The sequence below is a fragment of the Kitasatospora sp. NPDC032121 genome, from assembly GCF_055580145.1.
In genome coordinates, this window is record NZ_JBVILX010000020.1 from 1 (window position 1) to 53,084 (window position 53,084).

At 73.3% G+C, this 53,084-nt stretch carries 57 protein-coding genes (1 of these 57 running past the window's edge); 24 read left to right on the forward strand and 33 right to left on the reverse strand.

Features of this window, described 5'->3' with window-relative positions; translation table 11 throughout:
• Positions 1-122: 122 nt before the first annotated feature.
• The 7 genes from ACZ5OX_RS33165 to ACZ5OX_RS33195 form a co-directional block, all read right to left on the reverse strand.
• Positions 123-1,382: an SLC13 family permease gene (locus tag ACZ5OX_RS33165; protein WP_465635419.1), complete on the reverse strand. Its 1,260-nt coding sequence runs from the start codon at positions 1,380-1,382 to the stop codon at positions 123-125.
• Positions 1,383-1,553: 171 nt separating this feature from the next.
• Positions 1,554-2,369 carry a DUF4253 domain-containing protein gene (locus ACZ5OX_RS33170; RefSeq protein WP_465635195.1) on the reverse strand — a complete coding sequence of 272 codons (816 nt, stop codon included), beginning with the start codon at positions 2,367-2,369 and terminating at the stop codon, positions 1,554-1,556.
• A 704-nt stretch (positions 2,370-3,073) separates the two neighbouring features.
• Positions 3,074-4,081 carry an aldo/keto reductase gene (locus ACZ5OX_RS33175; protein ID WP_465635197.1) on the reverse strand — a complete coding sequence of 336 codons (1,008 nt, stop codon included), beginning with the start codon at positions 4,079-4,081 and terminating at the stop codon, positions 3,074-3,076.
• A gap of 78 nt (positions 4,082-4,159) precedes the next feature.
• Complete coding sequence (locus ACZ5OX_RS33180) at positions 4,160-4,609, reverse strand: hypothetical protein (RefSeq protein ID WP_465635199.1); 450 nt, start codon at positions 4,607-4,609, stop codon at positions 4,160-4,162.
• Positions 4,610-4,789: 180 nt separating this feature from the next.
• Positions 4,790-5,299 (reverse strand): nucleoside deaminase, encoded by a 510-nt coding sequence (locus ACZ5OX_RS33185; protein WP_465635201.1) that lies wholly within the window; start codon positions 5,297-5,299, stop codon positions 4,790-4,792.
• 101 nt (positions 5,300-5,400) lie between these two features.
• On the reverse strand, positions 5,401-5,871 hold the full coding sequence (cynS, locus tag ACZ5OX_RS33190) for a cyanase (protein WP_465635203.1): 471 nt from the start codon (positions 5,869-5,871) through the stop codon (positions 5,401-5,403).
• An 81-nt stretch (positions 5,872-5,952) separates the two neighbouring features.
• A complete protein-coding gene (locus ACZ5OX_RS33195; RefSeq protein WP_465635205.1) occupies positions 5,953-6,537 on the reverse strand; it encodes a carbonic anhydrase in 585 nt (194 codons plus the stop codon).
• A gap of 135 nt (positions 6,538-6,672) precedes the next feature.
• Between ACZ5OX_RS33195 and cynR the strand changes: the two genes are divergently transcribed.
• Positions 6,673-7,581, forward strand: coding sequence for a transcriptional regulator CynR (gene cynR, locus ACZ5OX_RS33200; RefSeq protein WP_465635206.1), 909 nt, complete (start codon positions 6,673-6,675; stop codon positions 7,579-7,581).
• A gap of 30 nt (positions 7,582-7,611) precedes the next feature.
• Here cynR and ACZ5OX_RS33205 read toward each other — a convergent pair whose 3' ends face one another.
• The 6 genes from ACZ5OX_RS33205 to ACZ5OX_RS33230 form a co-directional block, all read right to left on the reverse strand.
• Positions 7,612-8,022: a sigma factor-like helix-turn-helix DNA-binding protein gene (locus ACZ5OX_RS33205; protein ID WP_465635208.1), complete on the reverse strand. Its 411-nt coding sequence runs from the start codon at positions 8,020-8,022 to the stop codon at positions 7,612-7,614.
• Positions 8,023-8,137: 115 nt separating this feature from the next.
• Entirely contained in the window at positions 8,138-8,923 is a 786-nt protein-coding gene (locus ACZ5OX_RS33210; protein WP_465635210.1) for a helix-turn-helix domain-containing protein, read from the reverse strand.
• An 18-nt stretch (positions 8,924-8,941) separates the two neighbouring features.
• Complete coding sequence (locus ACZ5OX_RS33215) at positions 8,942-9,175, reverse strand: hypothetical protein (RefSeq protein WP_402404309.1); 234 nt, start codon at positions 9,173-9,175, stop codon at positions 8,942-8,944.
• 506 nt (positions 9,176-9,681) lie between these two features.
• Complete coding sequence (locus tag ACZ5OX_RS33220; RefSeq protein ID WP_465635212.1) at positions 9,682-11,256, reverse strand: RICIN domain-containing protein; 1,575 nt, start codon at positions 11,254-11,256, stop codon at positions 9,682-9,684.
• Between the two features lie 787 nt (positions 11,257-12,043).
• On the reverse strand, positions 12,044-12,595 hold the full coding sequence (locus ACZ5OX_RS33225; RefSeq protein ID WP_465635214.1) for a hypothetical protein: 552 nt from the start codon (positions 12,593-12,595) through the stop codon (positions 12,044-12,046).
• Positions 12,596-12,609: 14 nt separating this feature from the next.
• A complete protein-coding gene (locus ACZ5OX_RS33230) occupies positions 12,610-13,026 on the reverse strand; it encodes an ATP-binding protein (RefSeq protein ID WP_465635216.1) in 417 nt (138 codons plus the stop codon).
• Between the two features lie 238 nt (positions 13,027-13,264).
• On the opposite strand from ACZ5OX_RS33230, the gene ACZ5OX_RS33235 reads away from it, so the two are divergent.
• Together ACZ5OX_RS33235 and ACZ5OX_RS33240 are read left to right on the forward strand one after the other, a co-directional pair.
• On the forward strand, positions 13,265-14,095 hold the full coding sequence (locus ACZ5OX_RS33235; protein ID WP_465635217.1) for a helix-turn-helix domain-containing protein: 831 nt from the start codon (positions 13,265-13,267) through the stop codon (positions 14,093-14,095).
• Positions 14,092-14,295, forward strand: a complete 204-nt coding sequence (locus ACZ5OX_RS33240; protein ID WP_402404323.1) for a DUF397 domain-containing protein — start codon at positions 14,092-14,094, stop codon at positions 14,293-14,295. The genes ACZ5OX_RS33235 and ACZ5OX_RS33240 overlap by 4 nt, the downstream gene beginning before the upstream one ends.
• A gap of 235 nt (positions 14,296-14,530) precedes the next feature.
• On the opposite strand, the gene ACZ5OX_RS33245 is transcribed toward ACZ5OX_RS33240, so the two are convergent.
• Positions 14,531-15,178 (reverse strand): HAD family hydrolase, encoded by a 648-nt coding sequence (locus ACZ5OX_RS33245; RefSeq protein WP_465635219.1) that lies wholly within the window; start codon positions 15,176-15,178, stop codon positions 14,531-14,533.
• Positions 15,179-15,776: 598 nt separating this feature from the next.
• On the opposite strand from ACZ5OX_RS33245, the gene ACZ5OX_RS33250 reads away from it, so the two are divergent.
• Both ACZ5OX_RS33250 and ACZ5OX_RS33255 read left to right on the forward strand, forming a co-directional pair.
• On the forward strand, positions 15,777-16,997 hold the full coding sequence (locus ACZ5OX_RS33250; RefSeq protein WP_465635221.1) for an RCC1-like domain-containing protein: 1,221 nt from the start codon (positions 15,777-15,779) through the stop codon (positions 16,995-16,997).
• Between the two features lie 181 nt (positions 16,998-17,178).
• On the forward strand, positions 17,179-17,463 hold the full coding sequence (locus ACZ5OX_RS33255) for a hypothetical protein (protein ID WP_465635223.1): 285 nt from the start codon (positions 17,179-17,181) through the stop codon (positions 17,461-17,463).
• Positions 17,464-17,858: 395 nt separating this feature from the next.
• Here ACZ5OX_RS33255 and ACZ5OX_RS33260 read toward each other — a convergent pair whose 3' ends face one another.
• Together ACZ5OX_RS33260 and ACZ5OX_RS33265 are read right to left on the reverse strand one after the other, a co-directional pair.
• On the reverse strand, positions 17,859-18,257 hold the full coding sequence (locus ACZ5OX_RS33260; protein WP_465635225.1) for a hypothetical protein: 399 nt from the start codon (positions 18,255-18,257) through the stop codon (positions 17,859-17,861).
• Between the two features lie 103 nt (positions 18,258-18,360).
• Positions 18,361-18,507, reverse strand: a complete 147-nt coding sequence (locus ACZ5OX_RS33265) for a hypothetical protein (protein ID WP_465635227.1) — start codon at positions 18,505-18,507, stop codon at positions 18,361-18,363.
• A 120-nt stretch (positions 18,508-18,627) separates the two neighbouring features.
• Between ACZ5OX_RS33265 and ACZ5OX_RS33270 the strand changes: the two genes are divergently transcribed.
• Complete coding sequence (locus ACZ5OX_RS33270; protein ID WP_465635229.1) at positions 18,628-19,158, forward strand: GNAT family N-acetyltransferase; 531 nt, start codon at positions 18,628-18,630, stop codon at positions 19,156-19,158.
• A 72-nt stretch (positions 19,159-19,230) separates the two neighbouring features.
• Here the strand turns inward: ACZ5OX_RS33270 and ACZ5OX_RS33275 are convergent, their stop codons facing one another.
• Positions 19,231-19,455 carry a holin gene (locus tag ACZ5OX_RS33275; RefSeq protein ID WP_449791926.1) on the reverse strand — a complete coding sequence of 75 codons (225 nt, stop codon included), beginning with the start codon at positions 19,453-19,455 and terminating at the stop codon, positions 19,231-19,233.
• A gap of 254 nt (positions 19,456-19,709) precedes the next feature.
• On the opposite strand from ACZ5OX_RS33275, the gene ACZ5OX_RS33280 reads away from it, so the two are divergent.
• The 3 genes from ACZ5OX_RS33280 (at position 19,710) to ACZ5OX_RS33290 (ending at position 23,226) form a co-directional block, all read left to right on the forward strand.
• On the forward strand, positions 19,710-20,171 hold the full coding sequence (locus tag ACZ5OX_RS33280; protein WP_465635231.1) for a hypothetical protein: 462 nt from the start codon (positions 19,710-19,712) through the stop codon (positions 20,169-20,171).
• Between the two features lie 282 nt (positions 20,172-20,453).
• Complete coding sequence (locus tag ACZ5OX_RS33285; protein ID WP_465635233.1) at positions 20,454-22,259, forward strand: outer membrane protein assembly factor BamB family protein; 1,806 nt, start codon at positions 20,454-20,456, stop codon at positions 22,257-22,259.
• A 202-nt stretch (positions 22,260-22,461) separates the two neighbouring features.
• On the forward strand, positions 22,462-23,226 hold the full coding sequence (locus ACZ5OX_RS33290; protein WP_465635235.1) for a hypothetical protein: 765 nt from the start codon (positions 22,462-22,464) through the stop codon (positions 23,224-23,226).
• Between the two features lie 67 nt (positions 23,227-23,293).
• Here the strand turns inward: ACZ5OX_RS33290 and ACZ5OX_RS33295 are convergent, their stop codons facing one another.
• Together ACZ5OX_RS33295 and ACZ5OX_RS33300 are read right to left on the reverse strand one after the other, a co-directional pair.
• Positions 23,294-23,371 carry a hypothetical protein gene (locus tag ACZ5OX_RS33295; protein WP_464336931.1) on the reverse strand — a complete coding sequence of 26 codons (78 nt, stop codon included), beginning with the start codon at positions 23,369-23,371 and terminating at the stop codon, positions 23,294-23,296.
• A 165-nt stretch (positions 23,372-23,536) separates the two neighbouring features.
• Positions 23,537-24,001 (reverse strand): MarR family transcriptional regulator, encoded by a 465-nt coding sequence (locus ACZ5OX_RS33300; RefSeq protein WP_465635237.1) that lies wholly within the window; start codon positions 23,999-24,001, stop codon positions 23,537-23,539.
• A gap of 134 nt (positions 24,002-24,135) precedes the next feature.
• Between ACZ5OX_RS33300 and ACZ5OX_RS33305 the strand changes: the two genes are divergently transcribed.
• Positions 24,136-25,635, forward strand: coding sequence for an alpha/beta hydrolase (locus ACZ5OX_RS33305; RefSeq protein WP_465635239.1), 1,500 nt, complete (start codon positions 24,136-24,138; stop codon positions 25,633-25,635).
• Here the strand turns inward: ACZ5OX_RS33305 and ACZ5OX_RS33310 are convergent.
• Positions 25,590-26,882 carry a helix-turn-helix domain-containing protein gene (locus ACZ5OX_RS33310; protein ID WP_465635241.1) on the reverse strand — a complete coding sequence of 431 codons (1,293 nt, stop codon included), beginning with the start codon at positions 26,880-26,882 and terminating at the stop codon, positions 25,590-25,592. The genes ACZ5OX_RS33305 and ACZ5OX_RS33310 overlap by 46 nt on opposite strands.
• Here ACZ5OX_RS33310 and ACZ5OX_RS33315 point away from each other — a divergent pair.
• The gene (locus ACZ5OX_RS33315) at positions 26,881-27,036 is read left to right on the forward strand and encodes a hypothetical protein (protein ID WP_465635243.1); all 156 of its coding nucleotides are present in this window, start codon (positions 26,881-26,883) and stop codon (positions 27,034-27,036) included. The genes ACZ5OX_RS33310 and ACZ5OX_RS33315 overlap by 2 nt on opposite strands.
• Before the next feature lie 419 nt (positions 27,037-27,455).
• On the opposite strand, the gene ACZ5OX_RS33320 is transcribed toward ACZ5OX_RS33315, so the two are convergent.
• Positions 27,456-27,848, reverse strand: coding sequence for a RidA family protein (locus ACZ5OX_RS33320; RefSeq protein ID WP_449791931.1), 393 nt, complete (start codon positions 27,846-27,848; stop codon positions 27,456-27,458).
• 192 nt (positions 27,849-28,040) lie between these two features.
• Between ACZ5OX_RS33320 and ACZ5OX_RS33325 the strand changes: the two genes are divergently transcribed.
• Positions 28,041-29,438, forward strand: coding sequence for a pyridoxal phosphate-dependent aminotransferase (locus ACZ5OX_RS33325; protein WP_465635245.1), 1,398 nt, complete (start codon positions 28,041-28,043; stop codon positions 29,436-29,438).
• Between the two features lie 142 nt (positions 29,439-29,580).
• On the forward strand, positions 29,581-29,964 hold the full coding sequence (locus tag ACZ5OX_RS33330) for a VOC family protein (RefSeq protein WP_465635247.1): 384 nt from the start codon (positions 29,581-29,583) through the stop codon (positions 29,962-29,964).
• Between the two features lie 57 nt (positions 29,965-30,021).
• On the opposite strand, the gene ACZ5OX_RS33335 is transcribed toward ACZ5OX_RS33330, so the two are convergent.
• Both ACZ5OX_RS33335 and ACZ5OX_RS33340 read right to left on the reverse strand, forming a co-directional pair.
• Positions 30,022-30,438 carry a VOC family protein gene (locus ACZ5OX_RS33335; RefSeq protein ID WP_449791934.1) on the reverse strand — a complete coding sequence of 139 codons (417 nt, stop codon included), beginning with the start codon at positions 30,436-30,438 and terminating at the stop codon, positions 30,022-30,024.
• Between the two features lie 10 nt (positions 30,439-30,448).
• Positions 30,449-30,865, reverse strand: a complete 417-nt coding sequence (locus ACZ5OX_RS33340) for a helix-turn-helix transcriptional regulator (RefSeq protein WP_465635421.1) — start codon at positions 30,863-30,865, stop codon at positions 30,449-30,451.
• A gap of 279 nt (positions 30,866-31,144) precedes the next feature.
• Here ACZ5OX_RS33340 and ACZ5OX_RS33345 point away from each other — a divergent pair, with 279 nt between their 5' ends.
• From ACZ5OX_RS33345 to ACZ5OX_RS33355, 3 genes are all read left to right on the forward strand, one after another.
• Positions 31,145-32,314, forward strand: a complete 1,170-nt coding sequence (locus tag ACZ5OX_RS33345) for a PP2C family protein-serine/threonine phosphatase (protein WP_465635249.1) — start codon at positions 31,145-31,147, stop codon at positions 32,312-32,314.
• 280 nt (positions 32,315-32,594) lie between these two features.
• Positions 32,595-33,173, forward strand: coding sequence for a carbonic anhydrase (locus tag ACZ5OX_RS33350; protein ID WP_465635423.1), 579 nt, complete (start codon positions 32,595-32,597; stop codon positions 33,171-33,173).
• A gap of 155 nt (positions 33,174-33,328) precedes the next feature.
• A complete protein-coding gene (locus tag ACZ5OX_RS33355) occupies positions 33,329-33,961 on the forward strand; it encodes a flavin reductase family protein (RefSeq protein ID WP_465635251.1) in 633 nt (210 codons plus the stop codon).
• Between the two features lie 12 nt (positions 33,962-33,973).
• Here the strand turns inward: ACZ5OX_RS33355 and ACZ5OX_RS33360 are convergent, their stop codons facing one another.
• Positions 33,974-34,096, reverse strand: a complete 123-nt coding sequence (locus tag ACZ5OX_RS33360; protein ID WP_465635253.1) for a hypothetical protein — start codon at positions 34,094-34,096, stop codon at positions 33,974-33,976.
• The gene (locus ACZ5OX_RS33365; protein WP_465635254.1) at positions 34,093-34,686 is read right to left on the reverse strand and encodes a hypothetical protein; all 594 of its coding nucleotides are present in this window, start codon (positions 34,684-34,686) and stop codon (positions 34,093-34,095) included. Before ACZ5OX_RS33365 ends, ACZ5OX_RS33360 begins: the two co-directional genes overlap by 4 nt.
• A 492-nt stretch (positions 34,687-35,178) precedes the next feature.
• Here ACZ5OX_RS33365 and ACZ5OX_RS33370 point away from each other — a divergent pair, with 492 nt between their 5' ends.
• Positions 35,179-35,904 carry a class I SAM-dependent methyltransferase gene (locus tag ACZ5OX_RS33370; RefSeq protein WP_465635256.1) on the forward strand — a complete coding sequence of 242 codons (726 nt, stop codon included), beginning with the start codon at positions 35,179-35,181 and terminating at the stop codon, positions 35,902-35,904.
• Between the two features lie 97 nt (positions 35,905-36,001).
• Here the strand turns inward: ACZ5OX_RS33370 and ACZ5OX_RS33375 are convergent, their stop codons facing one another.
• Together ACZ5OX_RS33375 and ACZ5OX_RS33380 are read right to left on the reverse strand one after the other, a co-directional pair.
• Entirely contained in the window at positions 36,002-36,211 is a 210-nt protein-coding gene (locus ACZ5OX_RS33375; protein WP_465635257.1) for a DUF4287 domain-containing protein, read from the reverse strand.
• A 90-nt stretch (positions 36,212-36,301) separates the two neighbouring features.
• Positions 36,302-40,315, reverse strand: a complete 4,014-nt coding sequence (locus ACZ5OX_RS33380) for a Pls/PosA family non-ribosomal peptide synthetase (RefSeq protein ID WP_465635259.1) — start codon at positions 40,313-40,315, stop codon at positions 36,302-36,304.
• A 536-nt stretch (positions 40,316-40,851) separates the two neighbouring features.
• On the opposite strand from ACZ5OX_RS33380, the gene ACZ5OX_RS33385 reads away from it, so the two are divergent.
• The 3 genes from ACZ5OX_RS33385 to ACZ5OX_RS33395 all read left to right on the forward strand — a co-directional run bounded on the left by ACZ5OX_RS33385 (position 40,852) and on the right by ACZ5OX_RS33395 (position 44,049).
• Entirely contained in the window at positions 40,852-41,460 is a 609-nt protein-coding gene (locus ACZ5OX_RS33385; protein ID WP_465635261.1) for a histone deacetylase, read from the forward strand.
• A gap of 204 nt (positions 41,461-41,664) precedes the next feature.
• Positions 41,665-42,468 carry a hypothetical protein gene (locus ACZ5OX_RS33390; RefSeq protein WP_465635263.1) on the forward strand — a complete coding sequence of 268 codons (804 nt, stop codon included), beginning with the start codon at positions 41,665-41,667 and terminating at the stop codon, positions 42,466-42,468.
• Between the two features lie 216 nt (positions 42,469-42,684).
• Entirely contained in the window at positions 42,685-44,049 is a 1,365-nt protein-coding gene (locus ACZ5OX_RS33395; protein WP_465635265.1) for a DUF418 domain-containing protein, read from the forward strand.
• A gap of 56 nt (positions 44,050-44,105) precedes the next feature.
• Here ACZ5OX_RS33395 and ACZ5OX_RS33400 read toward each other — a convergent pair whose 3' ends face one another.
• The 3 genes from ACZ5OX_RS33400 to ACZ5OX_RS33410 are packed head-to-tail and all read right to left on the reverse strand — an operon-like array spanning position 44,106 to position 46,839.
• Positions 44,106-44,606: a GerMN domain-containing protein gene (locus tag ACZ5OX_RS33400; protein WP_465635267.1), complete on the reverse strand. Its 501-nt coding sequence runs from the start codon at positions 44,604-44,606 to the stop codon at positions 44,106-44,108.
• Positions 44,603-46,159, reverse strand: a complete 1,557-nt coding sequence (locus ACZ5OX_RS33405; RefSeq protein ID WP_465635269.1) for a sensor histidine kinase — start codon at positions 46,157-46,159, stop codon at positions 44,603-44,605. Before ACZ5OX_RS33405 ends, ACZ5OX_RS33400 begins: the two co-directional genes overlap by 4 nt.
• Positions 46,156-46,839, reverse strand: a complete 684-nt coding sequence (locus ACZ5OX_RS33410) for a response regulator (protein ID WP_449791948.1) — start codon at positions 46,837-46,839, stop codon at positions 46,156-46,158. The genes ACZ5OX_RS33405 and ACZ5OX_RS33410 overlap by 4 nt, the downstream gene beginning before the upstream one ends.
• A 157-nt stretch (positions 46,840-46,996) precedes the next feature.
• Between ACZ5OX_RS33410 and ACZ5OX_RS33415 the strand changes: the two genes are divergently transcribed.
• Positions 46,997-47,842 (forward strand): polysaccharide deacetylase family protein, encoded by an 846-nt coding sequence (locus ACZ5OX_RS33415; protein ID WP_465635272.1) that lies wholly within the window; start codon positions 46,997-46,999, stop codon positions 47,840-47,842.
• A gap of 62 nt (positions 47,843-47,904) precedes the next feature.
• On the opposite strand, the gene ACZ5OX_RS33420 is transcribed toward ACZ5OX_RS33415, so the two are convergent.
• Complete coding sequence (locus ACZ5OX_RS33420; RefSeq protein ID WP_465635274.1) at positions 47,905-48,423, reverse strand: SixA phosphatase family protein; 519 nt, start codon at positions 48,421-48,423, stop codon at positions 47,905-47,907.
• A 538-nt stretch (positions 48,424-48,961) separates the two neighbouring features.
• Between ACZ5OX_RS33420 and ACZ5OX_RS33425 the strand changes: the two genes are divergently transcribed.
• The gene (locus ACZ5OX_RS33425; RefSeq protein ID WP_465635276.1) at positions 48,962-50,353 is read left to right on the forward strand and encodes a hypothetical protein; all 1,392 of its coding nucleotides are present in this window, start codon (positions 48,962-48,964) and stop codon (positions 50,351-50,353) included.
• A 190-nt stretch (positions 50,354-50,543) separates the two neighbouring features.
• Here ACZ5OX_RS33425 and ACZ5OX_RS33430 read toward each other — a convergent pair whose 3' ends face one another.
• On the reverse strand, positions 50,544-51,020 hold the full coding sequence (locus ACZ5OX_RS33430; protein WP_465635278.1) for a carboxymuconolactone decarboxylase family protein: 477 nt from the start codon (positions 51,018-51,020) through the stop codon (positions 50,544-50,546).
• Between the two features lie 187 nt (positions 51,021-51,207).
• On the opposite strand from ACZ5OX_RS33430, the gene sigJ reads away from it, so the two are divergent.
• The gene (gene sigJ / locus ACZ5OX_RS33435) at positions 51,208-52,149 is read left to right on the forward strand and encodes an RNA polymerase sigma factor SigJ (protein ID WP_465635280.1); all 942 of its coding nucleotides are present in this window, start codon (positions 51,208-51,210) and stop codon (positions 52,147-52,149) included.
• 89 nt (positions 52,150-52,238) lie between these two features.
• On the opposite strand, the gene ACZ5OX_RS33440 is transcribed toward sigJ, so the two are convergent.
• Positions 52,239-52,628: a hypothetical protein gene (locus tag ACZ5OX_RS33440; protein WP_465635282.1), complete on the reverse strand. Its 390-nt coding sequence runs from the start codon at positions 52,626-52,628 to the stop codon at positions 52,239-52,241.
• 202 nt (positions 52,629-52,830) lie between these two features.
• Between ACZ5OX_RS33440 and ACZ5OX_RS33445 the strand changes: the two genes are divergently transcribed.
• Positions 52,831-53,084, forward strand: partial view of a hypothetical protein gene (locus ACZ5OX_RS33445; RefSeq protein WP_465635284.1) — the 5' end (the start) only. 442 nt of this gene lie beyond the right edge of the window; 254 of the gene's 696 nt are visible here — the first part of the coding sequence; its start codon is at positions 52,831-52,833; its stop codon lies beyond the right edge, outside the window.

Genomic DNA, 53,084 nt, shown 5'->3' on the forward strand with positions numbered 1-53,084 from the left:
CCCCCCCCCCCCCCCCCCCCCCCCCCCCCCCCCCCCCCCCCCCCCCCCCCCCCCCCCCCCCCCCCCCCCCCCCCCCCCCCCCCCCCCCCCCCGGCTCCGGTCACGTCCCGATCAGGTGCCTATCAGGTCCCGATCAGGTGCAGGGAGGCCCACAGGGCCAGGACCGCGGCGGTGAGGGTGGCCGGGACGGCGAGCAGGCCCAGGCGGGTGAACTCGCGCAGGTCCACCGGCACTCCGCGGTCACGGACGATGCCGCGCCACAGCAGGGTGGCCAGCGAGCCGGCGTAGCTGAGGTTGGGGCCGATGTTCACCCCGAGCAGGACCGCGAGGACGGCACCCGGCCCGGCCGGGACCGCCAGCGGCACCAGGGCGAGGGTGGCGGGCAGGTTGTTGATGGCGTTGGCGAGGACGGCGGCCAGCGCGGCGATGCCGAGCAGGGCCGGCAGCCCGGTGCCGTCGGGCACGAGGTGGGCCAGGCCGGCGGCCAGGCCGTTGTCCACGACCGCGCGCACCACGATGCCCAGCGCGAGGACGAACGCCAGGAACGGCAGGGCCGCCGAGCGCACCACCGTCGCGGGGGTGGCGTGGCCGCGGGCCAGGGCGCGCACGGCCAGGACGGTGGCGCCGGCGGCCGCCGCCCAGGCCGGGTTGACGTCCAGCGCGGAGGCGAGGCCGAACCCGGCGAGCGTGCAGCCCACCGTGACCAGGGCGAACAGCGGCATGGCGGGGGCCGGTGCGGCGTCGGCGGCCCCGGTGGGGGCGGCGTCCAGGTCGGTGGCGAAGCAACGGCGCAGCACCAGGTACTCGACGCCGACGGCCGCCAGCCACGGCAGCGTCATCAGGGCGGCGAAGCGGCCGAAGCTCAGGCCGCTGGCGGTGAAGGCCAGCAGGTTGGTCAGGTTGGAGACCGGCAGCAGCAGCGACGCCGTGTTCGACAGGTGGGCACAGGCGTACAGGTGCGGTCCGGGCCGGGCGCCCAGGCGGGCGGCGGTAGCCAGGACGACCGGGGTGAGCAGCACGACGGTGGCGTCCAGGCTGAGCACCGCGGTGACCGCCGAGGCGACGGCGAACACCTGGACCAGCAGTCGGCGCGGGCGGCCGGCGGCGCTGCGCGCCATCCAGGCCCCGCAGGCGCGGAACAGTCCCTCGTCGTCGCAGAGCTTGGCCAGCACCAGGACGGCGGCCAGGAAGCCGATCACCGGGCCGAGGCGGGCGGCCTCGGCCGTCGCGTGCTCCAACGGGACGGCGCCGGTCGCCACCAGCAGGGCGGCGGCCGGCACCGCGGCGGCGGCCTCCGGCCAGCCCCAGGGGCGGGCGACGGCGCAGATGAGGACAAGTAGCAGCAGGCCCGCGGACAGGACTTCGGCGCAGGCGGTGTTCAGGGGGTGCTCCTCGGGGGTCGGGTGGGGTGAGTGAGGTGGGGTGGGTGGTCGGTGCTCGGGCCTGGTTCGCGGCCCGGCGCAGCATGCCACACCGGTCGGCGGCGGACGCCGGGCAGGTCCGTGCGCCCGGGTCCGCACCCCCGCCTCCCCTCCCCCGGGGAGCAGGTCAGGTCAGTCCCACCAGAAGGACCACTGGTGGGCGCCCACCAGCTCCTCGGCGTACTCGGTGAGGCTACCGGAGCCCTGGAAGACCAGGTCCGGGCAGAAGGCGGTGTGCTCGGCGGCCAGCGGAAGCGCCTCGGCGAGCGTGGCCGGCGGCACGGGGACGCTCAACACCAGAGTATCGAAGCCGACTTCGACGACCTGGGCGCCGAAGCGGCGCTCCCAGTCGGCGAGCACGGCGGCGATCTTGGCGATGTCGTTCTCGTGGTTCATGGGGCCGCTCCAGCCGCACACCGCGAGTGCGTGGGCGCCGCTGTCGGCCCGCACCAGGCCGAGGCGGACGTCCTTGACGGACCGCAGCACCTCGGCCAGCTCCCGGGCCTCGGCGCCGGCGGCGCCGTCCGGGACGGTGGCGGCGAGGGCGAGGCCGGGCCAGGTGCGGCCGTAGGGGGCGAAGGTCTCGTCGATGATCTCGACGTCCTCGCCCGTCTCCCCGTCCTCGTCCTCGTCGACCTGCTTCCACCAGGTGCTCAGCAGGGCGGCCGGGTCGCAGAGGTCGAGTATGGCGGCGTCGGCCGGGTAGAGCTCGCCGGACAGCCAGGGCCGGTAGTCCGGGCCGGTGCCGTCCAGCGGGCTGAGCAGCAGCGGCCACAGCCCGGTCTGCGGGTGGGCGCGGTGCAGCTGCCGCCACAGCCCGGCGGGCGCGGGGGCGTCGCTGATCCACAGCAGCGGCCGGCGCCCCTCGTCCTCGGCGACCGTACGACCGGGCGGCAGGTCGACGGGCAGGGCGGCGAGGGCGGCGGCGAGGTCCGGGTGCTCGGTCATGCGGCTCACCGTAGGCGCCACCACCGACAAGGACCGCCGGGCTCCCCCGGGCGCCCGGAGGACGCGGCACGGCACCGACACCGGACCTGCCCGCCGAACCCCCACCCCCCAACACGAGAAGTCGACCCCGCCGACTTCCCACGCCGCACGGGAACCGCCCGCGCACCTGCACGCCTCGGCCCGGCTCCGCCCCGGCGCCGCCCCGCCTTGACCCCCCAACCTGCGGACGCGCGCCCCGGAGCGCCTCAGGAACACGGCACGGCGCAGCCGACACGCCACAGCGCCGATGCCAGGCCAACCTGCGAACCCTCAGGGCCAGGCCGGCTCCCCCAGGCACGAGAAGTCGACCCAGCCGACTTCCTGCGCGGCACACCCCGCACCGCACGGCAACCGCCCGCGCGTGTAGGCACGCCTCGACCGGCACTGTCCCACCCCGAGGGCGGCGAGGCCCTCGGGGTGGGGCCGAGGCTGGTGGCGGCGAGGACGGAGGCGGGCCGAGCAGGAACGGCGGCACCGGAGAGGACGATGTCGGCCCGGAGCCAGGACGGCGGCGCCACGGCGAGGCCCCGGACGTCGGGCGCAGGCCGGTGGCCGGGGCCGGCAAGCACGACACCCCCACCGACACCACGGGGCCAGAACAGCCCCACCCGCGTACGCCGGCACACCACGGCCGGCTCCGCCACCGCAGCGATGACCTCGGCGGCTCAGGACCAGGGCAGCCCCGACCGCGTGCGCCAATACGCCTCGGCGGGCTCCGCCATGGTGGCGAGGGCGGCGAGGTCCTCGGGGGTGGGGCGCAGGGTGGTGGCGGCGAGGTTGGAGGTGAGTTGGGCGGGGGTGGCGGCGCCGGAGAGGACGGTGTCGGCCCAGGGTTGGGCGGCGGCAGCGGCGAGGGCGAGGGCGTCGGGGGTGGTGCCGGTGCGGGCGGCGAGGGTGCGCAGGGGGGCGGTGTCGGGGCCGGTGGCGTTGCGGCCGGCGAGGCGGCCGTTGGCCATGCCCTCCTTGACGACGACGAGCCAGCCGGCCGCGTGGACTTCGGCGAGGGCGGGGGCGGCGGAGGTCTCCAGGAGGTTCCAGGTGGCCTGGACGGCGGTGAACAGGGGTCGGCCGTCGGTGGTGACGGCGAGGGCCCGGCGGATGGTGTCGGCCTGGGCGGGGCCGCTGGTGGACAGGCCCACGCGTACGCCTTCGGCCGCGAGGGCGGCGAGGCGCCGGTGCAGGTCGGGGTCGGTGAGGGCGAGGCTGTCGGGAGTGACGGAGTGGACCAGGTAGACGTCCAGGTGGTCGCCGAGCAGGGCGCGGGTCTCGCGGAGCTGGCGGTCGTAGACGGCCGTGGAGTGTTCCTTGACCTCGTGTGCGGCGACTCCGCTGGTGCGCCAGTCGGCGGTGTAGGTGTAGCCCCACTTGCTGCCGACCGTCACCTCGGCCGCGGCCTCGGGGTGTTCGGCGAGCCACTGGCCGAGGAACTCCTCGGCGCGGCCGTAGGAGCGGGCGGTGTCGAGGTAGCGCACGCCGGCGGCGTACGCGGCGTCGAGCAGGGTGTGGGTGCGCTCGCGCAGGGCGTCGACGGTGCGGTCGGCGGGCAGGTCCGTGTCGCGCCCGAGGTTGATGTAGCCGGGCCGGCCGACGGCCGCCGTGCCCAGGCCGAGGCGCGCGGGGTGCGGGCGCGCGGCGGGGGCGGGGGTCGGGGTGGCGGCGGGGTCGGTCGGCATGGTGGGGTCTCCTCGGGCGCGGTGGTTCTCACCTGGGACTTTAGTCGTGCCGCCGCGGCCGCAGGCGGTGCCGGCGGGCTACCAGGCGGCCCACCCGCCTGCCTCCGAGGACGACGGTGAAGACGGCAGCGACGACGACGGCGGCGACCAGGGCGGCAGCGACGACGACGGCAGCGCCGCACGGGCGGCGCGCGCCGGCGCGGCTCCCTGGTCCAGGCGCAGCACGAAGTTGACGTAGTCGAGCGGCTTGCCCGGCCAGTGGCGGTCGTTGCTGGTGAGCAACTGGCTGCGCAGGCCGCCGTGTTCGGTGACGGGCCCGGGGGTGGTGCGCAGGTTGGGCTGCCAGCCGCGGCCGCGCAGGTGGTGTTCGAGGGAGAGCGTCCAGCTGTCCTCGTCCATCTGGATGGTGGCGCCGACCCGTCCGGGCAGCACCCGTAGTCCGTGTGCGCCGCGGACGACCGCCCGCTGGTCGAAGTCGGCGCTCCTGCCGACGACGGTGATCCGCCATGCGCCGTGGAACCTGAGCACGCCTGCCTCCTGACGCCGCGGCGCCCGCACCGGCGGAGGGCGCCCCGTCAACGTCTACGGCTCCGGCCCGCTGCCGGGCTCAGTGAGCCCGAACCCGCGGGATACCCGGTTGGGCCCGGGCCGGTTTCTCGGTCACTCGGGTCGCCGGTCACTCGGGTCGCCGGTCGCTCGGCTCGTCGGTCACTCGGGTCGTTCGGCGGTCGGGGCGCCCGCGACGCGGCGCTCGCCGCCGTTGCGTTCCTGCCAGAAGCGGTACACCTCGACGGCGGCGTCGCGCTGCTCGTGGCGCATGGGCATCCGGCGTTCCTGGTGGGGCTTGGCGAACTCGGCGTAGAAGCTGTCCAGTTCGAAGTACTTGCGGTCGTCGACGTAGTGGGGTTCGTAGGCGTCGCGGGTGGTGAGGAAGACGACCTCGTCCGGCGAGCAGTAGTACAGCGAGCCCAGGCACATCGGGCAGGGGTGGGCGAGCACGTAGATGGTGGTGCCGGTCAGGTGTTCGGTGCCCAGCTTGGTGCAGGCGTCGCGGATGGCGAGGATCTCCGCGTGGGCGGTGGGGTCGTTGGTCTGGGCGACCTTGTTGGGGCTCTCCGCGAGGATCCTGCCGTCCTTGACGATGACGGTCGCGAACGGGCGGCCGCCGTCGGCGACGTTCTGGCGGGCGATGTCGATGGTGTGCTGGGCGAAGTCCACGGTGGTCCTCCGGAGTTGAGAGAGATGGGGGCGGGCCGGATGGCTGTGCTCCCGGCCCGCCCGTTGCCGACCGGCGTGTCGCGTGTCGTCCTGTCGGTGCGTCAGAACGGCTTGGTCGGCAGGTACTTGCCGTCGAGGGTGATGACGGCGCGTTCGCCGCCGTCCGGGTCGGCGACCTTCTTCACGTCGAGCCGGAAGTTGATCGCGGAGATGATGCCGTCGCCGAACTCCTCGTGGACCAGGGCCTTGAGGGTGGTGCCGTAGACCTGGAGCATCTCGTAGAAGCGGTACATCGTCGGGTCGGTCGGGATGCGGTTGGGCATCGAGCCGCGGACCGGGATGGTCTGCAGCAGCAGTGCGGCGTCGTCGTCCAGGCCGAGCAGTTCGGCCGCGGCCTTCGCGGACTGTTCCGGCAGCGGGTGCTGGCCGAGGACGGCGGCGGTGGTGTAGGCCACCGACAGGCCGGAGGCCTCGGCGATCTGCTTCCAGGACAGGTTCTTGCGGGTCTTGGCTTCGACGGCCTTGTCGGCGAGGGTCTCGCGGGCGGTCTGGCCGGCCTGGGCGTGCACCATGATCGGTACGTCCTTTCGGGGGGGGTGTGTCACCCGCAGACGGGGCGACGCGGGAAGGGGGAAGGGGAGGGGGTGTGGTGGTCAGGCGGCGAGCGCGGGGGCGGCGGTGAGGTCCTCGACCCGGCCGGTGGGGATGTCGTAGACCCAGCCGTGCAGGGCGACCCTGCCTTCGGCGAGGGCGCGGGCGACCGAGGGGTGGGTGGCCAGGTTCGCCAGCTGGGCGTGCACGTTCTGGCGTACCAGCGCGGGGACGTCGCCGTCGGCGGCGGTGCGGGCCACGGAGGCGTCCGCGTGGCGCAGCCAGGTGGCGACCGCGGGGGCGGCGCTGAGGTCGTGGCCCTGGGCGAGGGCGGTCATCGCGCCGCAGGCGGAGTGGCCGCAGATGACGATGTCCTTGACGCCCAGCGCGGTGACGGCGTACTCGATGCTGGCGGCGACGCCGTCGGCCTCGGGGCTGTGGGCGGGTACGAGGTTGCCGGCGGTGCGGATGACGAACAGGTCGCCGGGTTCGGTGCCGGTGATCAGCTCGGGGACGACGCGGGCGTCGGAGCAGCTGATGAACAGCGTGTCCGGGGTGTGGTGGGTGGCGAGGTGCGCGAAGAGCTGCGCCTTGGCCGGGAAGACGTCCCGCTGGAATCGGGCGACGCCGTCGGTGAGGTCCTGCACGGTCACTCCCTTCGGGTGGTGATCGGCCCTGTGGGCTGGTGAGATCCACCATGCATGACCTGCTTCTATAGTGTCCAAGAGCCTTTGGCCATGGGATTCATTGGCCTTATCTATAGGTGTGGTTACAGTGGTGCCATGGCCGCTCTCGAACTGCGTCACCTGCGCTACCTGCTCGCTGTCGCCGAACACGGCAGCTTCACCCGCGCCGCCGAGGAGCTGCACATCTCCCAGCCCACGCTCTCCCAGCAGGTCAAGCAACTGGAGCGGACCCTGGGCGTGCAGCTGCTGGACCGCACCGGCCGCGCCGTGCGGCTGACCGACGCCGGCGCCGTCTACACCGACCACGCCCGGCGCGCGCTGCGCGACCTGGCCGCCGCCGAGCGCGCCGTCCACGACGTCCAGGACCTCACCCGCGGCCACCTGCGCCTGGGCGTCACCCCCACCTTCACCGCCTACCTGGTCGGGCCGCTCACCGCCGAGCTCCACGCCCGCCACCCCGGCATCGGCCTCACCCTCGCGGAGATGACCCAGGAGCGCATCGAAGCGGCCCTGCTCGCCGACGACCTCGACGTCGGCATCGCCTTCGCCGGCGCCCACCTGCCCGGCATCGCCGCCGCCGGGCTGTTCACCGAGGCCCTCAGCCTCGTCACCGGCACGGCGCGCGCCGAGGCGATGCCCACGCCGCTACCGGTCCATGCCCTCCAGGGCGAGCAACTCGCCCTGCTCAGCGGTGGGTTCGCCACTCGTGGCCACATCGACGCCTACTTCGAGCGTCACCGGGCCGTCCCGCGCATCGCGGTCGAGGCCAACTCGATCCAGGCCCTCACCGAGATCGTCCGGCGCACCGGCCTGGCCACCGTCCTGCCCGACGCCATCGCCCACGACCACCCCCACCTCGCCCCCGTCCCCCTCGACCCGCCGCTGCCCACCCGCACCGTCGCCCTCCTGCACCGCGAGGGCGCCTACCGCAGCGCCGCCGCCCGCGCGTTCACCGGGCTGACCCACGACCTCGTCCGCGCCCGCGGCTACGCTCCCGCGCCGTAGCGGCCGTCTTCGACCTCGTGTGCGGGGGGGTCAGCGGCGGGCCGCGGCCAGGGAGCGGAGCTGGACGTGGACGGCGGCGGGTTCGGTGCCGGTGAGGGCGGCGACCTCGGCGGCGGACAGGTCGAGGACCAGGTGCAGCAGCAGGACGTCCTGCTGGGCGGCGGTCAGGTGGGCGACCGGGCCCAGCGGCCGGGGGCCGGCCTGGGCGCAGACGCGGCGGCGCACCGCCTGCCAGGCGCAGGCGGTGGGGCTGGCGGTGGCCAGGGCGTCGAGCCAGTGGCCGCTGAGTTCCTCGAAGGCGGCGCGGACGGCCAGGGGCGCGTCGGCGGGCGCCAGGAGCAGTGCGGCGTAGTCGAGGTAGTGGCGCAGGTGGAGGTCGTGCAGCGCCCACAGGCCCAGGGCGGGCCCGGGGGCGGCCGAACGGCGTGGTGGTGTCGGCATGGTGGTGTCCCGGGGTGGCGCGGGTGGGTGCTGGTCCGGGGGGGGGGGGGGGGGGGGGGGGGGGGGGGTGTGGGGGGGGGGGGGGGGTTCTCCCCCCCCCCCCCCCCGGACCGGGTCACACGAGCACCGACGGGTTGTCGTCGGTGCCTTCGCGGCCCGCCGTGGCGGGGTGGCCGGGGCCCTCGTCCCGTTCGGCGGCGAGGCTGTTGCGCAGGGTCACCCACAGGCGGAACAGGATGTCCGTCGAGGTGCCGGCGCTGGAGGACTGCATGGCCCGGGCGAACTCGCTGTGGTGCGTACGCGAGTTGACCGGCAGCGGGGTGCGGGCGTTGTTCGTCCGGTCCCAGGCCGCCGCCCACAGGGCGCGGCGGGCCTCCTTGACCCCGCAGACCTCCATGTAGGCGAGGAACACGGGTTTGCGCAGCGGGGCCTCGCCCTTGAGGACCAGGGCCAGCGTGCTGGAGGGCAGGCGTCCGCCCCGGTTGCGGGCCCGGCGGTCCAGTTCCCGCAGGGAGGGCCAGTCGGCCTTGCGGCGCATCTCGTGCATCGCGCGGCGCAGGTCGGCGAAGGAGTCGGCCTGTTCGGGGTCGATCCGCCGGGGCGCGCGCAGTCTGCGGCTGCCCGAGGGGCGGGGCACGTGGGCCCAGTAGTTGGCCTGGACCCACTTGCGCCGGGCGGTCTTGAGGTCGCCGCCGCATTCGCGGGTGACGGCCTCGACGACCTTCCAGCTCGGCACGGAGCGCCCGCCGGCGGCCCGTTGCAGGGTGGTGGGGTGGTAGTTGGTCCGAGCAGCGAGCTGACGGTACGTCAACTGGGCCTGCTCGCGCTGCTTCCGCAGCAAGGCGGCCAGCCGGCCCAGCGCCGGCTCGGTCGCCTCGATCGGGTTCTCTCGGCGTCCCATCGCTGGCAGGCGTTCTTCCTAGGCCCGCTCCCGTCGGAGCCTGGCGGCCAACAGGCAGCCGCCGGTGGCCAGTTCGAGTGCCGCTCCGGCCGACATGCCGGTCGCCACCAGGGCGGCGGCCAGCGTGACCGCCAGGACGACCACGACGACGACCACGGCCGTCCCGTACGGGCGCAGCGGTACCGGGTCCGCCGTCGCGCACGGGGTGGTGCGGGTGCGGGTGCGGATGCGCTTGTTCCGGTTCCTCTTCATCGAGGAGTCCTCCATATCACTGTCCACTCCAACTGGCGGGCACTTGTGCGGTTGGCGTCGCACTGGGTGCCCGGTGGCATCACACTCTGTCAGGCGTATGGGTGAATCCCAATCGGTTCGGTGAACATCGCGCAGATTGATGCGCCACGGTCCCGGCCACTCGCCGCAATCTCGTGAATGCTCTACCAGAGAAGCACAGTTCAGCGAACTGAAACCGAATTTTGATGCGCCTTTGTGCAGCGCGCCCTTGTGAGGCCTCCTGGCTGGATGTGACGATTCGGAGTGCGGCGTCATCCGGACTCGCGGGTTCGGAACCCGGGGCGCTGTTCACTCCAACAATCGGGAACATCGGCAGCGGGCCGTGTTGGCGCATGGGTCCGTCCGAACAGCAGAGACCGCCCGGCCCTGGTGGCCCGAGCGGTCTCTCTGTGTTTTCCCGGCGCGTTTCCCCGGCACGTTTCCCCGGCGCGTTTCCCCGGCCCGCTTCGCGGGCGGTGGACGTCAGGTCAGTCGCGGGTGGTCCAGCGCTGGGTGGCGCTGGTCGCGGAGGGCGCCGTGAGCGTCGCGCCCATGCCGGACTGGTTGCTGGGGGTGTCGAGGACGTAGCCGGTGTTCGGGTCGGTGATCTTCATGCTGCCGTCGTCGTTCCGGGTGACCTGCCACTTCTGGGACGCGGACTGTGCGTCGGACGGCTTCACCGTGACGCGGTAGCTCGGGTAACCGCTGGACGTCAGGGAGAGGGAGGGGTTGCAGCCGTCGTGGATGCGCACCGTGCCGTCCGCGTTGATGTCCAGCCGCCACTGCTGTCCGAGGTCGGCCGAGTTCTTGTCGTAGATGGAGGCGTAGCTGTTGGGGAGCACCATGCAACCGCTGCCCTGGTGCGACAGCACGAGGTTGCCGCCGTTGGAGAGGTAGTGGGGCCGGCCGTCGCCGACGGGCAGGGGCCCGTAGTAGATGGTGTGCTTGGCCAGCAGCTCGAGCGCCGCGCCGGTGGTGGCGAGCGGCGGGACGGCGGCGGGACGGACGGTCTTGAAGTAGTCGGCGAACGTGCCCGGCGTGCGGTCGTTCAGCGCCTTGAGGGTGCCCTGCCAGCCGCCGTCGACCTGCCGCCACAGGTCGAGCAGTGAACCGGAGATGTTGCCGGAGACCGTGTCCCCGATGTCCCAGCCGCTGCCGTAGGTGAATTCGGTGCTGCTTCCGCTCGACCACACGTAGCGGTTGTCGCCGAGCAGGTAGGCGGAGACGGCGTCGGCGAAGCCCTCGACCCACGCGCAGGGGCGGGCCGCGCTCGACCAGATGTAGTGCGAGGCACAGACGCTGTCGGGGGGCCAGGCGCCGTTGAAGAGGCGGTGCATCAGGAAGTGGCCGCCCTCGTGCAGGACGGTGTGCTCCGAGTCGGGGTCGGCGTCGGAGAGGTAGACGGTGTTGGCGAGGTCGTACTCCGGGCCCCGGCCCGCGCCGGGGCCCCAGACGACGGAGAGCTCGGTGCAGGAGCCGCTGTTCGGCTCGTGGGCGCTCCAGCAGGAGCTGACCGGGTTGTTGCGGCCCCACCACAGGAGGTTGAGGGTGTCGAGGACGTGCCAGGCCCGGGAGGTCTGGGCCGGGGGCTTGATGACGCCGAGGGAGGCGCTCGCGGAGAGGTTCTGCTGGACCGGCGAGTCCACGGTGTACAGGGAGCCCTGGGACAGGACCTTCCACATCCTGGTGCTCTCGGAGTAGAACCGCACCCACATGCTGTTCATCGTCGTGGTGGTCGTGGGGGTGTAGCAGAGGTTGAAGCCGCCGTCGGACACGGCGGTGAGGCCGTAGACGCCGAGCACGTGCGGGGTGTCGGCGGCCTTCTCCCGGCCCCACAGCTCGACGTTGGCGTTGCGGACGGGCTTGGTCCGGGTGGGCTTGCCCGAGCCCTCCTCCGCGTTCTGGTAGTCGTACTGGAAACTGCCGCTCAGGCAGATCGGGCTCGCGGCGACCGCCGCCGAGGCGGGGGCCGCCGCGAGCGGGACGACGGCGAGCACGGCGAGCAGAGCCGTGCCGACGGCGGCGAGCCGGCGGGCCAGTCGTGTGCGCGGAGATATGCCCATCAAGGTCCTCTCGGTGGTGTCGCCGGGCACCGCGGAGGCGCTCGGCAACGGTCAGTGACGGTTCGCGTGCCCATGGTCGGTGCACGGTTCGGCTTGCGGTAGGGCGTGCGGAAGCGGGCACAGCGTGCGTCACCCAGCCCGCGCCGGTGCGTGGGGCAGAGCGCGACCGGTGAAGAACTCCTGCGGTCGGATGGCGGCTTGCGCTGCCACCCGAACCGGTCAGGAATCTACACAGCTCAGTCACGAAGGGAATGTGATACTCCGCTTTTCTCCGCTTGAGATCGCAAACGGTCAAACTTTGATCGGTACTGATTAATCGTCAGGTGTGGTGCTGGTCAACGCCTCTTGCCTGACTCGCCACCTGAGCGGACACCCCGGCAGCGACGGCCCCCCGGCCAGTCGCCGTGACCTCGCCACCCATCACCTGCGCAGGAAGTCGGCGCAGTCGACTTCCTGCGCACGACACAGGCTTTCAGGCGCGGGCCGCTCAGCACGAGCGGCCCGCGCAACCCATCCCACCCGGCCGCCGCGCACAGGAAGTCGACGGGATCGACGTCCGGCGCGCGACGGGGTTCAGCTGCGAGTGGCCTGGACGAAGCAGCCCGCGCACCCACCCCAACCAGCCACCGCGCGCAGGAAGTCGACGGGGTCGACTTCTCGTGCACGACACAGGCCTTCAGGCACGGGCGGCTTGGACGGAGCGGCCCGCGCAACCCATCTCACCGACCGCCGCCCCACCAACCGCGCCGCGCGGGAAGTCGGCGGGGTCGACTTCCCGCGCGGGGGTTCAGGTGCGGGTGGTTTGGGTGCGGCAGTGGGTGAGGGCGTAGCGGATGCGGGGGTCGGGGTTGGGGGTGGTGGTGAGGAGTTCGCCGGCGGTGGTGAGGGTGGTCCAGTAGAGGGCGGGGTCGCCGGTGCGGGGCAGGGGGTGGGTCGCGGCGAGGGAGAGGTACGCGGCGGTGAGGTTGCCGGTGGTGAACCAGCGGGTGAGGCCGTGCTGGTGGCCGGGGCGGATGCCGCCCAGGGCGTCGATGGCGGTGAGGAAGAGGTCGACGACAGCGCGGCCGGTGGCGTCGAGGGCGACGGGGACGTCGAAGACGCCGAGGGCTTCGAGGAGTTCACCGGTGTCGGCTTCGGAGTTGGGCCGGGGGTCGGCGAGGAGGGCGTCGTGGCAGTCGGCGAGGCGGCGGGTGGTCTCGGCGTGGGGGATGTCGAGGGCGAGGCAGACGGCGCGGGCGACGGGCAGGGGCTGGTGGCCGAGGCGGGCGAGGAGGGCGTAGGTGGCGGCGGGGGTGGCGCCGCGGGAGAGGGTGTGACGGGCGAGAGTTGAGAGGTTCATGGGGGTTCGGGCTTTCAGACGGTGACGAGGGCGGGGGCGGGGGCGGGGGCAGGGGCGATGTGGACCCAGACGAACTTGCCGATCCCGTCCGGCCGGGAGGTGCAGCCCCAGCGTTCGGCGAGCCTGTTGACGAGGAACAGTCCGCGCCCGTGCTCGTCATCCGGGGTCGGTACGTGGAGGGCAGGGCACCCGGAGCCGGCGTCGTGGACCTCAATCCGCAGGCGGGAGCTGACGAGCGAGAAGCGAACCTCGATGTGGCGGTCGTCGGGCGCGTCGGAGTGCTGGACGGCGTTGGCGAACAGCTCTCCGAGGATCAACTCGGCCGTGTCGCTGTAGCGCTCGCCCGAGGGCAGCCCGGAGAGGTAGGCCCGGAGCATGTACCGGGCCAGGGGCGTGGATTCGACGCAGGAGTCGAGGTGGGCGACGAACATGCGGGGACGCCGGGCAGTGAGCATGGGGACCTCGGAGAGACGGAAGGGAGGCACACGAGGACGACTTGGGCGCAGGCGGTGGCCGCCGCTCGGGATTCCGCACGTCAGACATGGGATCCCCGCTGGTCGCACTGTGTCTCTGATAAATCACCAGGCGTAGCCATGGTGGCGTGAGAGGCCCTACGATTGCCAGCGTCTTACCTTTGACAGCAATGTCATGTGAAGGAGCCGAAGGATCATGACTGAAGCCGTTGTTGACGCCCAGGCATCGCCACAGGTCCGCTTCGGTCAAGAACTTCGCAGGTCACGCCGGGCAAAACGATGGTCGCAGACCGAAGCAGCCAAGCAGCTGGGATACTCGGGCGCGCACATCTCATATGTCGAGAACGGGAAGCGTTCACCAACACGCTCTTTGGCTGTTAAGGCCGATGAAGTGTTCGGATCGGGCCAACGATTCTTCGAGTTGTGGCGGCGATTCAGCCGGGCAGCGCTCCTTGAGGGGTTCGCCGAGTTCGCTGATGCCGAAGCCCGGTGCCGACGGCTGCGTACGGTCGGCCTGATCATCGTTCCCGGTCTTCTCCAGACCCCTGCGTACGCAAAAGCACTGGCGCAGGCGGCTGTCCGGCGTGGTGCGATCACTCCGGTCGAGGCGGATGAGCGCACCGACTATCTGGCCCTGCGGCAGGAGATCCTCGGCCAGAAGAACCCTCCGACCGTTCACGCGGTGATCGAGGAGGGGGTGTTGCTGCGCCCCGTCGGCGGCCCTCAGGTCATGGCCGAGCAGCTGCGGCACCTTGAGGACTTGGCCGAGCGTCCGAACATCACCGTGCAGATCGCCCCGTTCAGCATGGGCGAGAACCTCTCCTTCACACTGCCGGTCGTTCTGTTGAACCTCCCGGACCACACGGTCGTGGGGTACGCGGAGTCGATGGCGAGGGGCCACCTTGAGCGGTCACGCGCGACGGTTGCGGGGTGGGAAAGTGACTACGATCAGCTTCTGGTGGAAGCGCTGCCGAAGGCCGCATCCCAGGAGAAGCTCCGCAGGGCCCGAAAGGAATTCCTCTCATGACCGACCGCGTAGACCTGTCCAGCGCTTCCTGGGCCAAGTCCTCGTACTCCAACAACGGCGGTGACTGCGTGGAGGTGGCTCCCGACTTCCCCGGTCTGGTTCCCGTCCGTGACTCGAAGGACCCCCACGGACCGGCTCTGGTCTTCCGGACCGAGGCCTGGGCGTCGTTCGTCGCCGCCGTCCGCAGCGGCGAGCTCTGACCCGAAACCCGGGAGGACGGGACAGTCCATGGTCAGGCTGTCCAACTGCGCGGACGGGCCGGTCTGCTCCCGCAAGCCCGGACCACGCTGGAGCAGGCCCTCGACCAACTGGCCGTCACCTGGTACGCCACCGGCATGGAACGCGTGCGCGAGGCCCGACGGGCGCTGGCCCCGTGGCAGGACACGGCGGCCGTCCAACGGGTGGACGACCGCCTCTACTCCTGGCCGGCGACGCTCAGCTCGCTCCAACGTTGAACTCGGCGATCAGGTCCGGAAGTTCCGCCAGCGAATCGATCCGGAACGTCGCCCGCTCCGCAGCCGGGTCGTGCTGCTGGATCCAGCCCCACGGGCCGCGCCGGATCAACGCCGTCCGCATCCCCGCCGCTCGGGCGGGGAGCACGTCGTTGTCGAGCCGGTCTCCGACGTACAGGATCTCGCGCGGGTCGGCGGGTACCACCTCGGCGACGCGCTCGAAGAAGGCCGGGTCCGGCTTGCTCGCACCCCAGTCGTCAGAGGTGCCGATCAGGTCGACATCGGCCGTGAACAGCCGGCGAAGGATCGCCCCGGCCCGCACGGTCTGATTACCGGCGATCGCCAGCCACAGACCATCCGCCCGGAGTCGGGCGAAGGCACCCCGGACATCCGGATAGAGATCCTCCTCACCGAAGGTCTCCGGTCGGCCGGCAGCCGCCCGCTTCTCCCGCTGCTCGTACAGGTCGAAGCCGGGGGCGAAGATCTGAAAGGCTTCCCGGTAGTCCCGGCCCTGCGCGATCACCGCCCCGAACTGGGCGACGAACGTGTGCCGCGGCACACCCAACCAGTCGGCCCAGGTGCCGTACTCCCGGGTCTCATCGACCAGGCACTCTCCGACGTCGAACACCACAGCCTTGATCGTCACAGCCGCAGCCTAGTGGGGCGAGGACGTCCCCTGACGTCCTCGCCGAACCGCTCATGACCGACCGCGTGGATCTGTCCAGCGCTTCCTGGGCAACGGTCCTCGTACTGTTCCGGCGGCCCGTGTCACGAACCGGCTCGCCAGGGCAAAGCCTGTGCGCCGGGTGGGAGGCCTGGTTACATGCGGTGCTGTTATGTAGGTCTACCAGTTCTGTCCATTTGTCCGCTGTTGACCACCGCGCGGAGACCAGGGTGTCCCTACCGAGGGACGGCATGGTCCTCGTCGGTACGGCGCCTCGAAGACGGTGCCCTGAGCGTCAGGACGCCACCGCACACGTGGCGACCGTTTTTCCGGCCACCACGCTATGGAAAACCGAGGGCGTAACTGTGCGTGACTGGTCGAGTGGAAATCCGATAGGGCGTGTGCAGATAATAGTCGTGGGGCGCATCCATCCAAGCACTGGGCTCTCAGGGGGTGAAGGGGGCCACACCTGGCCCGACGCTACAAAGAGCCAGCCCTCTGCATCCAGGAGACCCTCACGGGCGCGATCAGTGGTTCCGTCATCGGGATGCTAAGGAGCAACGGCATGACCAGTCTGCAGACTGCACCGATCGCAGCCGGCACCGTGGGCGCGGATGGCACGCTCTACGCCTGGGGCCTCAACGACGACCATGAGTGCGATGTGCCGGAGGACCTGCAGAAGGCGAAGGTCACCGCCATCGCCGCCGGCCAGAACTACAGCCTGGCGGTCACCGACGCGGGCAAGCTCCGCGCCTGGGGCGACAACATGTTCCATGCCTGTGATGTGCCGGAGGACCTGCAGAAGGCGAAGGTCGCCGCCATCTCCGCATTCACTAACGACAGCCTGGCGGTCACCGACGCGGGCAAGCTCTACGCCTGGGGCAACCTCGGCCATGAGAATGATGTGCCGAAGGACCTGCAGAACGCGAAGGTCACCGCCATCTCCGCAGGAGAGCGCCACAGCCTGGCGGTCACCGACGCGGGCAAGCTCTACGCCTGGGGCAACAACGACAACCATCAGCTTGATGTACCGAAGGCCCTGCAGGACGCGAACGTCGCCACCATCGCCGCAGGCGCAATCCACAGCCTGGCGGTCACCGACGCGGGCAAGCTCTACGCCTGGGGCAGCAACGGCAGCCATGAGTGTGATGTGCCGGAGCCTGTGAAGAACGCGAAGGTCATCGCCATCGCCGCAGGCGCGTCGTTCAGCCTGGCGGTCACCGACGCGGGCAAGCTCTACGCCTGGGGCAGCAACGGCAAGCATGAGTGTGATGTGCCGGAGCCTGTGAAGAACGCGAAGGTCATCGCCATCGCCGCAGGCTGGAGCCACAGTCTGGCGGTTACCGACGGAGGCGTGCTATACGCCTGGGGCGAAAACGACGTCCATCAGTGTGCTGTGCCGGGGCCTGTGAAGAACGCGAAGGTCATCGCGATCACCGCTGGCGCCCACCACAGCCTGGCGGTGGCGGTGGCGGTATCGAACGTAGCCCTTCTGTCGTTCAAGGCCGCGCCGGCTGATGTGCTGGACATCGAACACGCAGGCATGCCCCCGGTGACGATTCCGGGCGGCGGATCGAACAGCCTGACGGTCGACCCGGACTGGGCGTACGACGTCTCCGTCGCCACGACGAGCGGCCCCGGCGAGAAGGGCGTCCTCGCTTTCAAGCGGTCTGGTGGTCGTCTGGACATCGACACCGAGCGCACGCACCTGCCGAAGGGCTTGGCCGTCACCCGGGACACCGGGGATGCCAACGCGTTCACCTTCTACTTCGGACAGGAGCCCTGACCAGTCACAGGATTGGGCGGCTGTCCGTAGGTGACGACGCGGGCCGGCGCGCCTGAGTGAATGGCGCAACCGTTCGTGCGGGTCCGCTTGTCATGCTCCGCACTGGAATCTACTTTCCGTCGCAAGTGCCCTTCGCGCCACTTGAGTCCGTTTGTCCTTTTCCATTAAGGAAGGTGTCACTATGCCCCTCCAGATCAATACCGCGAAGCCCGACAAACTCACCCCAGGCGACGAGCTCACGCTCACCGGCACGGGCCTTGAGCTGGTGACCAAGGCGACGTTCTTCGAGGCGGACGGGAAGAAGGAGATCTACACAGTCGATGCCACCACGCACCTCGACACCACGGTCTTCACCCACCGCAAGTCGGACGACGGCTCCAAGCCCCGGAAGGTGAAGGTCTCCGTCTCCACGGACGACCCCAAGGAGCAGAGCAACCAGCTCGACCTCGAATTCATCAACGCCTGAATCGCCCTGGCCCACCGCGGTGGGCCAGGCGCAAGGATGGGGCCGTCCACGGGGACGGTCCCATCCGTCTCCGGCTCCCATCTCAGGCGGCGTGCCACGGCCCCGCGCTTGCCGTGGTTGCTCGGTGATGTACGGCGGGTCGTCGCTGGGGTGGGCGAAGGGGCTCTGGATCCCGGTCCGGTCCTTTGCGCCGGACGACAGGGCCGTGCGGGCACAGGCAGGTCGGTCGTCGGGAGCCTCGTCCCGGCTCGACCGCGCCGCCAGGTCGGGACGTGCCGACTCGCCGGGCGCGCCCTGGTCGGCCCGGGTTGGGCTTGGCCCGGCCGCTCCGGCGTCCGTGGGTGGGGTTCCGGGACTGCCGGCGGGCGGTGGGCGATCGGGGCTGACAGTATTCGTCAGCCCCCTTGCCGGCGGCGTTCGGTGAGGCTGGTCACCTGGCTCAGTGCCTGCATCTGGTCCTCCGGTGCGGCCTTGTCGACGGTCAGCTGCCGGATCGCTTCGGCGTAGATGCGGACCAGTTTGCGCAGGTCGCTGTTCTCCCGCCGCAGGCGGGTGTTCTCGTCCTCGGACCGGGTGGTGTCCTTCGGCGGAGAGGCGGGTCGGCGCCGGTCGGCGAGCCGGGCCTTGAACCACGCGATCTCTTGCGGGTAGTTCCGGTAGAAGGTCGCGTGGGTGACGCCCAGGCGTTTCTCGACGTTGGTGAGGGTGGCGCGTCGGCGGGCGGCCTGGCTCTCGGCGTGTTCGGTTTCCATCGCGGCGCGGACCTGCTCGCCGGTGGGCAGGTGGGCGGTCACGGTGTCTCCGTCGTGGTGGCGGGGCCGGTGCCGGCGGCGGCGAGGCGGCTCTCCGCTTCGGCTGCGGCGGGGCCGGTGAGGCGGTGGAACTCGTCGCTGATGATCAGGTCGCCGAGTACTTGTCCAACCAGTTGTCCAGAGCATCGACGTCGACCATCACGTCCGTACTCGACTGCGGCAGGCTGAGCTCGCGCCGGGTGAAGAACACCCGCCAGCCCAGCACGCCCGGATCTGCTGATCTGGATCGCACCACTGGAACGTAGCAAGGACATGTCCGAAACCGCATAAGTGATCAAGAACATCCGGCGTCCGGCGGCACACCGGACCGGACCCGGGCCGCCCACACCCACGCCACCTGGAGGACCACCGCGTGAGCGTCGAACTGCGCCACCACACCGCCCTCACCGCCGAGGCCCGGCAGGATCTGCTGGACGTCTACGCCGACGTGCGGGCCCCGCTGCTGCACCTGCCGAACTACTGCCTCGCCGCCTTCGTCGAACGCCTCGACCGGCACACCGCCGACCCCGGCTTCGAACTCGTCCTCGGCTACGACGGCGAACTGCCCATCGGGTACGCCTACGGCAACACCGTCGACGCCGACGACCGGTACTGGAAGCGCATGGCCGACCCCCTCCCCCACGGCTTCACCGACGCCCCGGCCCTGGCCGTCAAGGAGATCGGCGTCCGCATCCCCTGGCGCGGCACCGGCACCGCCCGCCGTATCCACGACGCGCTGCTGGCCGGCCGCACCGAGGGCCGGGCCACGCTCATGGTGAACCCGCTCGCCGGGGACGGCAGGGTCCAGCGCGTCTACGAGGCCTGGGGCTACCGGGCGTTCAACACCCAGCAGCCCACGCCGGACTCGCCCCGGCTGACCGTGATGCTCCGCCCGACCCGCTGAATGCCGTAGCCGCGCCTCGCGCCCCGCGGCCCGGGCGGCGGCCCGGGGCGCGGGGCGCTTCCCCGGCCGGGGCTACTCGCGGGGGCGGGCGAGCAGCGCGGCGGAGGCCGGGTCGCCGACGCGGGTCGCGACCGCGCCCTTGACCACGCTCAGGGCGGCCGGCAGCGCCGCGACCGCCGCCGCCTTGAGCGCACCGATCGAGGTCAGGTCGAACTTGTCGGCCAGCAGCAGGCCGAGGAACGCCGCGGCGTACGTGGCGACGGTGCGCTCGACCAGGTCGAGGATGAACTTCCGCATGGTCAGGACTCCTTCGTGATGGAGGCCGGTGTGGTGCACGGTCTGCGCGCGACGGTCGCGCGGGCGTTGCGTCGGGGTCGGCTGTCAGGGGTCGGAGGGCATGCGGCAGGCGCCGCCGGGGAGTTGCCGCCCCTCATGTACACGTTCACGCCGCCGGATTCGACGACGGTCCGGCAGAAGAAAATCCGGCGGCCTCGCGCACACCGCAGAGCCCGCCACCGAGGCCTCCCACCTGCCCGTCTACCCTGACGGTTATGACCGAGGCTCTGTTGAACCGCTACCGCAAGGCCGTGGAACCGCTGCTGGAACCGGGCGAGCACCTGCTGGACCTCGCGACCGTCGTACCGGTGACCGGGGCGCGCGGCGTCGGGGACGGGCTGGGCGCGCGGGTCGGCAACAGGCTGGGGCAACTCGGCGCGGTGGCAGGGCAGTCGGGCAGCATCGCGAGCGGATTTCCGACGACCACGGGCGGGACCCGGACCAGGCTGCTGGCCGTCACGGACCGCCGGGCCGCGTTCGTCACGGCGCTGGACGTCCGCAAGGCCGGCCAACTGCTGTGGCACGCGCCGCGGCAGCTGGTCCTGCGGGTGGAGCGGCGCCCTCGACTGCAGGCGATGGCGAGGTTCCGGCTGCACTTCGCGGACGGCTCCGCCGTTTCGCTGTACACCGCGCGGCGCCGCACGATCGAGGCCCTGGCCGATCACCTCGGACGCTGACCCGCCCCACCGCGAACCCGCCTCGACACCGACCAGCCTCGACACCGACCAGCCTCGACCCCGACCCGCCTCGCCGCCGACCAGCCTCGCCGCCGACCGGACGGTCCGGCGGTCCGGGCCCGACCACAGGCCCGAACCGCCCTCCACCTCCCCTCCCGACTCCCACGGGCCGCCGCCCCGACCCGGTCCACCGTCGCCGACCGGCCGTCCGCGATCGGCGGGCCGATGCTCCGTGTCCGCCCCACGCGGTACGGTTCGTGGTCTGGCAACCGGAGGTGGCACATGGGTCGTTGGGGAATCGGGACGGGCTACGGCGAACTGCGCCGGCGCCGGGCCGAGCGGCAGCGCCTGGCGGCCGAACAGGGCTGGGAGTTCCGCGAGGAGAGCCCGGAGCTGGCCGAACGCTGGCGCGGCGCGGTGCTCTCCGTCAGCCACGACACCCCGCCGCGCGCCCGGTTCGCGGCCACCGGCACGCTCGACGGCCACCAGGTCACCGTGTTCGACCTGGTCGGCGGCCGGGGCGGCGACGGCATACGCACCGTCCACCTGGTCGAACTGCCCCGCCCGCTCCCCCTGGTGGTGGTCTCCCGCAACATGCTGGGCCCCGACCGGCTGCTGCCGCTGCTGCGCCGCCAGATCCTGCAGAAGCCCGGCCACCACCTGTACGAGAGCGGCGACGAGGCGTACGACACCGTCCACCTGGTCGAGACCACCGATCCCGACGTCGCCGGGCGTCTGCTGACCCCGGCCGTCCGGGAGTTCGCCGACGACCACCTCTGGCTGGAGTGGCGCGTGGACGACCGCTGGCTCTGCTACGTCGGCTACAGCGGCCCCTCGGCGCGCACCGAGCAGCCGCTGGCCGTCCTGCGCTCGCTGACCCGGCTCGTCGACCTCACCGACCCGGCCCTGTGGGGCCGGCCCCGCCCCGCGCACACCCGCCGCCCCGCCCCCGCGGCCGCCACACCGTCCACCTCCGCGGCCACGCCCGCCGGCCCGGCCGCCATGCACCGCGGCGACCCCGCCCACACCGGCGTCCACCCCGAGGCCGCGGCCCCGCCCGGCTTCCTGCCCTGGAGCACCCGCCTGCCCGAACGCCCCACCAGCTCCCCCGTCGTCTGCGCCGGGACCCTCTACCAGAACGCCGGACAGCACTGCTACGCCCTGGACGCGCTCACCGGCGAACCGCGCTGGCGCCACGACGCGCAGGACCGGCTGACCCGTACCCCGGCCGTCGTGGGCGACACCGTCTACGTGGTCGGCGAGGACGGCCTGCTGTACGCGCTCGCCGCCGCCGACGGCACCGAGCGCTGGAGCACCCGCGTCGGCGCCTCGGCCGCGCCCACCGTCGCCGACGGCGTGGTCTACACCGTCACCATGTCGATGTTCACGCTGCGCCACACCCGCCCCAGCACGCTGATCGCGACCGACGCCCGCACCGGCCGCCGGCGCTGGGAGCAGCACCTGCCGGACGGCTCCTGCTCGGCGGCCGCGGTGGCCGACGGCCTGGTCCATGTCACGGGCGTCAAGGGGCAGTTGGGCGCCTATCGGGTGAAGGACGGCAAGCGGGTCTGGTACGACGACAACGCCGAGCGTTACCTCGCCCTGTGTTCGCCGAGCGTCGCGGACGGCACCGTCTACTTCGGCACCGGCGCCGGCCTGGTGCACGCCTTCGACGCGGCGACCGGCAGGCAGCGCTGGGGCGTCGAGGTGGGCTTCAGCGCGATCGACGACAGCCCGGCGATCACCAACGACCTGCTCCTCGTCGGCGACTTCCGCACCGGCGTCCACGCCCTGAACCGGAGCGACGGCATGCGGCGCTGGCACCTCGCCGGCCCGCACGGCGCCTCCGCCGTCACGGTCGCCGGCGCCGACGCCTGGGTGGTCGGCCTGGCCCGCAACCGTTCGCTGCTGCGCCTCGACCTGGCCACCGGCGCGGTGCACTGGCGCCGGGCCCTGGACGCCACGGGCGGCAGCCCGGCCTACGCGGACGGCGTGGTGTACGTGACCACCGCCAAGGGCACCGTCCTGGCGCTCGACGCCCTCACCGGCCGCCGCCCCGGCCGGCGGCAGCGGCGGCGGCTGTCCTGATAGCGGCTCCCCTGAAGGCAACTCGGGCTGCGGGTCGGTCGCCATCGGCATCGCGCGGCCGCCCCGCCCATCGTCGGCGGACGCGCTCGGCAGTCACGCGGGCACGCAGGGGAGTTGAGTACGGCAGCGGATTGCGGCGCGGGGTGCGGGCGGGACAGGGTGTGGGCGCAGACGCGCGTGCGAGTCGAGAGGACCCCTGCTGGTGAAGGCTTTCCTGGAGAAGGTGGCGACGAACCTCGTCCACCTCGTCGGCATGCTGGCGAACCCGCTCCTCAACGGCGCGCAGGAGCTGCGGGCGTCGCGCTGGCCCACCGAGCGGCGCAAGCTCAGGCTGATCGACTCGCCGGCGGCGCGGGCGGCCCGGGCGGCGGAGCGGGAGCGGTTCCGGGGGCTGGTCGAGGCGCTGGGGGCGGTGGAGGGGGTCGAGCACGTGCTGACCCAGGTCCTGGACCAGTCCACCCGCCCGACCTTCCACGGCCTGGACCACCCCAGGGACACGCTGCTGGTCTGCCGGATCCACGCCCGCGCCTACTTCGTCGTCCGGGAGGACATCCTCGACGTCCTGCCCCGGATCGCCGCGGCGAACGTGGCCGACTGGCAGGCCCACGGCCAGGGGCCGGACCCGGAAGGGAGCCTCGACCACGCGCTGCGCTGGTACCGCGACGGCGGCATCGACGCCGACGGCCGGCGGATGCACTCCCCCTGCCTGTCCAGCCCCGGCGCCAAGCTGACCTGGGACCGGCCCGGCATCCCGCTCCGGGACCCGATCCCGGCGGGCCCGTACGTCAACCGGCTCTTCGTGCTGGAGCAGACCCCGCCGGACGCGGACGCGGCGCGGCTGCTGGCCGAGGCCCGCGCGGGAGGGCGGGGCACGGTCCTGGAGCTGGCGTTCGGCGCGAACTGGGTCGACCACTGCCAGTACCACAAGGTGGCGCGCGGCGGGTTCCTGGGGCGCGGACGGCTCTGAACGGGTGAGGGGTTCCCGGCCCGGCCTGCGGGGCCGGTCCGGGCGCCCTCACCCGTTCAGCCGCGGCTCAGCACTGGGGGCGGCGGCCGTGGTTGGCCCCGCGCCTGGCCCTGGCCTTCTTCTTGCGGCGGCGCTTCGACGACATGGCCACTCCTCTCGCGACCGGGACACCCGAACCGGGACGGCCCCGGGCTACCACCGTTCCACACCCCGGCGGTCCCGGCCCGTCGAGCGGCCTGCCGAGCGGCCCGTCGAGCAGCTTGCCGAGCGGCTTGCCCAGCGGCCCCGGAAGGCCCGTGCCCGGGCGGCGTCAGTCGGGCAGGTTCCCGTTGCCGCCCAGGTTCGCCACCATGCGGCGCAGCACGTTGACCGTGGTCACGAACTCGTCGGTGCCGATGCCCTCGTGGGCGCGCTCGTTGACCTTCAGGTTGCGTTCGCGGGCGCGCAGGCGCCCGGCCTCGCCCTCCTCGGTGAGGGTGAGGGCCCCGGTGGCGTCCTCGGTGAGCCAGCCGCGGGCGATCAGGTCGTCGAAGACGGCGTCGAAGGCGGTGTCCTGGTCGTCGTAGGGGGTGAGCCGCTCGATCAGGGCCGTGCGGGTCCAGCCGCCGGGGCGGCCGGCGGCGTGGTTGAGCGTCCACCAGTGCGGCTGGGTGAGGCCTTCCACCGCCAGTTGTCCGCGCAGGCCCTCCACCACCAGGAGGCGGTAGACCTGCCCGGTCCAGGCCCCGATGGGCTGGGCGGCGATGACCTGCGGGTCGTACGTCTCGATCGTCACGTCCGGTACTCCTCTTCGGCTTCCCCTGATCGTCAGGGCACGACCGACCGTAGGACCTCAAGTCGGCTTGAGGTCAAGGAGGATCCGGCGAGCCTGGCCTCTGTGGCCGTCAACTCCCTTCTAGGCTGGCCGACATGAAGACCGCACCGGCGCTCGCCAGCGTCCTCGCCCTGTCCGCGGCCACCGTGCTCACCGCGGCCGCCCCCGCCTCCTCCATACCGTCCGGCGCCGACCCGCTGGAGCGCTTCCGCCGCCAGCCGCTCGCCTGGTCCGCCTGCCAGGAGCCGCAGTTGGCCGCCGCCGGCGCCGAATGCGCGGCCCTGACCGTCCCGCTGGACTACCGCGAGCCGCGGGGCCGCACCCTCTCCCTGGCCGTCTCCCGGATCAGGTCCGCCGACCCGGCCGGGCGCCGCGGCATCCTCCAGACCAACCCGGGCGGCCCCGGCGAGCGCGGGCTGGACCTGCCGGTCGCGCTGCGGGAGCGGCTGGCGCCCGCGGCGGCGGCCTACGACATCATCGGCATGGACCCGCGCGGCGTCGGCGCCAGCAGCGGCCTGAACTGCGGTCTGACACGCGGCACTTGGCTGCGATCGACCGGCAGCACCGGAACAACCTTCGAGCAGGCCTGGCGCCTGGCCAAGGCCGACGCGGACGCCTGCTGGACCAAGTACCCCGACCTGCTGCCCCACCTGACCACCCGCAACACCGCCCGGGACGTCGACGTGCTGCGCGCCGCGCTGGGCGAACAGCGGACCTCCTTCTTCGGCCAGTCCTACGGCGCGCTGCTGGGCGCGGTGTACGCGCAGCTGTTCCCGCAGCGCGTGGACCGGCTGGTGCTGGACAGCGCCCTCGACCCGGCGCGGTACGGCGTCGGGGCGTTCCAGGACATGGCCGGCGCCAACGAGCGCGCCCTGGACGACTTCGCCGCCTGGGCCGCCCCACAGGACGCCGTCCACCACCTGGGCGCCACCCCGGCGGCGGTGCGGGCCACCGTCGAGGGACTGGCACGCCGGGCCGAGGCCGCGCCGATCACCGTCGACGGCTTCCACCTCGACGGGGCCCTGCTGCCGGTGCTGCTCGCCGTCTGCCAGAGCGACGACCGCGACAACGCCACCTACGCGCAGGTGCTGCGCCAACTGCTGGACGCCGCCGACGGCAGGCCCGTCCAGGCGGACCCGGCCCTGCACCAGCTGCTGACGCTGCTCCTCACCCCGGCCCCGGAGGCCGGCGCCGGCCTCTCGTCGACGATCGGCATCCTGTGCGACGACGTGGCGATGCCGCGCTCGGCACCGTGGTACCGCGCCGCCGTCGAACGCTCCCGCCCCACCCAGCCGCTGTTCGGCCCGGTCTACAACGCCCCCACCCCGTGCGCCTCCTGGCGCACCGCCCCGCCGGAGCCGCCCGTCGAGGTCCGCAACGCCGTCCCCGCCCTCCAGCTCCACGCCACCGGCGACACCCACGCCCCCTACCAGGGCGCCCTCGCCCTGCACTCCCGCCTCCCGGGCTCCCGCCTGCTCACCGTCCCGGGCCGCGTCCACACCCTCTACCTCAACGCCTACAACCCCTGCGCCGACAGCGCCGTCGACACCTACCTGTCCACGGGCGCACTGCCGGCCTCCGACACCGTCTGCTGAGCCAGTGAGTTCTGCAAAGCGGTCAGCCTACTTTGGAGACCCTCGGACCAACGGTCGCCGCTGTTCTTCACGACCGCCCGCCCCCGCGCGACCATGGCCTTCACGAGATCGAAGTCCAGGTCCATATTGCCGTGGTCGTTACATGCCTTGTAGAGCCGGACGAGATGTTCCTCCGACGCATAAGTGGCCACCGCAGCCAGGACACTCACACGTGCCTGCCCATACCTGTCCTCGGCGGAGAGCCAGCGAAAGAGATCGATGGGCTTCCGTCGCTCGGCAAGTGCGCGCCTGGTGTCGACGGCTTCGTAGAAGCGGTTCATGGACTTGAGCTCGTCGACAAGACGTACGACGTCCACGACAGGATGGCCGAGAACGATCTGCTCGATGAGGCGATCTGCGGCATCGTCCTCATCGGCATCACGCAGATAGACGACCGTGGCGCAGATTCCCGCCAGATCACCCGTGCCATTGCTCTCCCACAGGGCGAGCTCGGCGTCCGTGGCACGGGTGATCTGGTCGAGCGTCTCGGCGTCCCGCTCGCGCAGCCTGAGCACGGCCCCCGCCTGCCGGATCTGGTCCTCCAGTTGCGTGATGCGTTCGAGTGCGGCATCCCGCTCCTCCACCAGCGCGCGGTTCTCCTCCCGGCTGCGGAAGGCGAATTCCTCCAGCGCGTCCTCCGCGTCCTGGCGCCGCTTGCGCTCGTCGTGCAGTTCCCGCTGGAGATCGGCCATCTGCTGAAGGGCCTCGGCACGGTGGAGATCGAGGTCCTCGCGAGCCGCGGCGAGCTCGAACTCACGGGCCTGCAGCGGACTTCGCACACACGCCGCCGCGTACACCAATGCCCGGATCTGCGAGGCCTCAGCCGGTGAGACCTCCACCCCCTCGCACTCGGCCGCCAGGCGCTGGAGCCGGGTGACGATCTCCAGGCGGGGCACCTCCCGACCATTGAGGAACTTCGACAGCCGGGTCCTGTCGACACCCAGCCGTTCGGCCAGTTCCTCCGAGGTCAGGCCGGTCCGCTGCCTCATTTCGCGCAGGCACTCCGCACAGCGCCGCTCCGGCTCCGACAGCCGCTCGTCCAGCGGGGCCAGTCCCCTCCGTACGGGAACTCCGTGTGGCTCTCCAATTTGCACCCTCGGCAAGTTGCGCTCTCCCACCGCACGTTGTGGTTGCGACCTGACGCAACCACCGTGCAAACCATTGTGATGGGCGCTGTACCGAGTTGCCTCATCCACGGAGATCCCCATGCCCCGACAGCAACGCCCCTCACGCCCGTTCCTGGAGTTCCGCGTGGGCGGCTTCCGCGTGACCCTGCGGTCCCGGCCCCGCCACCTGGCCGCCCTGCTCCTCGGCGGCCCGGCGGTCAGCGCCCTGACCGCCGTCCTCGCCCTGCGTCGCTAGGCCGTTTCACCGACACCGACGTGCAGTCGGATTCGCATGCGCCCCGACCATCAAGCCCACTCGCAAAGTCGTCCACGGGGCACACCGACGGGCGGGCGCCGCCCATGGGGCGCGCCCGCCCGGCCCCACCTCCAGCACAAAGGACCTGTCATGTGCATGGACATAGCCAGGCGGTTCGCCGCCTCGGCCGGCATCGCCCTCGCCCTCGTCACCGCCGTTCCCGCCGGCGCCGCGCCCGGGGCGCTGGACCCGACGCCGCCACCGCAGAGGGCACCCCGGCCGGGCCGGGGCACGCGAGGCGCCCGTCCGTGCGAGAAGGTGATCCGCGGCAGCACCCGGTCCAGCCGGTGCGGGGCGCCGGGTGTGCTTCCCCCGGCCCGCCGGCCGCCCCCGCGCCCGCCCCGCGCCCCCACCCCCCGCTATCCGACGACCGCGTCCACCTCGACCTCCACCAGCCACCGCTCGTCGATGAAGCGCGACACCTCCACGAAGGTGGTGACCGGCCGGATGAGCGCGAAGCGCTCGCCGTGGGCGCGCGCCGCCTCCCGCCACTGGCTCATGTCGGTGAGCATGATGCGGGTCCGTACGACGTCCGCGAGCGTGGCGCCCGCCTCCCGCAGGGCGGCCTCGGCGATGTCCAGGCAGCGGACGGTCTGGGCGTGGACGTCGCCCTGGCCGACGGTCGTGCCGTCCTCGCCGAGCGGGGCGGTTCCCGCGACCGCGACGTAGTCGCCCTTGCGCACGGCCCGGGAGAAGCCGATCCGCGGTTCGAGGGGCGAGCCGGAACTGACCGTCTGTCGAGTGCTGTCCATCGGACCATGGTGCCGTACGGGGGTGCGCATCGGGCCGTGATCACGGGCGGGTCGGGCGGGGCCTTCGGTCTCATCCGCGCGGGTTACCAGCAGGGGCCGAATCCGTGGGGAGGGGAGAGAAAGGAAGCCCGGCCCACTCCCCCACTCCCCCGCAGACCCGCAGACCCGCAGACCCGCACGGAGGTACGGACAATGACCCAGAGCATCACCAGGAACGACACCGAACAGGACGTGGACGCCACCGCACTCGTCGCGAGCGTCGAACAGGCGCTGGCCATGGCGCGCCTGCACCGGATCGCCGATCCCGAGGAGCGCCTGGCCTACTACGACAAGATCATCCCGAAATACGTCTACAACCTCGGCATCGCGAACAACGTGCTCCTGTTCGACCTGCTGAACGAGCACGTCTTCTCCAAGATCAAGCTGACGGAGCAGGACGCCAAGTACGCGCTGCCGCCCTACGGCGTGCAGGAGCTGCTCGACCCGATCACCAGGTTCCTGAACCTCAGGTTCCCGGACGGCATCGACCCTAAGGAGGACGTGTTCGCGACCGCCGGCGGTTCGGGGGCCCTGGAGTGCCTGGCGCTCGGGCTGATCCACGGCGGGGTGCTGAAGCCGGGCGACCGGGTCATGCTGCCGGCGCCGTTCTGGCCCGGCTTCCTGTGGTGCTTCGAGCAGCGGCCCGGGCTGCAGTGCGTGCCCGTGCGCCTCGACGGGGACGACCGCTTCACACTGTCGGTGCCCGCCCTGCAGAAGGCGTACGACGCCGCCTCCGAGCCCAAGCCCAAGCTCCTGGTCCTGACCAACCCGCACAACCCGCTCGGCGTCAACTACGGCAAGGAGCTGCTGGACGACGTCTGCCGGTGGGCGCTGGACAAGCAGATGCACGTCGTCTCCGACGAGATCTACTCCTACTCGCAGAGCACCGGCACCGACGGCTTCCACAGCGTCCTGTCGACGGACGCCTACCGCACCGACCCCGACCGCATCCACCTCGTGTACGGGCTGACCAAGGACTTCGGGCTGTCCGGCTTCCGGATCGGCTTCCTCGTCTCCAAGTCGAACGACGTCCGCAAGGTCATGCAGGGCGACGAGACGCTGAAGTCGCTGGCCTGGTTCGGCCCGCTCGACTCCCTCAAGAGCGCCTACGTGCGCAAGCTGTTCGTCGCCGACGACGGCAAGCCGAGCGACTTCCCCAAGACGCTCATGGCGGAGTACGCCAAGCTCCTCAAGAGCGCGTTCGACCGCACCGCCAAGCGGCTCCAGGCCAAGAAGATCCCGTACGTCGGCGAGAAGGAGAAGTCCCGCAACGCCGCCCAGTTCTTCCTGCTCGACCTGAGCGCCTACCTGGACAAGGCGTTCCCCCCGGACCTGGTGTCGATCAACCACGAGATCGACCAGCGCGAGGCCCTCCTGGGGGCGTACCTGGCGAAGGACGCGAGCGTCACCCTGCTGCCCGGCGGGGAGATGCACTGCCCCAAGCCCGGGTACTTCCGGCTGTGTTACACCGCCGACACCCCCGAGCACGTCGAGCAGGCCGTCGACAACATCGCCGCCTCGCTCGCGAAGCTCAAGCCCGCCAACAGCTGAACCCGACCCCCGGACCGGACACCCCGCACGGTGCACCAGGGCACCGTGCGGGGTGTCCGCCCGCGCGCCGCCCGCGCCTCCACGCGCCTCCCGTTGATCAAATCGCTTGCGCCGTCCGATGATCGCCGTAGGCTGACGGACCATGGCATGCCGTATCAGTGAACTGGTCATCGAAGCCGCCGACGTCGAGCGGCTCGCCGCGTTCTGGAGTGAGGTGCTCGGCTACGTCGAGGTCGGCCGCGAGGCCGGCGGCTGCGTCGAGATCGGGCCGCCCGGCACCGGCTTCGGCGGCCCGCAGCCCACCCTCTTCTTCATGCCCAACAGCGAGCCGCGGCCCGGCAAGCTCCGGCTGCACATCGACGTCAACCCCACCGACCGCGACCAGGACGCCGAGCTGGAGCGGCTGCTCGCGCTCGGCGCCAAGCCCGTCGACATCGGCCAGCCCGCCGACGCCCACTGGCACGTCCTGGCCGACCCTGAGGGCAACGAGTTCTGCCTCCTGCGCACCCGGCTCCAGCCCGTCTGAGCCGCCGTACGCCTCCGGCCGTTCGACCGGCCGCCGTGAAGGCCGCTTCGTGCGCGGCTACTTCGCGCGCGGCTGGTTGAAGCGCAGCATGTTGCCCGACGGGTCGCGGAAGGCGCAGTCGCGCACCCCGTAGGGCTGGTCCATCGGCTCCTGGAGGACCTCGGCGCCGGCCGCGCGCAGCCGCTCGAAGGTGGCGTCGCAGTCGTCGGTGCGGAAGATGACGCCGCGCAGCAGGCCCTTGGCGAGGAGTTCGGCGGCGGCCCGGCGGTCGGCCTCGGAGGCGTGCGGGTCGGCCAGCGGGGGCTCCAGGACGATCTCCACGCCGGGCTGGTCGGGCGAGCCGACGGTGACCCAGCGCATGCCCTCGAAGGCGACGTCGTTGCGGACCTCGAAGCCGAGGACGTCGCGGTAGAAGGCGAGCGCCCGGTCGTGGTCGTCGACGGCGATGAAGCACTGCGCGAGTTCGATGCTCATGCCCCTCACGCTACCGTTCGGCGCCGCCCGCGCCCTGGGCTCCGTGAGCCCCCTGGGCCCCCTGGGCCCCCTTGGCGTCCGGGCGCCGCACCGGGCGGGTGCGGACCTTGGCGACGCAGGCCGGGATCGCCGCGCCCTGCTCGTGGTCGCGGGCCCGGTAGGCGCTGGGGCTCTGCCCGACCAACTCGGTGAAGCGGGTGCTGAAGGAGCCCAGTGAGGTGCAGCCCACCGCCATGCACACCTCCGTCACGCTCAGGTCCCCGCGCCGCAGCAGCGCCTTGGCCCGCTCGATCCGGCGGGTCATGAGGTAGCTGTACGGGGTCTCGCCGTACGCGGCGCGGAAGCTGCGCGAGAAGTGGCCGGAGGACATCAGCGCGGTGCGGGCCAGCGCCTGCACGTCCAGCGGCTGCGCGTACTCGCGGTCCATCCGGTCCCGGGCCCGGCGCAGCCGTACGAGGTCGTCGAGCGGCACCCGGCCGGCGGAGGACGACGAGGACGAAGGCGCGAGCGCGGACGAAGGCGTGGGCGCAGGCGAGGACGAAGGCGCGGGCGAGGCCGAGGCTGGGGGCGTGGGCGGGGGCGACACACCGGCCACCGTACCGGCCCGCACCGACAGGCGGTGTCCCCCGCCCGGCGCAGCCCGCTCGCGCCCGCCCCGCCGCGCCGACCACCCTGGGGAGGAACGGTCACGGCGAGAGGGCGGCGGGTGGACAGCGACGACACCTCCCTGCGCGCGCCCGGCAACGGGACGGTGGCGTTCGCGGTGCTGGCCGTCACCGCCGTCGTGCTGCTCGTCCAGGTGGTGGCCAGCGGCAGCAACTCCCGTCTGGTCCTGCAGCTGGTGCTGCTGCCCGCGCTGCTGGCGGGCCTGGGCACCGTCGCCCAGACGGTGGCCGCCTCGGTGTGGGTGACGGCCGTGATCGTGGTCCACTCGGTGCTGTTCCCGCCCGGGGACCTGTCGGCCCGCCTGGGGACCCTGCTGGTCGTGATCGCCGCGCAGGTCGCCGTGATCGGCCTGTGCGCGCGGCGGGTGCGGCGCGAGCGGCAGCTGTCCCGGATGCGGCAGAGCGCCGTGGCCCTCCAGCGCCAGCTGCTGCGCCCGCTGCCCGTCACCACCCCGGACGTGCGGCTGGACGGGCTGTACCGGCCGGTGGAGGAGGACGCCATGGTCGGCGGCGACCTGTACGACGTTGCCGACACCCCGCACGGCACCCGGGTGCTGGTCGGCGACGTCCAGGGCAAGGGCCTGCCCGCGATCGGGACGGGCTTCGCGGTGCTGAGCGCCTTCCGGGAGGCGGCCTTCCGCGAGGCGCACCTGCCCGCCGTGGCCGACGCCCTGGAGGCGGCGGTGGAGCGGCACAACGCCTACGCGGTGCAGAGCGGCGAGCAGGAACGGTTCGTCACCGCCACCGTGCTGTGCGTCGGCGGCGACGGCGGCGAGGGCGAGGGCGACGGCGACGGGGGTAGCCCCGGCGGGAACGGCCGCGGCGGCGGGGCCGGGGATGCCACCGAGGTGCGGGCCGTCAACTGCGGCCACCTCTCCCCCTACCTGCTGCGCCCGGACGGCCGCGTGGAGCCCGTCCCCCTGGACGCCGGGATCCCGCTCGGCCTCGCCTCCCTGGTCGGCCCCGGCGAGCCGCGCCCGGTACGGCGCTTCGCGCTGCCCGGGGACGGGGTGCTGGTGCTGCTCACCGACGGCATCACCGAGGCCCAGGACGCCTCCGGCACGTTCTACCCGGTCGAGCAGGGCCTGGCCGACCTCACCGCCGTCCCCGCCGACGCCCTGCCCGAGGCCCTCGACCGGCGGGCCCGGCGCTGGAGCGGCGGCCGCAGCCGCGACGACGTCACCGTCCTGGCCCTGCGGCGCGCCCCCTGACACCCGGCCGTACGCCCCCGTGGGCACCCGGCCGTACGCCCCGTGGGCACCCGGCCGTACGCCCCGTGGGCAAACGGTCGTACGCCCGCGAACGCCCGCTCGTACCCCCCGTGGGCACCCGGTCTGCGGCCGTCCGCCCCGTGACCCCCTGCTGCGGGCTCCACCTGCGGCGATCTAGGGTGCTGGCATGATCCCCACACCGATATCCGACCCCGAGCCCCGCCCGCTCGACGGCCCGACGGACGACTTCCTGACCGACCCCGCCCAGGCGCTGCGGGTGATGATGCAGGGCAACGCCCGGTTCGTCGCGGGCAGCCCCGAACACCCCAACCAGGACGCCGGGCGCCGCGCGGCGCTCGCCCCGGCGCAGCGGCCCTTCGCGGTGCTGTTCGGCTGTTCGGACTCCCGACTGGCCGCCGAGATCATCTTCGACCAGGGCCTGGGCGACCTGTTCGTGGTGCGCACCGCCGGGCACGTCACCGGCGCGGAGGCGCTGGGCAGCATCGAGTACGGGGTGAGCGTGCTGGACTGCCCGCTGGTGGTGGTGCTGGGGCACGACTCCTGCGGTGCGGTGGCGGCGGCGCTGGAGTCCCTGGAGCAGGGGCAGCTGCCGGGCGGCTTCGTCCGGGACGTGGTGGAGCGGGTGACGCCGAGCGTGCTGTCCGCCAGGGCGGCGGGCATCGAGGACGGCGACGGGATCGTGGACGAGCACATCCGCCAGACCGTGGACCTGCTGGTGGAGCGCTCGCAGGCGCTGGCCGCGCGGATCGCCGAGGGGAAGGTGGCCGTGGTGGGCCTGTCCTACCGGCTGCGTGACGGCCGGGCCCGGCTGGTCGCCGCCCGGGGGCCGGTGGGCTGACGGCGGGTCCCCCGCCCCGTCCTCGGGAACTCCGGGAACGTCCCGGAACTGGATGTCCGATCACCGCCAGCGCCCTCGTCGGGGCGGCGGCACAGTCGTGACCAGCAACGATTCGTTTCCCGAGTTTTCCGAGTTTCCCGAGGACGGCAGTTCCCGTGCACAAGGTCATCGATCTCAAGGTCCTGTACTTCGGCACCCCGGTGGTGCTGATCGGCTCCCGCAACGAGGACGGCAGCTCCAACCTGATGCCGATGTCCTCGGCGTGGTGGCTGAACCAGTCCTGCGTACTGGGCCTGGGCGACAGCTCCCAGACCGCCGCCAACCTGCGGCGCGAGGGCGAGTGCGTGCTCAACCTGCCGTCCTCCGCGCAGGTGGACGCGGTGGACGCCCTCGCGCTGCTGACCGCCAACCCGCACATTCCCGAGTACCGGCAGCGCCAGGGCTACCGCCACGAGCGGCGCAAGTTCGAGGCCGCCGGGCTGACCGAGGTGGCCGGCGAGCTGGTGCGGGCGCCGCGCGCCGCCGAGTGCCCGGTGCAGCTGGAGTGCCGGGTGGCGTCGACGACGGCGCTGACCGGCAACAGGTGCACCGCCTTCGAGGTGACGGTGGTGCGCGCCCACGTCGAGGAGAGCCTGCTGGTGCCCGGCAGCGACCACTACGTCGACCCGGTCGGCTGGGACCCGCTGATCATGAAGTTCTGCGAGTTCTTCGGCGACGGGCAGCGCCTGTCCCCCTCCCGCCTCGCCGAGGGCTGGCAGATGCCCGGACGGCTGCCCGCCGCCGTGTGACGCGGCGTCCGCTCAGTCCTCGGCCCGCTGCCGCTCCTGCTCCTCCTGCCGGCGCCGCTGTCGGCGCCCGCGGACGCGGCGGCCGGCCGTGGTCGCCAGGCCGAGGACGAGCAGCCCCGGCTCACGCCCGCTCACGGCGCGACGGTGGCCCCGCAGGAGTCGCACACCCGGGTCGCGGGCAGTTCCAGGAAGCAGTTCGGGCAGATCGCCGGCGGGCGCGGCGGGGCGGTGGCGGCGGCCTTGCGCTCCACCGAGGCACGCAGGCGCGGGGCCAGGGCGGGGATGCCGCCGTCGGCGGGCAGGTCGGCGCCGAAGTGCCGGTAGCAGGCCAGTCGGGCGGCGGCCGCGTGCTGCTCGCGGTCCATCTCCGCGGCCACCGGCGGCTGCCCGGCCACCGCCAGCACCTCCTGGTAGCCGGGGCCGACCTTGCCGTCCGTGGCGTGCACCACCAGGGCCGTCAGCGGTGGGTCGCCGCGCCGGTGCGCCTCGCGGATCACCAGGGACAGCACCTTGCCGATCCAGTGCCGCTGGTTGATCCGGGTGCGCACCCCGGAGGCCTCCTGCACCGCCTCGGCCAGGTCCTGGTAGCTGATCACCGCGTGGTAGCGGCCTGCCACCTCCACCAGAGCGGGATAGGCCGCCCTGGTCCACACGATGTGCGCCTGGGTGGCGCTGACCGCCGACCCGTCCGACGCTCGCCAGTAGCCGTGCTGCTGCTCAGTCATCCGCCCGCCCCTACCCGTTCCGTGTCCGTCTTGTCCGTGTCTGTCCCCCGCAGGCCCCCGCCGGGAGCGAGGCTACCCGGCCCGGGAGCGGCACCCTCGGGCGGGGCCTCGCCTCGGGCGGGGCTTGACTTCAAGTGCTGTTGAAGTCGTGGAATGGGTCCCGACCGCAGCCGTACGGGCACCGCGGTCGATGCCCCGCCCGTACGGACCCGTACCGGGGCCGGGGCCGCCGTCTTCCCGATCGTGCCGACGGCGGCCCCGGCCCTCGTACACCCCCGCCCGTTCCCCCACCGGGCCCTCACCACAGGCCCGGGACCAGGCGCCTGCGGCCACGCGCGTACGCGCCGTAGCACTACTGGTGGACCCCGGGGTGGCCGGGTGGCGGGGGCGGCGTGGGGTGCGGCCGGTTTCGGGCAGCCTGGGGCGAAGTGGTGTAGACCTGTCGAAGTGGTGTAGACCTGTCCGACCGCCCGGCAGGCTTAGGCTCGGCCCATGGCTGACGCATCCTTCGGGCATCCGCGGCTCGCCGCGCTCTACGACCCGCTCGACCCCGATCGCGGCGATCTCGACGCCTACGCGCGGATGGCGCAGGAGTTCGGAGCGCGCCGGGTGCTGGACATCGGCTGCGGCACCGGGGTGTTCGCGCTGCTGCTGGCCGGGCGCGGGATCGAGGTCGTCGGGGTCGATCCCGCGCTCGCCTCCGTCGAGGTCGCGCGCGCCAAGCCGGGCGCGGCGAAGGTGCGGTGGATCCACGGGGACGCGACAGGCCTGCCTGCGCTGCGGGTCGACCTGGCGACGATGACGGCGAACGTCGCCCAGGAGATCACCGGCCGGGCCCGGTGGCGCGGGACGCTGCGGGGCGCCTTCGGGGCGCTGCGGCCGGGCGGGCGGCTGGCCTTCGAGACCCGTGATCCGGCCGCCCGCGCCTGGGAGGAGTGGACCCGCGGGCGCTCCCACCGGGTGACGCAGGTCCCGGGTGTCGGCCCGGTCGAGAGCTGGGTCCACCTGCTCGGGGTGCGTTGGCCTCTGGTGTCGTTCCGGTGGACGTACGTCTTCGCCGCGGACGGGCAGGTGCTGACCTCGGATTCGACGCTGCGCTTCCGGGAGCGGGGCGAGGTCGAACGGGACTTGGCCGCCTGCGGCTTCGTGGTGGAGGAGGTGCGCGACGCGCCCGACCGGCCGGGGCGGGAGTTCGTCTTCGTGGCCCGGCGCCCGTGATCCCCCACCGCGCGCGGGAAGTCGGCCGGGCCGACTTCTCACGCGGGGCGGTGGACCCGGACCTTCATCCCGGCGATCGTCACGGCGACCGGCCGGTTCAGGCGGGCTTCTCGGCGAGGGTGTGGGCGACGAGGGCGTTGGCGTGGCCGTGGCCGAGGCCGTGGTCGGTCTTGAGCCAGGCGACGAGTTCCATGTGCCTGGTGAGCGGGGAGGTGCGGATGAGGTCCTTCCACTCCTCGATCGGGCGGCCGTACTTCTTCTCGATGGACGGGAAGTACGAGGCGGGGCCCTTCACGGCGGCGGTCATGAGCGTGGTCCTCTCAAGGAAATGCGGTGCGGTCACGGGGTTGGACCGTGACCGCACCGCGAACTCATCGCCCCCGGAAGGTGATCCCGGTCACACCCCGGCGGTGGCTCGGGCGCGTCCGCGGCCGCGGCGGCGCCCGGCGGGCGGGGTGGGGTCGGCGTTCCAGGCGGCGACGGGGTTGCCGAGCCAGCGGGTGGCGCCGGGGACGTTCTCGCCGCGCATGACGAGGGAGGCGGGGCCGACGGTGGTGCCGGCGCCGAGGGTGGAGTTGAGCAGGACGATGGAGTGCGGGCCGGTGGTGGAGCCGGCGGCGAGGTGGACGGGGCCCAGGCGCATCACCCGGTCGTGGAAGAGGTGGGTCTGCAGGACGGTGCCGCGGTTGACGCTGGCGCCGGCTTCGACGGTGACGAGGTCGGTCTCGGGCAGCCAGTGGGTCTCGCACCACACGCCGCGTCCGATGCGGGCGCCGAGGCTGCGCAGCCAGGCGTTGAGGTAGGGGGTGCCGGTGATGGTGTGGCCGCCGAAGGGCATGGCGAGTTCCTCGACGAAGGTGTCGTAGAGCTCGTTGCGCCACACGAAGGAGGACCACAGGGGGTGTTCGGCGACGCGGAAGCGGCCGACGAGCAGCCATTTGGCGGCGGTGGTGACGGCGCAGGCGACGACGGCGGCGGCGGTGAGGACGAGTCCGGCGGCGGCGAGGGCGGTGCCGAGTCCGTAGTCGTCGCGCAGTTCCTGGAGGGCGGCGAGGACGAGGTCGCCGAGCAGGGCGGCGAGGACGATCGGCAGCAGTCGGCAGAGTTCGACGCCGGCGCGGGCCCACATCAGGCGCCGGGGCGGGTCGTAGGTGCGGCCTTCGGCGCCGGTGTCGGCGACGCGGGGCAGGGCGAAGGCGGGGCGGCCGAGCCAGGAGGAGCCTTCGGGAGCGTGGGCGGGGGTGTCGGACAGGACGCCGACGAGGGAGCCGGCGGGCAGGTGGCGGTCGGGGCCGACGATGCCGGAGTTGCCGACGAAGGAGCGGCGTCCGACGTGGGAGGGGCCGAGGTGGAGCCAGCCGCCGCGCAGCTCGTAGGGGGCGACGAGGGTGTCGTCGGCGAGGAAGGCGCCGTCGTCGACGCGCATCAGGCCGGGCAGGGCGAGCACGGTGGAGGCTTCGACGTGCCGTCCGACGCGGGCGCCGAGCAGGCGCAGCCACACGGGGGTGAAGAGGCTGGCGTAGAAGGGGAAGAGGGTGCGCCGGGCGGTGTCGCTGAGGCGGCTGACGGCCCAGGCGCAGAAGGCGACGCGGCCGGTGGCGGGGTGGAAGCCGGGGCGCAGCGGGCGGGAGAGGAGGCGTACGAGGAGCGCTATGAGGGTGGCGTAGCAGGCGAGGGTGAGGGCGGCGAGGGGGATGGTGGCGGGCAGGAGTTGGACGAGGGCGTCGGCGAGGGTGGTGTCGGTGTCGATCATCGGGTAGACGATGAGCAGGGCGGGCAGGGCGGCGAGGATGGGGACGAGGCCGAGGACGGCGAAGCCGGCGCCGTAGGCGAGGTTCCAGCCGCGGGTGACGGGTGCCGGGGCTGACGGCCAGTCGGTGGGGGCGTCGGTGGCGGGGCGGGCCGGGGAGCCGGTCCAGTGTTCGCCCGGGGGGACGGTGGCGGTGACGCAGGAGCCGGGGGCGATCTCGGCGCGGGCGCCGATGCGGGCGCCGGGCATGAGGGTGGCGCGGTGGCCGATGCGGGCGCCTTCGCCGATGTCGAGGTGGCCGACGTGGAGGGTGTCGCCGTCGAGCCACCAGCCGGCGAGGTCGGCTTCGGGTTCGATGCAGGCGTTGGCGCCGATGCGGGCGAGGCCGGTGACGGGGGGCAGGGTGTGGAGTTGGACGCCGGGGCCGACGCGGCAGCCGAGTGCGCGGGCGTAGCGGGGGGCCCAGGGGGTGCCGGCGAGGGCGGCGGTGGCGAACATGGCGGTGTGGCGTTCGGCGGCCCACAGGCGCAGGTGGACGTGGCCGCCGCGGGGGTGGCTGCCGGGGCGGATGCCGGCGGTGAGCAGGCGGGCGCCGGCGGCGGCGAGCAGGGTGCGGCCGGGGGCGCTGTAGAGGAGGAGGAGTCCGGCGGCGACGGGCCACCAGGAGCTGTGGGGGGCCCAGGCGAGGTGGCTGCCGGTGAGGTTGTCGAGGGCGATGAGGACGAGGATCCAGCGCAGTCCGGCGAGGGAGAACATGCCGAGCAGGAGCAGGGTCTGCCACAGGCCGGCGCTGCGGGGGGTGCGGCGTACGGTGCGGGTGCGGACGGCCGCGGTGGCGGTGGCGGCGGTGGTGGTGGCGGCGGTGGTGGTGGCTTCGGGTGGGGTGGTGGGGGTGAGGGTGTCGAGGTAGGCGGCGAGGTCGGTGAGGACGGGGTGGGCGTACAGGTCGGCGACGGAGACGCCGCTGTGGCGGGTGCGCAGGTCGGAGACGAGGCGGGCGGCGGTGAGGCTGGAGCCGCCGAGGGCGAAGAAGTCGTCGCCGGGGCCTGGGGGTGTGCCGAGCAGGCGTTCCCAGTGGCCGGCGAGCCAGCCGGCGGTGCCGTCGAGGGTCTCGGCCGAGGAGGTGGCGGCGGTTCCGGTGGTGGCGAGCGGCCAGGGCAGGGCGCCCCGGTCGACTTTGCCGGAGGTGCGGGTGGGCAGGGAGTCGACGAGGGCGAGGACGGGCACCAGCGGGGCGGGCAGGCGTTCGAGCAGGTGCCGGCGGGCGGTGGTGAGGTCGGGGGTGGTGCCGGGGTGGGCGACGAGGTAGCCGACGAGGAGGTCGGCGCCGGCGGGGGTCTTGCGGACGGCCGCGGCGGCGGCGCGGATGCCGGGCAGGGCTTGGAGGGCGGCGTCGATCTCGCCGAGTTCGATGCGGCGGCCGCCGAGTTTGACCTGGTCGTCGGCGCGGCCGAGGAAGACGAGGCCGTCGGGGTCGTTGCGGACGAGGTCGCCGCTGCGGTAGACGCGGGGTGAGGCGAGGGCGGGGTGGGCGCTGAACTTCTCGGCGTCCTTGGCGGGGTCGAGGTAGCGGGCGGTGCCGACGCCGGTGATGAGCAGTTCGCCGGTGGCGTGCCAGGGGACGGGGTTGCCGGCCTGGTCGACGACGGCGATCTCCCAGCCGTCGAGGGGGGCGCCGATGCGTACGGGCTTGCCGGGGAGCATGCGGGCGGCGGTGGCGACGACGGTGGTCTCGGTGGGGCCGTAGGTGTTCCAGAACTCGCGGCCCTCGACGGCGAGGCGTTCGACGAGTTCGGCGGGGCAGGCCTCGCCGCCGACGATGATCAGGCGGACGGCGTCCAGGCACTCCTGCGGCCACAGGGCGAGCAGGGTCGGGACGGTGGAGACGGCGGTGATGCGCCGGGTGACGAGCCAGGGGCCGAGGTCGGTGCCGGCCTTGACGAGGGCTCGGGGGGCGGGGACGAGGCAGGCGCCGTGGCGCCAGGCGAGCCACATCTCCTCGCAGGAGGCGTCGAAGGCGACGGAGAGTCCGGCGAGGACGCGGTCGCCGGGGCCGAGCGGGCGGGTCTGCAGGAACAGGCGGGCCTCGGCGTCGACGAAGGCGGCGGCGCTGCGGTGGGTGACGGCGACGCCCTTGGGGCGGCCGGTGGTGCCGGAGGTGAAGATGATCCAGGCGTCGTCGGCGGGGGCGGGCCAGGCGGGGCGGCCCGAGGGGTGGGCGGCGGGGCCGGCGTTCAGGGCGCGGCCGGGGCCGAGGACGGCGCAGACGGCGGCGTCCTGCCAGATCATCTCGGCGCGCTCGTCGGGGTCGTCGGCGTCGACGGGGACGTAGGCGGCGCCGCAGCGCAGCACGGCGAGGATGGCGGTGTAGAGGTCGGCGGTGCCGGAGGGGATGCGGATCCCGACCCGGTCGCCGCGGCCGATGCCGTGGGCGGCGAGTTGTCCGGCGAGGGTGTCGACCTCGTGGAGCAGGGCGCGGTAGTCGAGGACGGTGTCGCCGGTGTCGAGCGCGGGCGCGTGGGGGTGGGCGTCGGCGGTGGCGGCGATGATGTCGAGCAGGCTGCGGGGGTGGGCGGCCTGCGCCACCGGCCAGCCGGCCGCGGGGCCCTGGTGGGGGCGGTGCAGTGTGCCTGGGCCGGCCGTGTCGGGGCGTGCGTCCATGGATGGGTTTCCTTGGTTCCGGGGTCCTGGGGGCGCGTACGGGTGTGCGGGTGTACGGCCGGGCGGCTGTACGGGTGTGGTGGCGGGTGACGGGTGGTCACCTGCGGGAGAGCGCCCACTCACCATGACTCGGCTGGGAGTCGGCTGGATGCAGCGAGGATTGGATCAAAGGAAATTCTCATCATCGATGTCGCAAGGGAGCGACGACGGTATGAATCGAATGACATTTCGCGGGTTTTCGCTCGTTTTCGCTGGTGCAGAGTAATCGCCGAATACCGGAGCAGCGCGACGGGAGCGGGAAGAGTGTTGAACGCCATGGCGACCGGAACGGTACAGGTAGTGAGGGGGGCGCCGCCGAATCGGGGGGTTCTGGTCGGATCATCGGGCTGTTCACGGTTTTCACATCTTCGTGTGGGAGTCTTTCACCCCCCGCACTGCGGAGCCTCGCTGTGAACGGGCCGGGAAAAGGCCGCTCCGGCCGGGATTCCACTGAAGGTGGTGGCCCCCGGAGGAGTGCCGGTGGCCGGAACGGGAGCGTGCTCGTCTGGTACGTGGCGTACGGCTCGAACCTGCACGCCGCCCGCCTCGCCTGCTACCTGCGCGGCGGGTGCCCGGACGGCGCCGCGCAGGCCCAGCCCGGCAGCCGCGACCCCAGCGCGCCGCGCCGGACGGTGGCCACCGCGCTGCCGGGCACGCTCTACTTCGCCGGGCGCTCGCCCACCTGGGGCGGCGGCTCGGCCTTCTACGACCCGGGTGGGAGCGGAGAAGTTCCGTGCCGTGCCTATCTGGTGACGGTCGATCAGTTCAGTGACATCGTCGCGCAGGAGATGCGCCGCTCCCCCGGCGCCGACCTCGACCTCACCGCGGTGCTCGCCACCGGGCGCGCCGAACTGGGCCCGGGGCGCTACGAGACCCTGCTGCGCGTCGGCGAGTCGGACGGGCACCCGCTGCTGACCTTCACCTCCGCCCGGGGCGTGGCCGGCGCCGAGCTCAACGCCCCCACCCCGCCCTACCTGCGCACCCTGGCCGCCGGGCTGGCCGAGTCCCACGGCTGGGGCCCCTGGCGCACGGCCGGCTACCTCGCCACCCGGCCGGGCGCGGCGGGGCACTGGACGCCGTGGACGGTGGCGGCGGTGCTGGACTGAGCCGGCGGCGCCTGCCCCGGGCCCCCTTGCCTGCGCGGCCTCGCCTTCGAGCGCGGCAACCGGGGCCGGTGCCGGGAGGCGATCGCCGTGCTGCGCGAGAGGCAGGCCGCCCGTTCCGGGCGGTGAGCCCCCGCGCAGACGCGGCACCGGACAACAGCCGGGCCGGGGCACGGCGCTGTCGGCGGGCGCCGCTACGGTGCCGCCATGACCACTGACCCCACCGCACCCGTGAACTCCCCTGCGCCGGACGCCGACTGGGACCGCCTGCTCGCCGAGGCCTTCGCCGTCCTGCTCGGCCGGCCGCTGGAGGAGTACGACCCGAAGGCCGTCTACGCCGCCCGCGTCAGCGGCAACCTGATGGACGAGTCCGGCCTCGAACGCGACGCCGCCTGGGTGCACCCGGCGGCCCTGCGCGGCGAGCACCCGGTCGCCGCGGACCTCTACCTGTTCGACGAGGCCGAGCGGACGCCGGACTTCGACGCGAGCCGGTCGCTCTTCGAGTTCCGGCCGTCCGACGCGCTGCGGGCGGACCTGCCGGAGGGCTTCGTCGCCGCCGTCGAGGCCGCCTGCTTCACCCGTGCCCTCGTGCGCGGCGCCGACCTCGGCGCGCTGGCCGAGCGGTACGGCGTCGACCTCGCCTCCCCCGCCCTGGCCGGCGCCTGGAGCGTCCGCTTCGCCCGGCTCGTCTGCGACGGCACCCTCCTGGACGCCCTGCGCGCCGCCCTCGGCACCGGCCGCACCCCCGAGGAGCTGACGCCCTTCTCGGCGGAGCCCGAGGAGGACTGGCAGGAGGCCCTGGCCGCGATACCCCACCCCGGGCTCCGCGCCCACCTCGGCTTCTTCTGCACCGACGGCGACGAGGGCCTGATGCCCCTGGCGGAGGACGCCACGGCGTGCGGCCTGGAGGACGAGGGCTGCGAAGCCGTCGCGGGCTGGGAGGACGGGCACGGCCAGCTCGACATCACCGTGGTCCGCCTCAGCGACCTCGTCGCCGGCCCGCGCCGCTGACCCCGCCCCACCACGGCGCGGCCACCCGGCAGTTCGCCGGGCGGCCCCGCCGGCGGACCGGCACTCCGTGACACGACGGCTCCGTGACACGAGGGCTCCGCAACACAACGGCTTTGACACAACGGCTCTGTGACACAACGGTCATGTTCCGGGAAGGGCGGGCTGATACCGCCTGCCTAGCGTGGCGGCTCCTTGATGTCGTTCGAAGGAGTTGCCGTGATCACCGAACCGATGGCGGGGCGCGCGCCGAAGGCCGCCGGGCGCCGGGAGCGCGCGCGGGAGGGGGCACCGGGCGGGCGGCGCCTGCCGGCGGTCGACGTGCTGCGGGCCCTGGCGATCCTCGGGATGGTGTGGATGCACTTCGTGCCGACGGGCTGGCTGGAGCCCACGCCGCCCGGGCACGACTGGCCCGGGGTGCTGGAGTGGCTGAACGGGTTCCTCGACACCCGCGCCCGCAGCGTCTTCTTCCTCCTGGCGGGCGTGTCCGTCGCGCTGATGACCGGCGGCGCGCGGCCGTTCGCCGGGACGGCGTTGCGCCGGGCCCGTGGCCGGATCGCCGTACGGGCCGGAGTGCTGCTCCTGCTGGGCCTGGGCCTCGAGCAGGTCTCCGGGAAGCCCAACATCATCACCGCCTACACCGGGTGGCTGCTGTTCCTGCTGCCGTGGACGCGGGTGCGGGCGCGCCTGCTGTTCGCGGCGGCGGGGGTGTTCGCGGTGGCGGCCCCGGTGTTCCAGATCGCCCGGGTGAACCACGGCCGGGGCTGGGGCTTCCTGCCCGAGGCGGGGCCGGGCGCGCCGGAACTGCCGCAGGGCCTGGCGGTGCTGGCGCACCCGGGCGACTGGCTCGCGGTGTTCCAGTCGTACGTGTTCAACGTGGACACCTTCTACGCGCTGCCGCTGCTGCTGGCCGGCCTGGCGATCGGCCGCCTCGACCTGCGCGAGCGCGCGGTGCGGGTGCGGATGGCGCTCACCGGTGCGGGGATCGTGGCCGGTGGCTGGCTGGCGTCGTGGCTGGTGCTGGGGCCGCTGGGGCTCGGCGCGGCGATCGACCGGTTCCAGGCCGAGCTGACGGCCCCGCCGCCGATGCCCCCGATGCCGCCGATGCCGGCGCTGCCCGCTGACGGCGCGCTGCCGGACGTGCCGCCGGTGCTGCCGGAGCTGCCCCCGATGCCGAAGGTCCCGTGGGCGGAGCTGTGGGCGATGTCCAAGCCGGGCCCGGGCATCGCGGAGTACAGCGCGCTGCAGATCCTCTGGCTGGTCGGCGTCTGCCTCGCCCTGCTCGGCGCGCTGCTCCTACTGACCGAACGAGGCCCGTGGCAAAGGGTGTTGTGGCCGGCGGCCGCGATGGGCTCGATGGCGATGACCTGGTACTTCGTCCAGGACGTGATCACCAGCCGGTTCCTCGGCGAAGGCCCGGGCGGCTTCGGCCACGCGCCGCAGTCCCTCGTCCCGTACGCGCTGCTCGCGGTGGCGGCCCTGGTGGGCTCGGTGCTGTGGCGGCGGTTCTTCCGCCGCGGCCCGCTGGAGGCCCTGGTGCACCGGGCCACCACGGCGGCGGTGCCGCGCCGCCAGGGACCGTGACGGGACGGGCCCGGTACGCCGCGGCGGGCGTACCGGGCCCGTTCATGTGCGGGCGGTCAGCCGGTGCGGTGCAGGTCGCACTGCTGCTGGATGGCGGAGGGGGCGTCGCTGCTGACGATGGCGACCTTCGGCACGGAGCCGGACTCGGCCGGGGCGTCCTCGGCGGTGCAGGCGAGCTGCTGGATGGCGGGGGCGGAGAGCAGCGCGGCGGACCAGTTCAGGCGCAGGGTGACCACCCCGGGGGTGGTGGTGACCTGGACGCGGCCGTAGGCGGGCAGGTCGCTGTAGAGGCCGGCGCGGGTCTCGGCCGGGTCGGGGCCCGCGAGCAGGGTGTCCAGGGTCCGCTGGAGGTCCTCGCGTTGGGCGTCCGGCCGGATGGTGAGGTGGATGCCGTGCTGGTCGAGGAAGTAGAGCCGAGTGCCGGGCTGGATGCCGGTGGCCGGCCGGCCGCTCTTGACCGGCCCGGTGGTGGAGATCGAGCAGCCGCAGAGCGCCGGCAGCGCGGCGAGGGCGGTGAGGGCGGTGAGGGTGGCGGCGAGCCGGTGTCGGGCGGTCACGGGGTTTCCTCCTCGACGAGGCCGCGGGGCAGGACGAGGGTGAACACCGCGCCGCCGGTCGGGGCGTTGGCGGCGTCGATGAGGCCGCCGTGCAGGCGGGCGTTCTCCTGGGCGATGGCGAGGCCGAGGCCGCTGCCCTCGGAGCGTCTGCGCGCCTTGTCGGCCTTGTAGAACCGGTCGAACAGGTGCGGGAGTTCGGCGGGCGGGATGCCGGGGCCGCGGTCGGTGACGGTCAGCAGGAGGTCGTCGTCCGCGGCGCGCAGGGCGACCCGTACGGGCGGGCGGCCGTGGCGCAGCGCGTTGCCGACGAGGTTGGCGACGATCACGTCGAAGCGGCGCGGGTCGAGGCGGACGGGCAGGGGGGCGGGCAGGTCGAGTTCGACCCGGTCGTTCCAGCCGCGCAGGTCGAGGGTCTCGCGGACGGCGGTGGCGGCGTCGACGGTCTCGGTGTGCAGGGGTGCGGCGCCGGCGTCGAGGCGGGAGATCTCGATGAGGTCGTTGACGAGGCGGGTGAGGCGGGTGGTCTCGTTGCTGATCATGCGCAGGGCGGTGGCGGTGTCCTCGGGGAGTTGTTCGGCGTCCTCGTCGAGGATGTCGGTGACGGCAAGCATCGCGGCCAGGGGGGTGCGCAGTTCGTGGGAGACGTCGGCGGCGAAGCGCCGGCCCTGGGATTCGATGGCGCGCAGTTCCTCGATGGTGCCCTGGAGGGTGCGGGCGGTGTGGTTGAACGTCTTGGAGAGCTGGGCGAGTTCGTCGTGTCCGGTGACGGTGAGGCGGGTGTCGAGCCGGCCCTGGGCGAGGTCGCGGGCGGCGTCGCCGAGGGCGCGTACGGGCCGCAGGACCTGGCGGGCGGCGAGCAGGGCGAGGCCTGCGGCCAGGATCGCGGCGAAGGCGCCGGCTCCGGCGGCGGCGGCGAGCAGGGCGTTGCTGGCGCTCTGCTCGCGGTCGAGCGGGAGCAGGGCGTAGACGGTGAGTCCGGAGGGGGCGTTGGGCGCGGCGGCGTTGGTGACGGGGATGCCGGTGGCGAGCCAGGGCCGGCCGTCGGCGGTGAAGCGCTGGAAGGCGGCGTGGCCGCGGTTGACGGTGGCTTCCAGGGCGGGCGGGACGGCGACGGGCTGGGTCCACTCGGAGTGGTCGCTGCCGTGGGCGGCCAGGATGCGCCAGTCGCGGAATCCGCCGGTTCCGGACAACTGGCTTGCCAGGCGGTCGAGTTCGCCTGCGGTGGGTGGGAACGGCAGGGCGGGGGCGAGGGTGTCGACGCGTCGGCGCAGTTCGTCCAGGGTGGTGTCCTGGGTGAGTTCCAGGGTGGAGTTGGTGGCGGCCCGGTAGGTGAGTGTGGCGGTGGCGAGCGCGCTGAGGGCGGCGACGGCGACGAAGGCGGCCAGCAGCCGGGGCCGCAGCCCGGCGACGGCGCGGCGCAGCCGGATCCGGCGCGGGACGGGCTGCGGGAAGGCAGGCTGCGGCGGTTCGGACTGCGGGGCACCGGGCTGCCGGGAAGCGGACTGCGGGACACCGGGCTGCCGGGGTTCGGGCTGCGGCGGTTCGGCGGTCACAGCGGCCCGAAGCGGTAGCCGAAGCCGCGCACGGTCTGGATGTAGCGCGGCGCGGAGGGGCTGTCCTCGATCCTGGCGCGCAGCCGGTTCACTCCGGCGTCGACCAGGCGGATGTCCTCCTGGCGCCCCAGCCCCCAGACGGATTCCAGGAGTTGCTCGCGGCTGAAGACCCGCCCGGGGGCGGCGGCCAGCTCCAGCAGCAGCCGCAGTTCGCTGGGTGCCAGCGGCAGCGGGGCGCCGCGCTTGGTGACGGTCAGTGCCGCCCGGTCCAGGACGAGGTCGCCGTGGGTCTCGCGTTCCGCCTCCGGCCCGGTGCCGCCGCCGGCGCGGCGCAGTACGGCGCGGATGCGGGCGTCCAGGACGCGGGACTGCGCGGGTTTGACGACGTAGTCGTCGGCTCCGGCCTCCAGGCCCAGGACGGTGTCGAGGTCGTCGCCGAGGGCGGTCAGCATGATCACCGGGGTGGGGGCGGTCCGGCGCAGCCGCCGGCACACCTCGAAGCCGTCGATGCCGGGCAGCATCAGGTCGAGCACCACGAGCTCCGGCGGTTCCTGCCAGGCGCGTTCCAGTCCCTCCTCGCCGGAGGCGGCGGTGCGCACCTCGTGGCCCTGGCGGCGCAGGCCCAGGGCCAGGGCCTCGCGTACGGAGTCGTCGTCCTCGATCAGCAGTAGCCGTGCCATGGCCACCAGTATCCGGGCCCGACCTGCGGAAACGGGCCCGTGGCGCAGGTGCGGGGCCGCTTGTTGCAAAACGCTCATCTGTAGGTCACAGCGCCCGTAACCGGGCGGCGGACGGTGGTGGACACCGGCACCCGAGCCCCGGACGAGGAGCACCGCCATGCGCGACCACCACGAGCAGACCCCCACCGGCGAGACCCCGCGCAGCTGGTACCCGCGGGCGGACCGGCTGGTCCGCCCGCCTGGGACGTCCGGGCGCCTGCGCACCGCCCTGGGCGTGGCGGCGCTCGGTGCGGCGGCCCTGACCCTGCTGGGCGTCGCCGGCGCGGTGGACAGGCCCGCCGGGCCCGCCGCCGCGAGCGGGACGGCCGCGGCCCCGGACCCGGCTCTGCCCGCGCCGACGGTGGACATGAGCATCTCCCGCCAGTCCGAGGACCCGGGCAGGACCGTCAACCTGACCATCGACGACGGCCCCGACCCGCAGTGGACCCCGCGGATCCTGGACGTCCTGGCCCGCAACAACGCCAAGGCCGTCTTCTGCATGCTCGGCCCCAACGCCCGGGCCCACCCCGACCTCGCCCGCCAGGTCGTCGCCGCCGGCCACCGGCTGTGCGACCACAGCGTCAGCCACGACACCGCGATGGACCACAAGGACGTCGCGTACCAGGAGAAGGAGATCGTCGACGGCCTGCGGATGATCCAGGACGCCACCGGCGGTGCCCCCGTCCCCTACTACCGCGCCCCGGGCGGCGCGTTCACCCCCGAGAGCCGCCAGATCGCCGCCGCCCACGGCATGCGCCCCCTGGGCTGGAACGCCGACACCCGCGACTTCGAACGCCCGGGCGTCGAGCGGATCGTCGAGACGGCGAAGGCCCAGCTGCGCATCGGCCCCACCGTCCTGCTCCACGACGGCGGCGGCAACCGCGCCCAGACGCTGGAGGCCCTGGAGCGGCTGCTGCCGTGGCTGAGGGACAACGGCTACGCCTTCAGCTTCCCGCGCGTGTGACCGGCCGCCGGGCGGGCCCACCGTCAGGGCCCGCCGTCAGGGCCTACCTTCAGGGTCCGCCGTCAGGCGTGCGGCGCCCAGAAGTCGGTGAGCCGGCAGCTGTTGCGTTCGACGGTCGCCCACCTTCCCTCGAACGCGAGGACCGCGGCGGCGGCCGTCGGGAAGCCGGAGTCCCTCATCCGCGCCATCGCGTCCCCCACGGCCTCGCCGGCCAGGGCTTCGGCCAGCTCGCGGACGCCGGGGTTGTGGCCGACCACGACCACGTCCCGGTCCTCGTCGGACTGCTCGTTGAGGACCGTGATCAGTGCGCCGAGGCTCGCGTCGTACAGGCGCTCGTCCTGGACCGTCCTCGGCTTGTTCCGCAGCTCGGGGACCATGAGCTTCCAGGTGTCGCGGGTGCGCACGGCCGGCGAGACGAGCGCGAGATCGGCGTCGACACCGGCCCCGGCGAGCCAGCGGCCCGCGGCCTTCGCGTCCTTGCGGCCCCGCTCGGCCAGCGGCCGGGCGCGGTCGTCCACGTCATCGGGATGCTCGGCCTTGGCATGGCGGACCACGACGATCCGGCGCGTCTCCTCGGGCATGGCTTCTCCCTCTCACGGCATCGGTCGGGCACGGGAACACGAACAGCGACGATCGTGACAGCCCGCGCCCGCATCGACGCCCCGCCGGCCGGGCCGCACCGCCGATGTCCACCCGCGCGGACGACACACCGGGCCGGGTCCCTCCCGGCGGCGCGCTGCCGCCGCGCACCCGCGGCAGCAGCGCCGCCGGAGCGCCCTCACCCTCCTCACCGCCCGTACGTGCCAGGCCGGTTGAGGGAGATCACGGCCTGCCAGTGGTGGTACGGCGCGGACCGCCCCCGAACGGTGACCACCGCCCCGCTCGCGTTGACGGTCACGCCGAACGCGCACCCCATCAGCTACGGGCCGCCACCGTACCGACGATCGAGCGTCAGTGCCGCCGTATCGAACTGGCTTTTCGCCGCCTCTGCGTGATCGCCCAATTCCGGACAGTGGTCGACTCGTTCTCGACACTCTCCTCGATCCCCTCGGTGCGCACGTGCCCGCGCCGCCACGCTGTAGCCGCCGCCCTCACAGGCGTGCGAGATCGGGAGGGGACATGATGGGCACCGCCCGCCAGGTCGAACTGCTGCGCGCGGAGATCGCGAAGAACCTGCAGGCCGGCCTGGAGCAACTCCGCAGCAGCACCGACGCGTTGCGCTCCGAACTCACCACGACGCTGGCCACCGGCCTGAGCGAGCACCGCGACAGCGCCTTCGCGACGATCGCCAAGGCGCAGGAGCTGACCGAGCGGGCCATCCAGGAGAACCGCACACTCCGCCGCCAGCTCGGCACCGCACGAGGTGAGCTCACCGCGATGCAGAACACCAACCGTGCGGCTCACCAGACGAGTCGGGCCGAAACCGCCGGACCTGCTGAACCCGCGCCTGTGCAGGAGGAGACCGCTGCCTGGCCGGAGGCCGGCGCCGAGGGGCCGGAGCTCCGGCGCGACTTCACCGCGCTGCCGGCCGCCGACGAGCACCAGCCGTCGACCGAGGGACGTGCGACCGCTCAGAGCGCCGGTCAGAGCGCCGGCCCCGACCGGAACGACACCGAGCACACCGAGACGCAGGCAGCCGAGGCCGCACCCCGACCGGCCCTCCCGTCCGCGACCAGCCAGGCCGCGGAGCCCGACAGCAAGGAGACCTCCGTGACCGATCCCGCCGCCGACAACGAGCCCGGCGACCCGCTGCCCCTCACCGAGGAACAGGTCCGGCGCATCGTGTCGGAAGCCATCGTCGGCCAACTAGTCGACCTCCTCCGTCCTCAGCCGGCCCCCGCCGAACCCGAGGTGGAGGTCGACGCGGAGGCGTCGGAGCAGGAAGGGACGGCGCCGTTCGCCCCGTCCGGCCTGACCGAGGAGTCCGCCCGGCTGATCGCGGCCCAGCTCGCGGACCTGATTCGACCTCAGGTGGACCCGGTCGAGCCGGAACCGGCACCTGCCGCACAGCCTCCCGCCACCGGGGACACCGCCACCGAGGACACCGCCGGCGGTCCGGCCGACGACGTGTCCGGCCTCATCCCCGAGTCGTTCGCCTGGCCCATCCACGTCGGCACCCTCCGCAAGGCCGCAGCGGTGAGGACCGTCGCGATCTCCTGCCACCCCGAGACCTGGGACTTCCTCGCCGCGCAGATCGAGGGCACCGAGCACTTCTCCAAGCCCGTCGGCGGCATCGACGAGGACACGATCCTGTCCGGCCGCAGCGTCATCGCGCTCCTCAACGCCCTGCGAAGGACCGCCTACAACGGCGTCGGCAGCGACAGCGGCATCGAGACGTGGGCCTTGGCCGTCACCAGCTACGAACGCATCGCCGCCGTGATCAACCACACGCGGCCGGCGGACGGGGGCGGCGGGGGTGAACAGCTGACCCAACCGCGGATCGTCCTCGACGACCGGATCGACGGCGGCCCCGCCGGCGGACCGGCGGGCGGACCGGCGGGCGGCAGCTGATCCACTGATCCCACTGATCCACGAGGGCGCGTGCGGGCACACCGGCGAAGTCCCGGCCACGGGCTTCTCCCGTTCAGGCCGGGGCCGCTCGGCGGTACGGCGCCACGCCTTCGCGGCAGCCGTACCGCCGAGCGGCCCGGCCCGACCGTTCCTGCGCGGAGGGACGGTCGGGGAAGGGGCCCGCGGCCGCTCAGTGGCCGTACATGCCCACCTCGTAGGTGCCGCCGGGCTGGCCGATCATCACATTGGCCCGGTTGAAGGCGTTGATGATCGCGATCACGCAGACCAGCGCCGCCAGCTGCTCCTCGTCGTAGTACTTGGCGGCGTTCGCCCACGCCTCGTCGCTCACCCCGCCGGCCGCGTCGGCGATCCGGGTGCCCTCCTCGGCGAGCTCCAGCGCGGCGCGCTCGGCGTCGGTGAACACGGTGGCCTCGCGCCAGACGGCGACCATGTTCAGGCGCGCCGGGTCCTCCCCGGCGTGCACGGCCTCCTTGAAGTGCATGTCGACGCAGGGGCCGCAGCCGTTGATCTGGCTGGCGCGCAGCCGCACCAGCTCCTGGACGGCGAGCGGCAGGCTCGACTCGGTGGTGGGCTTGCTGGCCGCGATCAGGTGCTTGACGACCTTGCCCAGGATCGGGTTGGTGAAGACGTCCAGGCGGGGTTCCATGGTGTGCTCCTCGGTCGGTGTTTCCGTTGCTGTCATGAAGACAAGACAGCCCGCCGCTTTGTGACAGCCCCCGAAGTGACCTGCGCCACACCACCCGCCGGTGCGTGCGGACGGGCCTCGGATAACCTGCCGACCACGCTCAGGACAGGGGGATTCCATGACGGGTGGGACGGGTGGGACGAGTGGCATGGATGTGGCGGGTGGGACGGATGTGGCGGGCGCGGCCGCCGGGTACCGGCCGCTGCTGTTCTCCATCGCCTACGGGATGACGGGCTCGGTCGGCGACGCCGAGGACCTCGTCCAGGACGCCTTCCTCGGCCTCGCCCGCGCCGAGCGGGCCGGCACCGCGATCGCCGCCCCCAGGGCGTACCTGACCACGGCCGTCACCCGCCTGGGCATCAACCACCTCACGTCCGCCCGGGTGCGCCGCGAGACCTACGTCGGCCAGTGGCTGCCCGAGCCCGTCGTCAGCACCGCCGAGCGTCCAGGCCCGGCCGAGCACGCCGAGCTGGCCGACTCGCTGTCGATGGCGTTCCTGGTGCTGCTGGAGGCCCTCTCCCCGATCGAGCGCGCGGTGTTCACACTGCGCGAGGCGTTCGGGTACGGCTACCCGGAGGTCGCCGGGATGGTCGGCCGCAGCGAGGCGAACTGCCGTCAGATCCTCGCCCGCGCCCGCAAGCGCCTGGCCCTCAAGGACGACGCCCCTGCTCCCCCGGTGCGCCGCGCGGAGGGCGAGGAGCTGGCCCGCCGCTTCTTCGCGGCCGCCGAGGGCGGCGACCTGGACGCCCTGCTCGGCCTGCTCGCCCCCGACGTCGCCTTCCGGGGCGACGGCGGCGGCAAGGCCCGCGCGCTCGCCCACTGCCTCACCGACCCGCGCCGCGTCGCCCAACTGCTCGTCGGCGGCCTGCGCCGCCTGCGCCGCCTGGGCGCGCACCTCGTCCCGGCGCGGGTCAACGGCCGCCCCGGCGCGGTGGTGTACGACGCCGAGTGGCGCGTGGCCAGCGTCATCGGGCTGGACATCGACGCCGACGGCGCGGTGCGGGCCGTCCACGCCGTCTCCAACCCCGACAAGCTCGCCCACCTCGGCCCGCTCTCCGAACTCGGACTGCTGCCGCAGCCGCGGGCATAGGCCCGCCCCCGTCCCCCGGGCCCCCGGCCCCCCGGACGTGGAACGGCCCGGGCCCGAAGACGCCGGGCCCGGGCCGTTCACCCGACAGGTCAGGGGGTGGTGCACACGGCGTTCGCCGACAGGGACTGGGTCGTGGTGCCGGTGTTGGTGCCGCGGATGACCCAGGAACTGCCGCTCGGGTAGGAGTCGGTGAAGAAGATGTCGAAGCCGCTGGTCTGGCCGCCACCACCGGTGGGCACCTGACCGGACGGGCAGGTCACGGTGGCGATCCCGTGGCCGCCCGCGGGCACGTCGACGGGGTTGCCGAAGACCGGGGTGTGCGCGGCCAGCAGGGCGGGGTCGACGGCGGCCTGGTCGTGGGGGACGACGACGCTCGGCTTGACGGCGGTCCCGCCGTCGGCGAAGGCGACGGCGGCACTCGCGGACAGGACGGTGACGGCGGTCAGAGCGGTCAGGGCGAGGGACTTCGTGCGGGCCACGGCGGCCTCCTGAGGGTGTGGGGGGGCGGACTGGCGTCGGCGGGGGCTGCTCCCCGCACCGACCTCCGATACGTGCCCGAACCACCCTTCCCGCGGACGGGTGGACGGCTTCGGCGACCCGGGCGGAGGAATGCCGGTGCCCGGCCGGGCTAACCCGGGCTAGACTCCCCGACTTGATCAACGAACCACCAACGGGGGAAGCATGAACAGCCGTCACATCGACCAGTTCCGCCGGCTCAACGCCGCCGCACGCGTCATCGGCCGGCGCAACGCCCTGCGCTACCTCGCGCTCGGAGTGGGGTCCGCGCTGGTCGCCGCCTGCTCCAGCAGCGGGGGCGGGGGCGGCAGCGACACCAGGACCGGCGCCGCTCCCCCGGCCGGCACTCCCACCCCCGCCGGCACTCCCATCCCCGCCGACTCCCCCACCCCCTCGGCCCCAGCGGCCTCGACCCCTGC

Excerpts from the sequence above, each read along its gene's own strand:
- ACZ5OX_RS33325 (WP_465635245.1), top strand. The coding sequence starts at position 28,041 with ATGACCCAGAGCATCACCAGGAACGACACCGAACAGGACGTGGACGCC.
- ACZ5OX_RS33285 (WP_465635233.1), top strand. The coding sequence starts at position 20,454 with ATGGGTCGTTGGGGAATCGGGACGGGCTACGGCGAACTGCGCCGGCGC.
- ACZ5OX_RS33305 (WP_465635239.1), top strand. The coding sequence starts at position 24,136 with ATGAAGACCGCACCGGCGCTCGCCAGCGTCCTCGCCCTGTCCGCGGCC.
- ACZ5OX_RS33335 (WP_449791934.1), bottom strand. The coding sequence starts at position 30,438 with ATGAGCATCGAACTCGCGCAGTGCTTCATCGCCGTCGACGACCACGAC.
- ACZ5OX_RS33410 (WP_449791948.1), bottom strand. The coding sequence starts at position 46,839 with ATGGCACGGCTACTGCTGATCGAGGACGACGACTCCGTACGCGAGGCC.
- ACZ5OX_RS33255 (WP_465635223.1), top strand. The coding sequence starts at position 17,179 with ATGCCCCTCCAGATCAATACCGCGAAGCCCGACAAACTCACCCCAGGC.
- ACZ5OX_RS33235 (WP_465635217.1), top strand. The coding sequence starts at position 13,265 with ATGACTGAAGCCGTTGTTGACGCCCAGGCATCGCCACAGGTCCGCTTC.
- ACZ5OX_RS33330 (WP_465635247.1), top strand. The coding sequence starts at position 29,581 with ATGGCATGCCGTATCAGTGAACTGGTCATCGAAGCCGCCGACGTCGAG.
- ACZ5OX_RS33205 (WP_465635208.1), bottom strand. The coding sequence starts at position 8,022 with ATGCCGACACCACCACGCCGTTCGGCCGCCCCCGGGCCCGCCCTGGGC.
- ACZ5OX_RS33310 (WP_465635241.1), bottom strand. The coding sequence starts at position 26,882 with ATGGGGATCTCCGTGGATGAGGCAACTCGGTACAGCGCCCATCACAAT.
- ACZ5OX_RS33315 (WP_465635243.1), top strand. The coding sequence starts at position 26,881 with ATGCCCCGACAGCAACGCCCCTCACGCCCGTTCCTGGAGTTCCGCGTG.
- ACZ5OX_RS33340 (WP_465635421.1), bottom strand. The coding sequence starts at position 30,865 with ATGGACCGCGAGTACGCGCAGCCGCTGGACGTGCAGGCGCTGGCCCGC.
- ACZ5OX_RS33365 (WP_465635254.1), bottom strand. The coding sequence starts at position 34,686 with ATGACTGAGCAGCAGCACGGCTACTGGCGAGCGTCGGACGGGTCGGCG.
- ACZ5OX_RS33295 (WP_464336931.1), bottom strand. The coding sequence starts at position 23,371 with ATGTCGTCGAAGCGCCGCCGCAAGAAGAAGGCCAGGGCCAGGCGCGGG.
- ACZ5OX_RS33240 (WP_402404323.1), top strand. The coding sequence starts at position 14,092 with ATGACCGACCGCGTAGACCTGTCCAGCGCTTCCTGGGCCAAGTCCTCG.
- ACZ5OX_RS33170 (WP_465635195.1), bottom strand. The coding sequence starts at position 2,369 with ATGACCGAGCACCCGGACCTCGCCGCCGCCCTCGCCGCCCTGCCCGTC.
- ACZ5OX_RS33225 (WP_465635214.1), bottom strand. The coding sequence starts at position 12,595 with ATGAACCTCTCAACTCTCGCCCGTCACACCCTCTCCCGCGGCGCCACC.
- ACZ5OX_RS33250 (WP_465635221.1), top strand. The coding sequence starts at position 15,777 with ATGACCAGTCTGCAGACTGCACCGATCGCAGCCGGCACCGTGGGCGCG.
- ACZ5OX_RS33220 (WP_465635212.1), bottom strand. The coding sequence starts at position 11,256 with ATGGGCATATCTCCGCGCACACGACTGGCCCGCCGGCTCGCCGCCGTC.
- ACZ5OX_RS33175 (WP_465635197.1), bottom strand. The coding sequence starts at position 4,081 with ATGCCGACCGACCCCGCCGCCACCCCGACCCCCGCCCCCGCCGCGCGC.
- cynR (WP_465635206.1), top strand. The coding sequence starts at position 6,673 with ATGGCCGCTCTCGAACTGCGTCACCTGCGCTACCTGCTCGCTGTCGCC.
- ACZ5OX_RS33425 (WP_465635276.1), top strand. The coding sequence starts at position 48,962 with ATGATGGGCACCGCCCGCCAGGTCGAACTGCTGCGCGCGGAGATCGCG.
- ACZ5OX_RS33430 (WP_465635278.1), bottom strand. The coding sequence starts at position 51,020 with ATGGAACCCCGCCTGGACGTCTTCACCAACCCGATCCTGGGCAAGGTC.
- cynS (WP_465635203.1), bottom strand. The coding sequence starts at position 5,871 with ATGGTGCACGCCCAGGCCGGCCAGACCGCCCGCGAGACCCTCGCCGAC.
- ACZ5OX_RS33420 (WP_465635274.1), bottom strand. The coding sequence starts at position 48,423 with ATGCCCGAGGAGACGCGCCGGATCGTCGTGGTCCGCCATGCCAAGGCC.
- ACZ5OX_RS33380 (WP_465635259.1), bottom strand. The coding sequence starts at position 40,315 with ATGGACGCACGCCCCGACACGGCCGGCCCAGGCACACTGCACCGCCCC.
- ACZ5OX_RS33375 (WP_465635257.1), bottom strand. The coding sequence starts at position 36,211 with ATGACCGCCGCCGTGAAGGGCCCCGCCTCGTACTTCCCGTCCATCGAG.
- ACZ5OX_RS33390 (WP_465635263.1), top strand. The coding sequence starts at position 41,665 with ATGACCACTGACCCCACCGCACCCGTGAACTCCCCTGCGCCGGACGCC.
- sigJ (WP_465635280.1), top strand. The coding sequence starts at position 51,208 with ATGGATGTGGCGGGTGGGACGGATGTGGCGGGCGCGGCCGCCGGGTAC.
- ACZ5OX_RS33210 (WP_465635210.1), bottom strand. The coding sequence starts at position 8,923 with ATGGGACGCCGAGAGAACCCGATCGAGGCGACCGAGCCGGCGCTGGGC.
- ACZ5OX_RS33280 (WP_465635231.1), top strand. The coding sequence starts at position 19,710 with ATGACCGAGGCTCTGTTGAACCGCTACCGCAAGGCCGTGGAACCGCTG.
- ACZ5OX_RS33320 (WP_449791931.1), bottom strand. The coding sequence starts at position 27,848 with ATGGACAGCACTCGACAGACGGTCAGTTCCGGCTCGCCCCTCGAACCG.
- ACZ5OX_RS33215 (WP_402404309.1), bottom strand. The coding sequence starts at position 9,175 with ATGAAGAGGAACCGGAACAAGCGCATCCGCACCCGCACCCGCACCACC.
- ACZ5OX_RS33370 (WP_465635256.1), top strand. The coding sequence starts at position 35,179 with ATGGCTGACGCATCCTTCGGGCATCCGCGGCTCGCCGCGCTCTACGAC.
- ACZ5OX_RS33275 (WP_449791926.1), bottom strand. The coding sequence starts at position 19,455 with ATGCGGAAGTTCATCCTCGACCTGGTCGAGCGCACCGTCGCCACGTAC.
- ACZ5OX_RS33350 (WP_465635423.1), top strand. The coding sequence starts at position 32,595 with ATGATGCAGGGCAACGCCCGGTTCGTCGCGGGCAGCCCCGAACACCCC.
- ACZ5OX_RS33230 (WP_465635216.1), bottom strand. The coding sequence starts at position 13,026 with ATGTTCGTCGCCCACCTCGACTCCTGCGTCGAATCCACGCCCCTGGCC.
- ACZ5OX_RS33415 (WP_465635272.1), top strand. The coding sequence starts at position 46,997 with ATGCGCGACCACCACGAGCAGACCCCCACCGGCGAGACCCCGCGCAGC.